Source organism: Pseudomonas sp. D3 (genome assembly GCF_029320995.1).
GTDB classification, from domain to species: domain Bacteria; phylum Pseudomonadota; class Gammaproteobacteria; order Pseudomonadales; family Pseudomonadaceae; genus Aquipseudomonas; species Aquipseudomonas paraveronii.
Genome location: NZ_CP119772.1, coordinates 4,916,252 through 4,973,783, shown reverse-complemented (window position 1 = coordinate 4,973,783; position 57,532 = coordinate 4,916,252). Strand labels below are relative to the sequence as shown.

The following is a 57,532-nucleotide window of genomic DNA, read 5'->3' as shown; positions in this document are numbered from 1 at the left end:
GGGTCAATGTGGGCGCCTGCACCCGCATCGACCCTGTTCCGCTGGACATTCATTCAAAGCGCAAAATAACCCGACGGTTATGCTTGCTCTTCTTCTCGATCTTCTCGCAAAACACCCGACCGATTTCTTCAGTGTTGATCACATGGGTGCCGCCGCAAGGCTGGATATCGACCCCGGCAATTTCAATCACTCGCACTGAGCTTTGGATCACTGGCGGAGCCACCGCCTGGGTGCGGGTGATCTGCAGTAGGGTTGCGTACTCTGACGCGGGCATCGCCAGGGTTTGCACCTGATGGGCCTGTTCGATCAGCGCGTTGAGGTCGCGGGTGATGCTGTCCTTGTCCAGGGTCATTTCCGGCAGATCGAAATCCAGTCGTCCCTTGTCGGCGCTGATACTGCAGCCGGTGACCGGGGCGTCGATGATCGAGCACAGCAAGTGCAGGCAAGTGTGCATTTTCATGTGCTGGTAACGCCGGTCCCAATCGAGGCTGGCGTCCACTTGCACCCCAGCGCTCAACTGCTCGGGACAGTGTTCCACCTGGTGCCATATGATCGAGCGCTGCACCGGGTCGCGCACCGTGCCGACGATGTCGACGCGCGTGCCGTCGGCCAGGGTGAAGTGGCCGGTGTCACCGGGTTGCCCGCCGCCGGTGGGGTAGAACAGCGTGTGCTCCAGGGCGATGCCGTATTCGCTGACGGCAATCACCCGGGCGCTGAAGGCATTCTGGTAGGGCGCGCTGTCAAACAGCGCCAGGGTTTCCATGGTGTGCACAGACATGTTCAACCTCCGACAATCAATGGGCTGGCTTGCAGCAGGTGACGCACCATTGCGCTCAAGCCAGGGGGGGAAAGCAGGGTGATTTCAAATTCCGGCCCGCAGACTTTCAGGTTCAGCGGCAGGCGTGGCAGGCGGTCGGCCATTTCGATGCGGCGCAGGCGAAATTGCAGGTGATGGCGTTCTTTCACCGTGGGTTCCAGCATCAGCCCCTGCAACGGGTGAAAGTCCGCGTCCAGCACCGTGACCTTGTGGCTGGTGCTGATCTCGCCGACCACGTGCAGGCGCTCATCAAGGGCGAAGGCGCCGAGGTAGCTGCTGTGCTCCGATTCGTCGTTCTTTTGCAATTGGATCTGGTTGACCACCTTGACCTTGGTTCCCGCTGGCACGTCCTGGGTGATCACGCACGCTGGGCTGATAAACACGTTGTCGCCGATCTGCACGTAGCCCAACACGCGGGCGCCGGAGCCGATTTCGACGTTGTTGCCCAGGCGCGGGTGGCGCTTGCCGTCGGGGTTGTTGGCGATGCCACGGGCACCGAGGGTTACGCCGCAGAGGATGTAGCAGTCGTTGCCGATCTCGCAGGTTTCGCCGATCACTGTGCCGTAGCCGTGGTCGAGCACAAAGCGTCGACCGATGCGCGCTGCCGGGTGAATTTCGGCGCCGGAGAGGATCTTGCCCTGGTTGCTGAGCTTGAGGGCGATGCGCGAAAACATCCCGTTGGTCTGGTCGGGGAAATGCCACACCTGGTGCGCGATGCGATAGAACAGCACCGCCTTGAACGAGGCATAGGACTCCAGGATCAACTCGCCACGCCCGCGCGACGCCGGGTCGCGGTAGGCGTAGGCAATCAGGTCCTCGGCTACTGCCTGGGCGGCGTTCTGGACCAGCGGCGCCAAGTGCGGCTCCAGTTGCTTCATTTGCGTGGGCGTGAGGGTTTTGATGAGGTGGGTAAGCAATTCATCGTGCAGATGTTGCATGTCGATAAAGCCGCCCATGGAGGCACCCCCGCATTCTGGATGGTTGGATAACCGGTTATTCGAAACTGGGCAGGTAGCTGTCGGCATTGTCGTAGACCATGGTCAACACCACCGTTTCGGGCGGTAACTCGGGGGCGAGCTTGGCGATGGCCACCATATTGGCGGCCGAGGACAGGCCCAGGCTGATGGCGTCGGTGCGCATGATCCGTTTCATCATGTCGAGGCATTCCTCACGCGACACCTTGAGCATGCCGTCCAGCACGTCCAGGTTGAGGATGCTCGGGATCAAGCCGATCGACAGGCCCTGGATATGGTGCGGTGCGTGCTGGTTTTTCAGCAGGTCGCATTCCTCCGGCTCCACACCCATCACGCGCAGGGTCGGCCAGGCGGCTTTGAGGGTCTCGCCGATGCCGGTGATATGGCCGCCGGTGCCGATGCCGCTGACGAAGTAATCCACACGCTGCTCACCGAAGGCGCGCAGGATTTCCGGCGCGGTGGTGTCGCGGTGGGTCTGTGGGTTGGCACCGTTGCGTTGCTGGTTGAGCATCACGTAGCTAGGGTTTTCTAGCTGCAACTCCATGCACTTTTCGCCATGGGAATTGTTGCCGAGGCGGCTGTCCGACAGCACCACCTTGGCGCCGTACAGGCGCAGCAGTTTCTGCTTTTCGGGGCTGTAGTTATCGGGGATCACCAGCACCACTTTGTAGCCGAGCACGTTGCCGGCCATCACCAGGCCAATGCCGGTGTTGCCGCCGCTGGGTTCGATAATGGTTTGCCCGGCGTCGCGCATCAGCACGCCGCGGCGCTCGGCGTCGAGGATCATGCCCAAGGCGATGCGTGCCTTATGGCTGCCACCGGGGTTGAGGGATTCCAGTTTGGCGTAGACCTCGATGCCAAGGTCTTCGGAAAACTGCGCCAGGCGCACGATCGGTGTGTGACCGATGGCGTCGAGAATTGAGTTATGCAACATCAGGTCGTTACCCAGGGCCGTGATCAGTACAAAGGCATGTCGGGTTCGACGTCGCGAACCCAGTGTTTCATGCCGCCTTGCAGAACTTTGGTGTTGGCGAAGCCGGCTGCCAGCAGGGTGCTGGCCGCTTGCTCGGCGCGGGTTCCGGCGTAACAGATCAGGTAGTGGGTGTTGTCTCGACTGAGGTTGTCGAGCTGGCCGTCCAGTTCGGCGAGGGGGATATGCACCACGCCCGGCAATTTGCAGACCTCCAGCTCGCTCGCGTCGCGCACATCCAGCAGCACGTCGGCGCTGCTGTGGCGTTCGAGCAGTTGCTTGAGTACCTGAGGCTTGATGTAGCGCTCTTCGGCCAGGCTGGGTTTGCTCGGTATGGCGTCGGCGCAGACTGCGGGCGCCAGGGTTTCGCTATGGCGCAGTTCCGAGCAGCAAGGGCAGTCGGCGCGTCGCTTGAAACGGATCTCGCTGAATTTCATCGCCAGCGCATCGAAGCGCATCAGGCGACCGGACAAGGGTTCGCCGATGCCGATCAGCAATTTGATCGCCTCGGTGGCCTGGATCATCCCGACCACCCCCGGCAGCACGCCGATCACCCCGCCCGCGCTGCAATTAGGCGCCAGCTCCGCTGGGGGCGCCTGGGGAAACAGGCAGCGGTAGCAAGGCCCGCCCTTGTAGTTGAGCACGCTGATCTGTCCGTCGAAACGGTAGATGGCGCCATACACCAGGGGTTTACCCAACTGCACGCAGGCGTCGTTGACCAAGTAGCGCGTATCGAAATTATCGGTGCCGTCGATTATCAGGTCGTAGGCGCCGACCAGTTCCAGAGCGTTGTCGGCGGTCAGCGCGGTGTCGTGGGCGTTGATCTGGATGTGGCTGTTGAGGTCTTCCAAGCGTTGCTTGGCGGACGCGACCTTGGACATGCCCAAGGTGCTGTTGCCGTGGACGATCTGGCGTTGCAGGTTGCTGCTCTCGACTACATCGAAATCCACCAGCCCCAGGGTGCCGATGCCGGCCGCCGCCAGGTACAGGCTGATGGGCGAGCCCAGGCCACCGGTGCCGATGATCAGCACCTTGGCTTTTTTCAGCTTCAACTGACCTTCGCGACCGACGCCGGGCAGGGTGATATGGCGCACGTAACGCTGGACTTCTTCATTGCTCAGGCTGTCGACGTCGATGCCGCCGGAGGTGGCGAGCAGCACTTCGATCCTGGCCTTTTCCGGTAGCTGGTCGTCTGCGTTGATCAACGCTTCTTCGGCGGTAAACAGGAAGTGTTCCTTGAGCTGGTTGTTCTTTTCGTGAAACAGGTGCGCACGCAATTGCGGGTGGCTACTGCAGAGGTTTTCAATGACTTCGCGCAATGTCGATCCGGTGCCCTCAAGGGTCGATTCCGGCAGCTTGGCCACGCGAACCAGAATGTCGGGGAAAGAGACAGCGTTCATGGACAACTCCGTGTGCAGGTCGTTGAGCGGTTGAAGGGCGAAATGCTTGCTATCCCAGGCAAACAGCTTTGAGCCCAGGGCCCGGCCCTGGCGAACGTCCACCACCAGGTAGCTGACGGGGTAGATCGGCTCGCCCATGAACAGCGCCTTGTCCTGGTCTTCGTCGCTGAAATAGGCGCCGACGTCGGGGTGGGAGTGGTAGATCACCACCACCGGGTTGTCGCTGCGAAATGCTTTGTTCAGCAGCAGCGTGTCGGCCACTGAAAAGGTGTAGCCGTTGGCCGCGCTGCGCGGGTACATCTCGGGGTTCTTGCGGTGCAGCTCGTTCTGGATATTGCTGCCCAGGTACACGCTGCCGTCGGCGAAGACGAAGCCACAGCATTCTTCGGGGTAGCTGCGGCTGGCGTGGGCGTAGATCTGTTCCAGGGCTTCTGGGCGGAGGACGTCCATGTTTCTCTCGCGTTGCTGTGTGAGGGCCGGGAGGGTCAATTTTTCTTGGCCATGAGTTTTTCGATGGGCAACTTGGTGATCGCAAAACCGGCCAGCAGGATGGCCGAGTACAGCATGAGGTCGCGGGAAATCGCCACGCCTTCATACCAGGCGCCGATGATCACGGCGAACACCGGAAAGATGATGAACACGAACGAGAGGATGATCGGGCTGAGGCGCTTAAGCAGCATGAAATACACGATGAAACCACCCACCGACGCCACCAGGCCCAGGTAGAACAAGGCGCCCCACGAGCGCAGGGTGATGGCTTCGAAGGTCGGCGTTTCAAACCACAGGCCGGCGACGAACAGCATCAGCCCGGCGATTCCGATGGGCAGTGTGTTGTAAGTGATCACGCTGATGGCGCTGCCTTTTTGCTTGGTAATGACGTAGCACAAGGCATGCATGATTGCAGCGCTCAGAATCGCCAGTACCCCGAAGAACTCGGCGTGGTCCAGGTGCAGGCCCTGGCTCTTGATGATCATGTAAAGGCTGCCGAAGCCGATACCGATGCCGACCACCTGGGAAAAGTAGATGCGCTCGCGCAGGAACAGCGCTGAGAAAATCAGGATGAACACCGGCATGCAACTGAACAGCAGGGCAGTGAGGCCGGACGAGACATGCATCTCGCCGTAGTTGAGCAGGTAATAGGGCACGCTGAAGTAGGACAGGGTTACGAACACGAAGAACCAACGGCTTTCCCGGGGGAACAGGATCGGCTCGCGGCGCACCATGGCGAAACACAGGAACAGCGGGAACGCGATCAGAAAGCGCAGGCCGGCGGAGGTCAGCGGTGGCACGCTCTCCACGGCAATTTTGATACCCAGCCAGGTGGTGCCCCAACTCAGGCACACGATGAGAAACATCACGCTGGTCACCAGGCCGGCCAACCACTGTTTTTGAGTTTTTGTTTTTGCGGCGTTTTCGAGAACGGCGGACATTGGCATCGTTTATTACTTCCCTGAGCCGGAATTGAACTCTATATTGAACTTGTAATAAGTTATTTTTTTCGGCGATTGAACCCGTAAAAGCACACTATTAGGGCGAAAGATGGCTGTCAAAACAAATATTGACATGGTGTCAATTATGCGTGAGGGGTTGTCCAACGGGCAGGGCGTTAAGTACAAGCGCCTATCCGATGTTATGGAGCGGGGCATCCTCGAAGGCTTGATTGAACCGGGACGAAAACTACCGCCCCATAGGGTGCTTTCCGACAATTTGGGGGTGACCATCGGCACCATCAGCCGGGCCTACGGCGAGCTGGAACGTCTGGGGTTGGTGGTGGCGCGGGTCGGTGACGGCACGTTCGTGCGCAAGCGTGGGATGGAGCGTCAACGGGATGAAGGTTTTCGCAACTTCAGCGAGGAGCCGCGCCAGTACTTCGACATGAGCCGCAACATGCATATTCCGGGGCAGGAGACGGTGTTCCTGGCGCAGAGCTTCCAAACCCTGTCGACCAACGCCAAGTTTCTCCAGGACATCAGTGCCTACACGCCGGACGCTGGCCTGCCGCGTTACCGCGAAGCGGGCGCGCAGTGGCTGGTGCAGCGCGATTTTCATCCCATCCCAGAGCAGGTCATTTGCGTCAACGGCGGCCAGCATGGGTTGCTCTGCGCGATGATGGCGCTGCTGCGCGCAGGCGATACGGTGGTCACCGAGCAACTGACTTATCCCGGGCTGATCACTGCCGCGCGCATGCTCGGTGTGCGGCTGATCGGCCTGGAAATGGATGAAGAGGGTGTGTTGCCCGGGGCTCTGGATGAAGTCTGTCGCAATCACCGGGTTTCGGCCTTGTACTGCACGCCCACTATCCAGAACCCGACCACAGCGGTGTTATCGGTCGCACGCCGCGAGGCGCTGGTCAAAGTGTGTCGCGAACACAACCTGCTGATTCTTGAAGATGAAGCCCACGGTGTGCTGGTGGAAGACCGACCGCCGCCCCTCAGCTATTTCGCGCCCGAGCGTACGATTTTGATCAGCAGCTTGAGCAAAGCCGTGTCGGCGGGGTTGCGTGTTGGCTATGTGCATGCGCCGCCGGCATTGGTCAGTCGTATTTCGGCGGCGCTACGTTCGACCTGTTGGATGGCCACGCCGGTGACTCTGGAACTCGCCACCCAGTGGATCGAGAACGGCACGGCGGAATACCTGCTGCGCCAGCAAATCAACGAGATCAGTCGGCGCAAAGCCTTGGTGCAGGGCCTGTTGGTCGGCCTGGAATACCGCACGCACCTCAATAGCCCGCACTTCTGGATTGAAGTCCCGGAGCCTTGGCGTGCGTCGGAAATCGAGGCGGAACTCAAGCAGAATAATTACCTGATCGCCACCGCCGAGGCCTTTGCCGTGGGGCAGACAGCGGTGCCGCAGTTTATTCGGGCGAGTATTTGCAATACGTCGGGCGATGATCAGTTGTTGCGGGCGGGCTTTGATGCGCTGGCCACTGCACTGGGGCAGGGTGGCGGGCGGTTTCAGCTTTGAGCCACATGTCACAAGCCACAAGCAAAGAGCTGACGGGCTTTTACTTGCAGCTTGTGGCTGTTTTTACTTGAATCTGCGTTCTACGCCCTTTTCCACCAGAATTTTCGCCGAGATCTCTTCCACTGAGAAATGCGTGGAATTGATGTGCGCAATGTTCTCGCGACGGAACAGATTTTCCACTTCGCGCACTTCGAATTCGCACTGGGCATAGCTGGAGTAGCGGCTATTGGGTTTGCGCTCGTTGCGGATGGCTGTCAGGCGATCCGGGTCGATGGTCAGGCCGAACAGCTTATGTGCATGCGCGCGCAGGGCCGTCGGCAGTGTCAGGTGCTCCATGTCGTCTTCGGTCAGCGGATAGTTGGCCGCGCGGATGCCGAATTGCATAGCCATGTATAGACAGGTAGGGGTCTTGCCGCAGCGCGACACGCCGACCAGGATTATGTCGGCTTTGTCGTAGTAGTGGGTGCGGGCCCCATCATCGTTGTCGAGGGCGAAGTTCACCGCCTCGATACGTTCCATATAGTTGGAGTTATGCCCAATGGAATGGGACTTTCCGACGGAATAGGAGGAGTGCTCACTCAACTCTTGTTCCAGCGGCGCCAGGAAGCTCGAGAAAATGTCGATCATGAAACCATTGGAGGTTGCGAGGATCTCACGAATGTCTTGATTGACGATGGTGTCGAAAATGATCGGACGAAAGCCGTCTTTTTCTGCTGCCAGATTGATTTGTTGTACCATAGCCCGCGCTTTATCCGCGTTGTCGATATAAGGCCGCGTGAATTTGGCGAAGGTAACGTTTTCAAACTGCGCGAGCAGGCTTTGACCCAGAGTTTCGGCTGTGATGCCGGTGCCGTCGGAAATAAAGAAAGCAGATCGTTTCATTTGAGCCCTGGGCCTTAAGCTGATGGCGAATCTTGGATATGATAGGCGCGACTTTGCCGTCCCACATTGGGCCGCATTCTCACTTATTTTCCAGGTCCAGGCCACAAGCGCTGGCGAATGCTCCTACTGAGCCGCCGGCGTCCTGAGCTTTTCCAATACAGAAAGTGGAGAGATCACCTTGGTAGAGTACGTAGTTTCCCTCGATAAGCTCGGCGTCCATGATGTGGAGCACGTAGGGGGCAAGAACGCATCCCTCGGCGAGATGATCAGTAATCTTGCAGGCGCTGGTGTCTCGGTGCCAGGTGGTTTTGCCACCACTGCCCAGGCTTACCGTGATTTTCTCGAACAGAGCGGCCTCAACGCTCAGATCCACGCCGCGCTGGACGCTCTGGACGTCGATGACGTCAACGCCCTGGCCAAGACCGGCGCCCAGATCCGTGAGTGGATCATGGACGCCGAGTTTCCCGAGAAACTCAACGAAGAAATCCGTACCGCATTTGCCACGCTGTCGGCCGGCAATCCGGACATGGCAGTCGCTGTGCGCTCCTCGGCTACCGCCGAAGACTTGCCCGACGCCTCCTTTGCAGGCCAGCAGGAGACCTTCCTCAACATCCGCGGCGTGGAAAACGTGATCCGCGCAGCCAAGGAAGTGTTCGCTTCTCTGTTCAACGACCGCGCGATTTCCTACCGCGTACACCAAGGGTTCGACCACAAGCTGGTGGCCCTGTCTGCTGGCGTGCAGCGCATGGTGCGTTCGGAAACCGGCACCGCCGGTGTGATGTTCACCCTGGATACCGAATCGGGCTTTCGTGACGTCGTGTTCATCACTGGCGCCTACGGCCTGGGTGAAACCGTCGTACAAGGTGCGGTGAACCCGGACGAATTCTACGTGCATAAGCACACCCTTGAGGCTGGCCGTCCGGCCATCCTGCGCCGTAACCTGGGTAGCAAGGCCATCAAGATGATCTACGGCGACGAGGCCAAGGCCGGTCGCTCGGTGAAAACCGTTGATGTGGACAAGGCCGAACGCGCGCGTTTCTGCCTGAGCGACGCCGAAGTCAGCGAGTTGGCCAAGCAAGCGATGATCATCGAGAAGCACTACAAGTGCCCGATGGACATCGAGTGGGCCAAGGACGGTGACGACGGCAAGCTGTACATCGTGCAGGCCCGCCCGGAAACCGTGAAGAGCCGCACTTCGGCCAACGTCATGGAACGCTACCTGCTCAAGGAAACCGGCACTGTGCTGGTGGAAGGCCGCGCCATCGGTCAGCGCATCGGCGCCGGCAAGGTGCGGATCATCAAGGACGTGTCCGAGATGGATAAGGTGCAGCCAGGGGACGTACTGGTCTCCGACATGACCGACCCGGACTGGGAACCCGTGATGAAGCGCGCCAGCGCCATCGTCACCAACCGTGGCGGGCGTACCTGCCACGCGGCGATCATTGCCCGTGAACTGGGGATTCCTGCGGTAGTCGGTTGTGGCAATGCCACCCAACTGCTCAAGGATGGCCAGGGCGTGACCGTATCCTGCGCCGAAGGCGACACCGGCTTCATCTTCGAAGGCGAGCTGGGCTTCGACATCAAGCAAAACTCCATCGATGCGATGCCTGACCTGCCGTTCAAGATCATGATGAACGTCGGCAACCCGGACCGTGCCTTCGACTTCGCGCAATTGCCGAATGCCGGTGTGGGTCTGGCTCGCCTGGAATTCATCATCAACCGCATGATCGGCGTCCACCCCAAGGCCCTGTTGAACTACGACGGCCTGCCGCCGGAAATCAAGGACAGCGTCGACAAGCGCATCGCCGGCTACAACGACCCGGTGGGCTTCTATGTCGAGAAGCTGGTGGAAGGCATCAGCACCCTGGCTGCAGCGTTCTACCCGAAAAAGGTCATCGTGCGGCTGTCGGACTTCAAGTCCAACGAATACGCCAACCTGATCGGCGGCAAGCTCTACGAGCCGGAAGAAGAAAACCCGATGCTGGGCTTCCGTGGCGCCTCGCGTTACATCAGCGAAGCGTTCCGTGACTGCTTCGAACTCGAGTGCCGCGCCCTCAAGCGCGTGCGCAACGAGATGGGCCTGACCAACGTCGAGATCATGGTGCCGTTCGTGCGTACCCTGGGCGAAGCGAGCCAAGTGGTGGACCTGCTGGCCGAAAACGGCTTGTCCCGTGGTGAAAACGGCCTGCGCGTGATCATGATGTGCGAGCTGCCATCCAACGCCATTCTGGCCGAAGAGTTCCTGGAGTTCTTCGACGGTTTCTCCATCGGCTCCAACGACCTGACCCAGCTGACCCTGGGCCTGGACCGCGACTCGGGGATCATCGCGCACTTGTTCGACGAGCGTAACCCGGCGGTTAAGAAGCTGCTGGCCAACGCCATCCAGGCCTGTAACAAGGCTGGGAAGTACATCGGCATTTGCGGCCAAGGCCCTTCCGATCACCCTGACCTAGCCAAATGGCTGATGGAGCAGGGCATCGAAAGCGTCTCGCTGAACCCCGATTCGGTGCTGGAAACCTGGTTCTTCCTGGCGGAAGGCCAAGCGTCCGCCTAAGGTCGACGCGTCAAAAGTGCCGGTCAATCGTCAGGTTGGCCGGCATTTCTTATCTGTACAGGGCGGAACTCCTTCCGGACGCCGCCCTTTTTTGTGCAAGAGCATTATGCAAAGCAGCAGCAACCTGTTTCCCGTCGCCCTGATCAGCGCTGAACGTCGTGGCGACCTGAGTGAAGATGTATACCGGCTCAAACCCGGCAACAGTCCCGACGGCACCGTCGAGCTGGCCGTGACGCGTTTGGGCCTGGCCGATGCCCCGGAAAGCCGGGGCATCCCCGTGATTTTATTACATGGCAGCTTTTCCAATCGGCGCTTCTGGTACTCACCCAAGGGTATCGGCCTGGGCGCCTACCTGGCACGCCAGGGGTTTGATGTGTGGGTACCGGAAATGCGCGGCCATGGCCTGTCCAAGCGCAACCAGGACTACGCCCGGAATCGGGTCGTCGACTACGCGCGCTACGATTTGCCGGCTATCGGCGCGTTTGTGCGCGAGCAAAGCGCGCAGATTCCCCACTGGATCGGGCACTCCCTGGGCGGCACCACCCTGGCTGCTGCCTTGGGTGGCCAGTACCTTGGTGCGCCGGCAGTGGCTTCAGTGGCGCTGTTCGGCAGCCAGGTCAGTCGCTCCTTCTGGCCGTTGAAAATTCCACCGGTGGAGTGGGGCGCTCGCTTGCTCCTGAAGCGGTTTGGCCAGTTGTCCGGCCCGCGGCTCAAGCGGGGCCCCGAGGACGAGCCGGTGGGCGTGATGATCGAGACCATGCGCTGGCACGGCCTGTTCGGACGGTTTGGCGAGGCTGGCCGTGATTGGTGGAAAGGCCTCGCGGAAGTCAACGTGCCGCTGCTGGCCGTCAGTGCCGCCGGCGACCAGCAGGACCCGGACTGGGCTTGCCGCAAGCTGTTCGAACAAGTCGGCTCAGAGCATCGCCAATACCTGTGCCTGGGACGCCAACAAGGTTTTACTGGGGATTTTGGGCACGTGGAGATGTTGGTCAGCAAAGCGGCCCAGGCCGAAGTCTGGCCGCTGGTGGAGCAATGGCTGAATGATCCGCTCACACCGTTGTTTGGTGCTCCGGCTGAGGCATTGGTCGTAGTTTGACGCAGCGCTCTGCCAAGGGCGTTTCGCTCGTCTGTGGTTGCGGCTAAGATATGACGCGTTAAACGCTTCTGGTCATATTCAGTCGCGCAGTGGCTATTGCGTAGCGGCGAAACGGATGGGATGTTTTGCCGCTGCCTCGGCTGGCGCCTCTTTCGAAAGACACGTCTTTGACAGAAAGGAAATTTTTCAATGAACCACTACGTCACTCCCGATCTTTGCGACGCCTACCCGGAACTGGTTCAGGTGGCCGAGCCGATGTTCAGCAACTTCGGCGGCCGCGATTCCTTTGGTGGCGAGATCGTCACCATCAAATGTTTCGAGGATAACTCCCTGGTCAAGGAGCAGGCCGACCAGCCGGGCGCCGGCAAGGTGCTGGTGGTCGACGGTGGTGGCTCCCTGCGTCGTGCGCTGCTGGGCGACATGATCGCCGAGAAAGCCGCGAAAAACGGTTGGGAAGGGCTGGTGATCTACGGTTGCATCCGGGATGTCGACGTCGTCGCCCAGACCGATCTCGGCGTGCAGGCCTTGGCCAGCCACCCGATGAAGACCGACAAGCGCGGCATTGGCGACTTGAACGTGGCAGTGACCTTTGCCGGCGTGACATTCCGCCCGGGCGAATATATCTACGCCGACAATAATGGCGTGATCGTGTCGCCCAGCCCGCTGAAAATGCCTGAATAAACCGCAATAACCGACAGGGGTGAGGATGTTCGAGGAAGACAACGCGCAGTGGGGCCTGGTGCATGCCCTGGTGCTGGATGGTAAAGGCGGTGCGCGTTCGATTGCCCGGACTGAGCTTGACCAATTGCAACTGCAGCCCCAGGAAAGCCTGTGGCTGCATTGGGATCGCAGCCACCCGCAAACCCAGACCTGGCTGCGCAAGGCCAGCGGCTTGAGTGAATTCGCCTGTGACCTGCTGCTGGAGGAGAACACCCGCCCGCGCCTGTTGCCGTTACCGGACGCTGAACTCCTGCTGTTCCTGCGCGGGGTCAACCTCAATCCGGGCGCAGAGCCGGAAGACATGGTTTCGGTGCGTATCTTCGCCGCGGCCAGCCGGGTGATTTCCCTGCGCTTGCGCCCGCTGCGCGCCACCGATGAACTGCTGGTGCAGTTGGCGGATGGCAAGGGGCCAAAAACTGCGTCTGAACTCATCCTTTATATGGCGCAGTACCTGACTCACAAAGTCCAGGATCTGGTGTCCGACCTGTCTGAAATCGTCGACGTAGAGGAAGAAAAACTCGATACCGACGAACGGTATACCCCGGAGCATGGCAGCATTTTGCAGATCCGTCGGCGAGCAGCCGGACTCAAGCGATTCCTGTCGCCGCAGCGGGATATTTTTGCCCAACTGACGCGGATCAAATTGCCGTGGTTCTGTGATGACGATGCTGACTATTGGAACGAATTGAACAACAGCCTGACCCGCTACCTGGAAGAACTCGAATTGACCCGGGAGCGCGTGGGGCTTGTGCTGGAGGCCGAAGATCGGCGCTTGAGCGTGCGCATGAACCGTACAATGTACCGCTTTGGGATCATCACCGGGATCTTCCTGCCGATGAGTTTTTTGACCGGCTTGCTGGGCATCAATGTGGGGGGCATACCGTTCTCTGGCAACCCTTACGGATTTGTGATTGCCTGCTTGCTGATGATCTCGGTGGCGCTCGGACAATGGTGGCTATTTCGACGATTGCGCTGGGTTTGAGCTGAATATGACCTGAACGTAGGAAGGGTCCGATGTGACCTCGGGAATTTAACCCTCGTCTTTTAAATCACTTGCGAGAGGTCTTTATGCACGATCCGTTCGAACAGTCTTTGCGTGACATGCTCAATGCGTCGCCATCCAACCGTGATGACGATGCCTGCCTGGGCCGCGTGTTGAAAACCGCCAACCGTCAGGTTGGGGCGGGGGATCTGTTCGGTCTGCTCGGTCGTTGGTTGCCAGCATTGATGATGGCGCTGAACAATGGTTCGGCCCACGTCTCGCCGGTTTCCCGTCGTAAACCTCTTGCTCGCACTGCTGATAAGGCTGATTGAATATGGAACTTGATCTCTGGACCCAGAGCCTGGTCACCGCGATGACCGCATTATGGACCAAGGTGGCGAATTTCATTCCCAACCTGTTTGGGGCGCTGGTCCTGGTATTGCTGGGTTTTGTCGTGGCCAAGCTGCTCGACACCCTGCTGTCCAAGCTGCTCGCCAAACTCGGCCTGGACCGTTTGATGGCAGGCACCGGCCTGACCAAGCTGCTGGGCCGTGCAGGGCTGCAAGTGCCGATCTCGACCCTGATCGGCAAGATCGTTTATTGGTTCGTTTTGCTGATTTTTCTGGTTTCTGCGGCTCAATCCCTTGGCCTTGAGCGAGTTTCAGCTACGCTCGACATGCTGGCACTGTATTTGCCGAAGGTATTCGGCGGCGCGCTGGTACTTCTCGTCGGCGTTTTACTCGCACAACTGGCCAACGGGCTGGTACGCGGGGCTGCTGAAGGCGTCGGGCTGGACTACGCGGCAGGCCTGGGGCGAATTGCCCAGGGGCTGGTGATCATCATTAGCATTTCCGTCGCGATCAGCCAGTTGGAGGTCAAGACTGACCTGCTCAACCATGTGATTGTGATTGTTTTGATTACCGTTGGTCTGGCAGTTGCGCTGGCCATGGGCCTGGGAAGTCGTGAAATTGCCGGTCAGATTCTTGCGGGAATCTATGTGCGTGAGTTGTATCAGGTAGGGCAGCACGTGCGTGTGGGCGAGGTCGAAGGGCAAATCGAGGAGATCGGTACGGTCAAGACAACCGTGCTGACCGATGACGGCGACCTGGTGTCGCTGTCCAATCGGATTCTCCTGGAGCAGCAGGTCAGTAGCCGCTAACCCGGTAAACCCTGCTAATGTACGCCGCCGCGAACCTGGGTGACCGGGCTGTGGCGGACATTGACCTGACTGTCGGCACGACTTGTTTTGAATAAAGCCCAAACGCTGTCCACGCGCTATGACCCCCGTGAGCTCTCTGATGAGGAGTTGGTCGCGCGCTCGCACACGGAGCTGTTTCACGTGACACGCGCGTATGAAGAGTTAATGCGCAGGTATCAACGCACTCTGTTCAACGTTTGTTCAAGGTATTTAGGGAACGATAGAGATGCGGATGATGTCTGTCAGGAAGTGATGCTCAAGGTGTTGTATGGCCTGAAGAACTTCGAGGGCAAATCGAAGTTCAAGACCTGGCTGTACAGCATCACGTACAACGAGTGCATCACGCAGTATCGGAAGGAACGGCGAAAGCGTCGCTTGATGGATGCTTTGAGTCTGGACCCCCTTGAGGAGGCGTCTGAAGAAAAGGCGCCGGCACCCGAGGATAAGGGCGGGCTTGATCGCTGGTTGGTGCATGTGAATCCGATTGACCGAGAAATTCTGGTGCTACGTTTTGTCGCAGAGCTGGAATTTCAGGAAATTGCTGACATCATGCATATGGGTTTGAGTGCTACAAAAATGCGTTACAAACGTGCTCTTGATAAATTACGTGAGAAATTTGCGGGCGAGACTGAAACTTAGTGCGTGGCAAATATCTCTTACGTGTAGGCAAGTTCTGTTAGACTTGTCGCCGAGTTGTCCCCCGGTTTGAGGGACTGCTTTACAATCACCAGATGGGGATTTAACGGATGAAACTGAAAAACACCTTGGGCTTGGCCATTGGTTCTCTTATTGCCGCTACTTCTTTCGGCGCACTGGCACAAGGCCAAGGCGCAGTTGAAGGCGAGCTGTTCTATGCGAAGAAGTTCAACGACAGTGTTGATCACGTCGAAGACGGTCGCACTCCAGGCGCTTCGATCGGTTACTTCCTGACCGACGACGTTTCGGTGAACCTTACCTACGGCAAGCTGGATTACACCCGCTCGAACGACGGTACTGGCAATCAGAAGATCCGTGGCGATCAGTTCGGTCTGAAGAGCCAATACCACTTCGGTACCGTTGGCGACGCGATCCGTCCATACGTTGAAGGCGGCGTTGCTCACGGCAGCCAGACCAACGTAGCTGCTGACGGCCATACCGGTCGTGACCAGTCGACTTTCCTGACTACTGGTGCAGGCGTTAAGTGGTACATCACTGACAACCTGTACGCTCGTGGCGGCGTTGAAGCTGACTACAAGCTGGACAACGGTAAGTGGGACTACCAGGCCCTGGTTGGTCTGGGTGTGAACTTCGGCGGTAGCGGCGGCAAGGCTGCTCCAGCTCCTGCTCCAGCACCAGCTCCAGAGCCAGTTGCAGCAGAGCCAGAAGCTCCAGTTGCTAGCGTTGTTCGTGTTGAGCTGGACGTTAAGTTCGACTTCGACAAGGCCGTTGTTAAGCCTAACAGCTACGGCGACGTGAAAAACCTGGCCGACTTCATGAAGCAGTACCCAGCTACCCACGTAGAAGTGGCTGGTCACACTGACTCCGTAGGTCCAGACGCTTACAACCAGAAGCTGTCCCAGCGTCGTGCTGACGCTGTTAAGCAAGTCCTGGTTAAAGACGGCGTAGCAGCCAACCGCGTTACTTCGGTAGGTTACGGCGAATCCCGCCCAGTTGCTGACAACGCAACTGAAGCTGGTCGTGCTGTTAACCGTCGCGTAGAAGCTGCGGTTGAAGCTCAAGCTGCTCAGTAATTACTGAGTAGTAGAAAAAAACCCGGCTCCGGCCGGGTTTTTTTTCGCCCTGGATTTGCCTCAGGCACTGGCTGCCACTGCGACGTGGGTGGCCTGCGAGATGGCGGCGACGCTGCCGATCACTAGGATCGCCGGGCTCTTCAAGGCGAACGCCAGTGCATCGTCCTGCATCCGCGACAAATTGCTACGGCACTCCCGCTGCTGCGGCAACGAGGCATTTTCGATCATTGCCACCGGCATATCTGCGGCCATCCCGCCTTCCAGTAATTGCTGTCGAAGTTCTTCGAGCTTCGCTACGCCCATATAGATCACCAGCGTCGTCCCGCCTTCCGCCAGCGCGCGCCAATTGAGGCTGCTGTCGTCCTGGGTGTGGGCTGTGACGAGGGTCACGCCGCGACTGACACCGCGCAAGGTCAGCGGAATTGCGCAGTTCGTCGCGCCCGCCAGCCCGGCTGTAATCCCGTTGACCAACTCGACTTCGACGCCGCGTTCGCGCAGCCACGCAGCCTCTTCGCCACCACGCCCGAAAATGCATGGGTCACCGCCCTTGAGCCTTACCACGCACTTTCCCTGGCGGGCATAACGCAGCATCAGGCGGTGGATAAAGTCTTGCGGGGTAGAGCGGCAGCCCCCGCGTTTACCGACTGTGATCACCCGCGCTGCGGCGCAATGTTCCAGGACTGCCGGGTTGACCAGGTCATCGATCAGCACCACATCGGCGGTGTTCATTGCCCGTACAGCCTTGAGGGTCAGCAGCTCCGGGTCGCCGGGGCCCGCGCCTACCAGCCAGACTTTTGCGTTCATGTGGTTTCCCTCGTCTAGAGATGACGTCAGCGGTGAAAGAGTAAATAGAGGAGCGCCAGATTGATCAGCATCGAGAGCAACCCCAAGGTGCGCCAGACCTTCAAGGGTTCCCGCTCCAGCAAAGGACGAGGGCGGACACTCAGTTCGCGTCGGTCTGCCTGCTCGAGGACCAGCAGCCATTCTTCGGCGGTTTCATAGCGTTGTGACGGTTGAGCAGCCACCGCACGGTCGAGGCTGAGCGGTAGCCAGTCCGGCAGGTCGGGACGGTAGCGGCTGGCGCTGACCGGCTGGGTGAACCTGGGCCGTTGGAAAGCTTCAATTTCACCGTAGGGGTAATGCCCGGTCAGCAGGTAATACAGGCAGACGCCTACGCTGTATAAATCTTGTTGGGCCGTAGGACGCTCACCATGGAACGCCTCGGGCGCGATAAAGCTCGGCGTGCCGGGCAGCACATGAGCCCGGTCCTCCGAGAGACCCGTGCAGTAGGCCAGGCCGAAATCCAGCACGCGTAATTCACCATCCTCACCCAGCAGCAGGTTCTCCGGTTTGATGTCACGGTGCAGTATTTGCCGGCGATGCAACAGGCCCACCGCCCGCAGCAAGCGTTCGGCCACGGATTGCCATTGCGCCAGGGGTAATGGGCCTTGTTGCTCGAACAGTTGCGCCAGGGTTTGCCCCGGATATTCACGCATCACGTAGTACAAATGCTGACGCGCGCTGGCCGCGTGGACTTCAGGAAACGCGCGCCCGGCCACCCGCCGCAGAAACCATTCCTCCGACAGCAAGGCCTGACCGGCGTCGTTGTCATCGTCACGGCTGAGGGGCAGGGTTTTCAGCAGCCAGGGTTGCTGTTGGGCATCGCGTACCCGATACAGCAATGACTGTCGGCTCTGCGCCAGTACGCTTTCCACCTGCCAGCCTTCGAACTGTTGCCCGGCTTTCAGCGCTGGGGGCAGCGGCCATTGCTGCAACTGCACCAGTGCGTCGCCCAGGGTCGCGGCGCCGAGTTTATCGATGCGTACAAGCAGGGCGCTGGCGTTGTCCTGGCTACCGGCCAGGTGTGCGGCTGTGATCAGCGTGTGTACCGCCAGATCGAGGTCGGTCTGCTCGCGCAGGATCGCACTGATGCTGTGATCACCCAAGGTTGCCCACACACCATCGCTGAGCAGCAGGAAGCATTCGCCCTCGCGCAATTGGCCGTCGAGAAAATCCAGCACCAGGTGTTGATCCAGGCCGAGGGCGCGCTTGAGCACATGCTGCATGCCCGGCTGTTCCCACACATGATCTTCGCTGATGCGCTGTAACTCGCCGTCCAGCCAGCGATACGCCCGGCAATCGCCGACGTGGGCCAGGGTGAAACGTTGCCCGCGAAACACCAGTGCACTGAGGGTGGTCAGCAACGGCTGGCCGCCGCCATTGGCCTGCAGCCAGCGATTCTGCGCCAGCAATAGGCGTTCGAGCGCTTGGGCCACGCTCCAGGTTTGCGGCGTGGCGTAATAGTCCAGGGCCAGCGCCTGCAAGGTCGAGCGTGCGGCCAGGCCACCGTCGGCGCATTGGCTGACACCATCGGCGATGGCACACAGGTAACCCTTGCTCGCGGCCAGTTCCGCCAGGGGCGTGACCACGCGCAGGGCGTCCTGGTTCTCGGCGCGCGGGCCGATGGCGCTGGCCTGGGCGACGCTCAGTTGCAGGCTCATCAGACGCGCGCGGCGGTCACGGCGGCCGAACCCCAGGTGGTTCTCCAGCGGCGCTTGACGCCGTGCAGGCCGAACCAGGCCAGTACGCCGAGGCTGGCGAACAACCACAGGGCCAACTGATAGCTGCCGGTGCTTTGTTTGATCGCGCCCATGCCCGCCGCCAGGGCGAAGCCACCGATACCGCCGGCCATGCCGATCAGCCCGGTCATTACGCCGATCTCACGGCGGAAGCGCTGGGGCACTAACTGGAACACTGCGCCATTACCGGCGCCGAGACCGAGCATGGTGCAGACGAACAGGGCCAGGGCCGCGTAGGAACTGGGCAGGTTGAAACCCACCGCTGCGATGCAAATCGCCGCCACGCTGTACATGCCCAGCAACGTGCGAATCCCGCCGAAGCGATCAGCCAGGGCGCCGCCGAGTGGACGCATCAGGCTACCGCCGAACACACAGGCGGCGGTGTAGTAGCCGGCGGTCACGGGGCTCAGGCCGTATTGGTCGTTGAAGTAGCCGGGCAGGGCGCTGGCCAGGCCGATAAAACCACCAAAGGTCACGCTATAGAAAAACATGAACCACCAGCTGTCGCGATCGCCCAGGGCCTTGAAGTAGTCGGCCATGGATTTGGCCTTCGGGCGCTCGGGGGCATTGCGCGCGAGCCAGGCGAAGACGATCAGCGTCAGGATCAACGGAATCAGGGCGAAACCGAACACGTTGCTCCAGCCGAACGCCGCCGCGAGTACCGGTGCCAGCAGGGCGGCGAACACCGTGCCGGAGTTGCCGGCGCCGGCGATGCCCATGGCTTTGCCCTGGTGCTCAGCGGGATACCACTGGGACGCCAATGGCAGGGCGACTGCGAAGGAGGCACCGGCCATCCCCAGGAACAGCCCCAGCAGCAGTGCTTGCTCGTAGCTGTGGATTCCGAGTTTCCAGGCGCCGAAGAGTGCGGCGATCACAATCACCTGGCCAATCAGCCCGGCGGTTTTGGGTGAGAGTTTGTCTGCCAGCATGCCCATCAGAAAGCGCAGCACCGCGCCTGCCAGGATGGGTGTCGCCACCACCAGGCCGCGTTGTTGCGTGGTCAGGTGCAGGTCGGCGGCAATTTGCACCGCGAGCGGGCCCAGCAGGTACCAGACCATGAAACTCAGGTCAAAATACAGGAACGCGGCAAACAGGGTCGGGGTGTGCCCGGATTTCCAGAAGCTTGATTTCATCACGCACCTCAACGGTTGGGAGTCTTGTAAGAAGGCCTGGTGATGGAACAGCCCGCTAAGGCCGCCCCACCGGCCCCGTGTTACGGGGGCCAAAACGAAAAAACGCCGCCACCGGGTTCGCGAGGGCAAACCGGGTGTGCGACGTCTTTGTCGTGGAGGGGCAACCGCCGTTGGTTACCTGTGTTGAATACTTAGCAAGTCCTGGGCCAACCGGCCACGATGGTTTTTTAGCCAAGCAACTCGCTCATGGCGATGATCTGCTCCGCCACCTGGATCAGTTTCTGCTGGCGGCTCATGGCCTGGCGGCGCATCAAGGTGTAGGCCTCTTCCTCGTTGCAGTTCTTCATTTTCATTAGCATGCCTTTGGCCAGTTCGATGCGCTTGCGCTCGGCCAGTTGTTGGTCGCGGGCGTGCAACTGGGCGCGCAGGGCCTGGTCGCTTTCGAAACGGGCCATGGCCACGTCGAGGATCGGCTGCAGACGTTGGGCCTGGATGCCTTCGACAATGTAGGCGCTGACGCCGGATTTGATGGCTTGGCGCATGACGTCCGGGTCGTGCTCGTCGGTGAACATCACGATTGGATGCGGTTGGTCGCGGCTGACCAGCACCACTTGCTCCATCACATCGCGGCCGGGTGACTCGGTATCGATCAGGATCACGTCCGGCCGCACCGTTTCGACGCGCGCAGGCAAATCGATGGTCAGGCCCGACTCATCGATCACCTCAAACCCGGCCTCGGTCAGTGCTGCCTTGAGGCGCCCGACCTTGCGCGGTGTGTCGTTGATCAACAGGATTCGCAACATATCGGTCCTCCTGTCAGCGCAGGGCGTGGCGGCTGGCGTGGTCGGCCAGGGCATGCAGGCGGAAGCTGCGGGCGTAGGTGGCAGGGTCGGAGCCATCCCAGATCTTGCCGTCGATCAACTGGCTGCTGCGCATGTCCTGGGCGTTTGTGGGGACGCCGACGGCATCGGCCGCCTGGCGATACAGATCCAGTTGCTGCACTTTACGGGCAATGCCCAGGTAGTCCGGGTCTTCGCGCAACAGGCCCCAGCGGCGAAACTGGGTCATGAACCACATGCCGTCGGAGAGGTAGGGCAGGTTCACCTCGCCATCGGCGAAAAAGCGCAGCGCATGGGGATCTTGCCACTGGTTGCCGAGGCCATCGTCGTAGGCCCCGAGCAGACGCGGTTCGATGCAGTCGAGCGGTGCGTCGAGGTACTCGCGGGCGCTGAGCAACTGCGCGGTGGAACGGCGGTTTTCGTGGCTCGCCTCGATAAAGCGGCTGGCCTCCAGGATCGCCATCACCAGCACGCGGGCGGTGTTGGGGTATTGGTCGACGAACGCCTGGGTGCAGCCGAGCACTTTTTCCGGATGATCCGGCCAGATCGCCTGGGTGGTCGCGAGGGTGAAACCCTGGTTCTGCTTCACCGCGCTGGCGCTCCAGGGTTCGCCGACACAAAAACCGTCAATGCGCCCGGCTAATAGATGCGCCACCATTTGTGGCGGAGGGACCACCACACTGTTCACGTCCTGCAATGGATGAATGCCTTGGCTTGCCAGCCAGTAATACAGCCACATGGCGTGGGTGCCTGTGGGAAACGTCTGAGCGAAGGTCAGTTTTGTTCGGCTTTGGTGCACATGGCGATCCAGCGCCTCAGGAGTGACCACCCCTTGCTGTTGCAGATCGTGGGACAGGTTGATGCTCTGCCCGTTCTGGTTCAGCCCCATCAGCACTGCCATGTCGGTGGCGGCCACGCCGCCGATGCCCAGGTGTACGGCGTAGATCAGCCCATACAGGCTGTGGGCGGCATCCAGTTCACCGCTGACCAGTTTGTCGCGCAGGTTGGCCCACGACGACTGGCGCTTGAGGTTCAGCGTCAAGCCGTAGGGTTGCGCGAAGCCCTGGGTGGCCGCGACCACCAGCGAGGCGCAATCGCTCAAGGCCATGAAGCCCAGGTCGAGGCTGCTCTTTTCCGGGGCGTCACTGCCGTTGACCCAGGCCAGCGGGTCGTTTATCGGGCTGTTGCCGTCCGAATCGTTCATCAACACCTACCTTTTCGTTCAAAAAAAAGCGTCGTTCCCTCAGATGGCAGTGCGGGCCATTGCGGGTAACGACGCCTTTGTCCGTAAGCCCGCTCCGACGTTGGCGCGCGCTCTGATGCAGAGTGCGTAGCAAGGCACATGCCACGGGCAGAACGGCGGGGTACGCCGTCAACTTTCCATCAAGATTGAAACGCCGCAGGCTTTCAGTATGGCCGCTTCCCTATGCCAGACTGCCCAGGAAACCCCACGGTGTACGACTCTCCCACAACGATGGCCGCCCACCGGCTCCGCCGCTGGCTGTTTTGCGCGGTGTTGATGCTGGGCTGCGCGTCTGCCTGGGGCGAGACCTACCAGGCGCGGGACGAAAGCCTGCATACGTTTTTTAGCGCGTTGTCGCTGCCTCTTGGCCTGCCGGTCGTTGTCAGCCGGGCGGCGGCCCGCCAACGCGTTTCCGGAACCTACGATTTCAGCCGGGCACAGCAGGTGCTGGAGGCGGTGGCCGAGCTGCATCACCTGATCTGGTACAGCGACGGGCAGGTGCTTTACCTCTACGCCGCAGATGAAGCGAAGAGCTCGGCTGTGACGTTGCGGCATATCTGCGTCTCAAGGCTGCGTGAGCTCATGCGTCGCTCGGGGCTCGATGAGTCCCGCTACCCCCTGCGGGAGAGCGGGGGGCGGATGTTCTATGTGTCCGGGCCGGCGAACTATGTCGACCAGGTGCTGCACCTTGCCCAATTGATGGACCGCCAGCGGGCCGGGCTCCGTGTGGGCAAGCAGGGGTTTGGCGTGGTGCAGGTGCTCAATACCCATGTGGCGGACCGTGAGTACGTCATGGGCGATGAAAAGGTCAATGTGCCGGGCATGGCGTCGCTGATCGAGACCGTGATTTCCCGCGAACAACAGGCCCCTGCGCAACGGCCGCCCGGTTTGCTGGCCGACAAGAGCCTGGCAGTGATCCCCTACCCGGATACCAACAGCCTGCTCATCAAGGGCAAGCCTGCCCAGGTGAGTTTTATCGAGCAACTGGTGGCGGAGCTGGATGTGCCCAAGCGCCCGATCGAGGTTTCGCTGTGGCTGGTGGATGTGGACCGTGACGAACTCAAGAAAATCGACCAGGCCTGGGCCGAGGAAACCCACACATCAGTCTCGGCGACCCGGGTGCTGGAGCCGTTGGAGGACAATCGCTTGATGGCGCAAATCGCCGTGCTGGAGCGGCGGCGGCGGGCGCGGGTGGTGACACTGCCCGTGATTCTCACCCAGGAGAACGTTCCTGCGGTCTTCCAGGATAACCACACACTCTACTTGCCGGGGCCCCCCGGCGGGAGCACCGCCTGGAAGCCCGTGCGCTATGGCACCCAGGTCAGCGTGTTGCCGCGGTTTGCCGAGGCGAACGAGATCGAGATGCTGTTGAGCCTTGAGGATGATCGCCAGATGGGCGAGGCGCGGCAGCGTCAGAAAATGACCGCAGTCGGGCGGGTGAGCGTTAGCAGCGTCGTTCGGATGCCTCAGGGTAAACGTCTGTGGTTAGGCGGTTTTCGTCGGGATGTTGATGCCGAAGGGCGTGCCACTGCGCCAGGCCAGCGTGCCGAGGTACGGCTGTTTGTGATTCAGGCCCGGGCCTTGGGCAACGAGCTCAAGACTTTGGGTGGCGCTGTCGGGCCTCCGCCGCTGACTCAGCCGCAATACGAACGGGTGCAACGTGCGTTTGTGCGGTCGATTCGCGATGTCGATCAATGAGGTAGGCGTTCGCCATGCATCTGGAAATTCTTTTGCAGGAACAACTGATCACGCGCAAGCGGCTGGCGCTGTTTGCACCGGGGAAAGTGCTGCCTTTGGCGCCGGAAGTCATCCATTGCGTGGAAGTGCGGGTCAATGGCCAATTGTTGGCTCTGGGCGAGCTGGTTCAGTTGGAAGACCGCCTGGGGGTTGAGCTGCTTGAGGTTTACCAGGAGTGGGTATCGCCTTAGTTGTTAGCTCCAGTGAGATTTCTTACAAGGCTATTCCTGAAAGCCTTGCTGATATGGGTTTTTTCCTAGGGTGGGTAGGGGGCGCCTTTTTTATAGTCGTGCCGTCGGCGTATGAGCCGGTTCTGGAAATTAGGATTTTAATGTCAGTGGTTGGATGCAGAGGTGTGTATGGCCGTCGTGAATGATGGAGGGATGACGACTTCCCTGGTCTTTGGCCACTGGACCCTGCATGGCGATGGACGTTTGACCGGTGAGGGCGCGGATATCCAGTTGCCGCCCAAGGAGTGGCAGGTGCTGCGCTTGCTGTTGGTGTCTGGTGGTGCGCTGATGACCAAAGACTGTTTGCTTGAAATGGCTTGGCGCCAGGGGGAGGTGTCGGAGGAGTCGCTGACTCGCTGCATTTATTCATTGCGTAAGCATTTGCGTGCCGACAAAGGGTTTATCAAGACGGTCTATGGCAGAGGCTATCGCTTTACGTGCCCGGTGCGACCTGCTGAGCGCACCCCGTCGCAGCCCATCCATGTTTGCTCGGCCTGTGGCAGGTAAAGCGCAACGTGTGGCGCAGGGGCCTGTTGCTGGTGGTGCTGATGGGAAGCAATCAGGCACTGGCGTATTGCTGGGACGAGGTGGCCAGTCGTTACGATCTTGAACCGGAGTTGCTGCAGGCCATTGCCGCCGTAGAGTCGGGGTATCGTGCGGGCGCGATGAATTACAACAATCGCAATGGCACCCGCGATATCGGTCTGATGCAGATCAACAGCATCCATTTGCCCCGCCTGCTCAAACAGGGCATCACCGAAGAACGGCTGTTGAGTGAGCCCTGCCTGTCGGTAGAGGTCGGGGCGTCGATTCTTGCCGAGTTCATTCAGCGTTTCGGCTATAACTGGACGGCCATAGGCGCCTACAACGCAGGCCCGGGCCCCGGTCCGCAGCGTGAAGCGTTACGCCTGCAGTACGCACAGAAGATCTGGGCCCGCTACGAAGCGTTGGTCGCGCATCGCTACTGACGATTGGGCGGCACGCCTCGCACGCAGCCAGCCAGCCCGGCTATAATCGCCGCCACTTATCGCCGCCATCCGAGTCTAGCCCGCCCATGTATACCCTGGCCCGCCAGTTGTTGTTCAAACTCTCCCCGGAGACCTCCCATGATCTGTCCCTGGACCTGATCGGTGCCGGTGGCCGCCTGGGGCTAAATGGCCTGGTATGCAAGGCACCGGCGAAAATGCCGGTGTCGGTGATGGGGCTCGACTTCCCCAACCCGGTCGGGCTGGCTGCCGGCCTGGACAAGAACGGTACGGCCATCGACGGCTTTGCGCAGTTGGGTTTCGGTTTCGTCGAAATCGGCACCGTGACCCCGCGTCCTCAGCCGGGCAACCCCAAGCCGCGCATTTTTCGCCTGCCGGAAGCCGAGGCGATCATCAACCGCATGGGCTTCAACAACCTCGGTGTCGATCACCTGCTGTCGCGGGTTCAAGCGGCGAAGTACAAGGGCATTCTCGGGATCAATATCGGCAAGAATTTCGACACGCCGGTGGAGCGCGCGGTGGATGACTACCTGATCTGCCTGGACAAGGTCTACGCCCACGCCAGCTACGTCACGGTGAACGTCAGCTCGCCCAACACCCCTGGCCTGCGTAGCCTGCAGTTTGGTGATTCCCTCAAGCAATTGCTCGAAGCCTTGCGCCAGCGCCAGGAAGACCTCGCCGTGCGCCATGGCAAGCGCGTGCCGTTGGCGATCAAGATCGCCCCGGACATGAGTGATGAAGAAACCGTACTGGTCGCCCAGGCCCTGGTGGATTCAGGGATGGATGCGGTGATTGCCACCAACACCACCCTCAGCCGTGTCGGTGTTGAAGGCCTGGCCCATGGCGACGAAGCGGGCGGCTTGTCGGGCGCCCCGGTGCGTGACAAGAGCACGCATATCGTCAAGGTGCTGGCTACCGAGTTGGCAGGGCGTTTGCCGATCATCGCGGTTGGCGGTATCACCGAAGGCAAACATGCGGCCGAGAAAATCGCCGCCGGTGCTAGCCTGGTGCAGCTGTATTCCGGTTTTATCTACAAGGGCCCGGCGCTGATTCGCGAGGCGGTGGACGCGATTGCGGCGTTGCCAAAAAAAGCCTGACACACGCCCAATAAAAAGGGCTCCTCAAGAGGAGCCCCTGGGCCGAAGCCCGCCGCCTGGATAGGGCGTGCGTGGTTAAGTTGTTACCTGTATTCGTGCTGGTGTCGGAATTAAATGCCCTTGATTAGCCGACCGCGTGAAGTTCGTTGAGTCTGTGGATGCCCGCAGTGCCTGTCATACCGTCCCAGTTGTCGCCGCGTCCTTCTCGCCAGCCGTTGATCCAGGCTTGGCGTACCGACGGTAGAGTAAATGGGCAAAGCTCACGGGATTTGCCATGAACGCCATATTGATATCCGCGTAAAAATGCTCTTTCCAACGGATCACGCTTAAGTCTTCTCATAGGGTGTTTCCCTCACTTGTTGACTGTCTTGATATCCTTCGGCCTCGTCTGGGGCCGGGCAGAGTTTTTCTGCCGTTGGTGCGGCTCGCTGCCGGCGTGGCGAGCCAATGTGTCAACGTCGTTGTGGCGCTGACCTGTGTTGAGTTCTAACCAATAGGTCACATGGATTCAATGATCGTTTTGTCATAAGCACGTCACAATAGTGATGCTATAGCCATAAGCTGGGATGGCTTTTCGCCCCTTTTATTGGGCAAAGCCAGCTATGATGTGCCTTACGAAGAGAATGGGCTTTTTCCTGCGGTGAGAAAGCCCGCCCGTCACGGTCGGTCACTATTCGACGAAGGGTCTGAATATTTCTTTTTGTTGCAAAAATTATCTCTCTGCCCCGTCAATCAAGGCCCAAAGGCCCGGCAGACGGGGTGGGACGGCACATTCGTGCCACGCGAGCACTCTTCAAGAAAAGTGCTTGATTGAAAACCGAGCCGGCGATGCGTCGCCCGTTCATTTATTGCTGAAAAGCCTGGATTACCCATGTCGGACCGTTTTGAACTCTTCCTCACCTGCCCCAAGGGCCTCGAAGGCCTGCTGATCGAGGAAGCCGTCGGGCTTGGCCTTGAGGAAGCCCGCGAGCACACCTCGGCCGTGCGCGGCATGGCCGACATGGAAACCGCCTACCGCCTGTGCCTCTGGTCGCGCCTGGCCAACCGCGTATTGCTGGTACTCAAGCGCTTCCCGATGAAGGACGCCGAAGACCTCTACCACGGCGTGCTGGATATCGAGTGGGCTGAGCACATGGTCCCGGACGGCAGTCTGGCGGTGGAATTCAGCGGTCACGGCTCGGGCATCGACAACACCCACTTCGGCGCGCTGAAGGTCAAGGATGCAATCGTCGATAAGCTGCGCACGCCAACCGGCGAGCGTCCGTCCATCGACAAGATCAATCCGGACCTGCGCATCCACCTGCGCCTGGACCGTGGCGAAGCGATCCTGTCCCTCGACCTGTCCGGCCACAGCCTGCACCAGCGCGGTTACCGCCTGCAGCAGGGTGCCGCACCGTTGAAGGAAAACCTCGCGGCAGCGATCCTGATTCGTGCCGGCTGGCCGCGCATCGCTGCTGAAGGCGGCGCGCTGACCGACCCGATGTGTGGCGTGGGCACCTTCTTGGTGGAAGGCGCGATGATCGCCGCCGATATGGCGCCCAACCTCAATCGCGAACTGTGGGGTTTCACCACCTGGCTCGGTCACGTCCCGGCGCTGTGGAAGAAACTTCACACCGAGGCCAGCGAGCGTGCCGCCATCGGCATGAACAAGCCGCCGTTGTGGATTCGTGGCTACGAAGCCGATCCGCGCTTGATCCAGCCTGCTCGCAACAACATCGAGCGTGCCGGCCTCAGCCATTGGATCAAGGTGTACCAGGGCGAAGTCGCTACGTTCGAGCCGCGTCCGGACCAGAACCAGAAAGGCCTGGTGATCTGCAACCCGCCCTACGGCGAGCGCCTGGGTGACGAAGCGAGCTTGTTGTACCTTTACCAGAACCTCGGCGAGCGTCTGCGCCAAGCGTGCATGGGCTGGGAAGCGGCGGTATTCACCGGCGCGCCGGACCTGGGCAAGCGCATGGGCATCCGCAGCCACAAGCAGTATGCGTTCTGGAACGGCGCCTTGCCGTGCAAATTGCTGCTGATCAAGGTCAACCCGGACCAGTTCGTCACCGGCGAGCGCCGCACTCCGGAGCAGCGCCAGGCCGAACGCGAACAAGCCGCCTACGACCAGGCCCCGACCGAGCCGCAAGAGCGCCAGTACAATAAGAACGGCAACCCGATCAAACCAGCAGCGGCGCCAGCCCCCGTGGTCGAACAGGCGCGCCTGAGCGAAGGCGGGCAGATGTTCGCCAACCGCCTGCAAAAGAACCTCAAGCAACTGGGCAAGTGGGCCAAGCGTGAAGGTGTGGATTGCTACCGCGTCTACGATGCCGACATGCCGGAATATTCCATGGCCATCGACCTGTATCACGATTGGGTCCACGTGCAGGAATACGCCGCGCCGAAATCCATCGACCCGGAAAAAGCCTCCGCACGCATGTTCGATGCCCTGGCGGCCATTCCCCAGGCGCTGAACATCGACAAGAACCGCGTGGTGGTCAAGCGCCGCGAGCGTCAAAGCGGCACCAAGCAGTACGAGCGCCAGAGCGCCCAGGGCAAGTTCACCGAGGTCAGCGAAGGCGGCGTGAAGCTGCTGGTCAACCTCACCGACTACCTCGACACCGGCCTGTTCCTCGACCACCGTCCGATGCGCATGCGCATCCAGAAAGAGGCGGCCGGCAAGCGTTTCCTCAACCTGTATTGCTACACCGCCACCGCCAGCGTGCACGCAGCCAAGGGTGGCGCGCGCAGCACCACCAGCGTCGACCTGTCCAAGACCTACCTGGACTGGGCACGTCGTAACTTCTCCCTCAACGGTTTCTCCGACAAGAACCGCCTGGAGCAGGGTGATGTGATGGCGTGGCTGGAAGCCAGTCGCGATGAGTTCGACCTGATCTTCATCGACCCGCCGACCTTCTCCAACTCCAAGCGCATGGAAGGTATCTTCGACGTGCAGCGCGACCACGTGCAGTTGCTCGATCTCGCCATGGCGCGCCTGGCACCGGGTGGCGTGCTGTACTTCTCGAACAACTTCCGCAAGTTTGTGCTTGAGGACAACCTCAGCGAACGCTACGCGGTCGAGGAAATCAGCGACAAGACCCTCGACCCGGATTTTGCGCGCAATGCGAAGATCCATCGGGCCTGGAAAATCACCGCTCGCTGATTGCTCCCCCCCATAAGCCGCAAGCCTCGAATAATCGGGTCTTGCGGCTTTTTACGCTGGTCAAATACAGGGCCGCTAGCTATAACTAAACGTCCAGCCAAAGTGACACCCCAGCACGCTGGCGTTGTGAGTGTTGCCTATGCCGTTGCAAGCCGTTCGCCCGAAGATCCTAGGTTTTATCAGTGAGCAGGTATCGGCTTGGCTGATGGCATTGGTGGTGTTTTTGGCAGGCAGCACCTTGACGATCATCATTGCCTGGGCGACATCCGACCTCTATCAACAGCAGGAGCGCCAGCGTTTCCAACTGTTGGTCAATGAGCGATTCACCCGTCTGCAGGAGCGTTTCGAGGACCAGGAGCAACGTCTGGCCAGCCTGCAACGCTTTTTCGTCAATTCCAGTGACGTGTCCCGAGACGAGTTCGATGGTTTCGCCCAGCCCTTGCTGCTGCGTTCCCGTGCGTATGTCTGGGCGCCGCGGGTGCTGCGTGATCAGCGCGTTCAGTTTGAGCAGGAAGTATCGCGCCAGCGCGCTCTGCCCTTCAGGATACGTGAACTGAATTCACTCGGTGAGTTGGCCCCGGCGGTGGAGCGCGATGAATACGTGCCGATCCTGTACAGCCAGACCCACAGCCTGCTCGGTTCGCCCCTGGGCTTTGACCTGCTGGCCCAACCTCTGCGGCGCTCGACCCTTCAGCGCGCACAAGCGAGCGGTAAGCTGGCAGTGTCCCAGCCCATGCAGTTGGTGGGTGCGGAGCCGGCCTACGCCACCGGCGTGTTATTGGTCGCACCAGTCGTCTCCCTAGGCGGGACAGAACCCTACGGCTTTGTGATGGCCGTGATCAGCATGCGCCAGTTGATGGCCGACGGCTTGCCCAAGCCGGATCGCGATAATCTGGTGACGCAGATCGTCGACACTTCTGACCAGCAAAAGCGCCTGCTGTACGAGTCCAGCAATGCTTTGGCCAACAGCGATCTGGTGGCCACGCGCCGCCTGACCCTCGGCGATCATGTCTACGCCCTAACGCTGCGCCCCAGCCTGGTGTTCGAAAAGGGCAGCGGTTTCTCCCTGGTCTCGATCCTGGCCATGGGCGGGCTCTTCAGCCTGTTGCTTAGCGTCTTGCTCTATATGTTGGTCAGCCAGCGTCAGCGCGCCTTGAAACTGGTGGAGCAGCGTACCGCGCAGTTGCGCCTGCGCGAGCAGGAACTGCGCGGCGCCCACGGCCAGTTGCGTAGCGTGCTGAACGCCGCGACGCAGGTTGCAATCATTGCCACCGACTTGCACGGCGTGATCAACACCTTCAACGCCGGTGCCGAGCAGATGCTGGGGTTCAAGGCCGAGCACGTAATCGGCCGCTTGACCCTGGAAAGCCTGCATGTCGCGGCGGAGCTGGACGCGCGCGCGACGAGTTTGAGCGTGGCGTTGGGCCGGCGAATCCCGCCGAGCCAGGCGATGCTGGTGGAAAGCCCGGACAACCCGCAGGAGGCCCGCGAGTGGACCCTGGTGCGCGAGGACGGCAGCCAGTTGACGGTGAATATGCTCGGCACCGTGTTGCTGGATGAGCATGGCTTATGGGTCGGGCACCTGGCGATTTACCTGGATGTCACCGAGCAAAAACGCGCCTATGAGGCCCTGGCCGTGCGGGACCGCTTGCTGAAAAAACTCAGCGCCCATGTGCCTGGCGGGATCTTCCAGTTCACCGTGGAGCCCCAGGACAACTGGCGGTTTATCTACGCCAGCGATGGCATGCGCGATATCTACGAGATCGACACCGGGGTGCTGCAACGGGATGCGAAGCAGGTCTTGGAGCGCATCCACCCCCTGGACGTCGAGCGGGTGCGTGCGTCGATCCGCTTATCCGCGCTGCAATTGAGCCACTGGCGCGAAGAGTACCGCGTGCAGTTGCCGCAACGGGGCCTGCGCTGGATTCGCGGTGAGGCCACGCCGGAGGAACTGCCGGGCGGCGGTACGCTGTGGCATGGTTATGTGTCTGATATTTCCGATCTCAAGCGCGTGGAAGAAGAACTGCGCGCGCTGTCCATCACCGATGCCCTCACCGGGATTCACAACCGCCGGTATTTCCAGGATCGTCTCAAGGCCGAGATGGTCCGCCTGAATCGCACGTCGGGGGCGTTGTCAGTGATCATGCTGGATATCGATCACTTCAAGCGTATCAACGACCAATATGGCCATGCGGTCGGCGACGGGGTCTTGCAGGAACTGTGCAAGCGCATCAGCCAACGTCTGCGCCGCAGCGATGTGTTCTGTCGCCTGGGCGGCGAGGAGTTCATGGTGTTGTGCCCCAATACCGATAGCACCCAGGCCTACAGTTTGGCGATGGCGTTATGGCAGTCGCTGCGCAGCGCGCCGATGGAGTCGGTGGGGACCGTCACAGCCAGCTTCGGGGTGGCCAGTTGGCGGATCGACGAAGGGGTCGACGGGTTGCTGCTGCGCGCGGATTCGGCGGTGTACGTGGCCAAGCAGGCGGGCAGGGATCGGGTCGAAACTGTGGCGAAGGAGCTTGCTCCCGCTGGACCGCGAAGCGGTCCCGATTAACACCCCGCATGCTTGCAGATAACATTCGGGGCCGGGCTTGAGGGCTGCGTCGCAGCCCAGCGGGAGCAAGCCCCCTCGCCACAAACGCTAGAGGACTGGCGCCGCCGCCGCCAGCTTCGGCTGGCGATACAGGTCCAGCAGCACCTGGTCGAGCACCGACGACGCACCCCACGGTTTCGGATCGTTGAGAATCGCCACCACTACCCAGGTATTGCCGTTGTTATCGCGGCTGAACCCGGCGATGGCACGCACGGTGTTCAAGGTGCCGGTCTTGACGTGGGCTTCGCCGCGCATGGCAGTGGTCTTCAGGCGTTTGCGCATGGTGCCGTCGGTGCCGGCAATCGGCATCGAGCTGATGTACTCAGCCGCGTAGGGGCTTTTCCACGCGGCTTGCAGCATGGCCGCCATTTCACGGGCACTGACGCGTTCGGCACGTGACAGGCCGGAACCGTTCTCCATCACCAGATGCGGTGCAGTGATGCCTTTCTTCGCCAGCCACTGGCGCACCACACGTTGGGCGGCCTTGGCATCGTCGCCGTCGGCATCGTTGCGAAACTGCGCGCCCAGGCTCAGGAACAATTGCTGGGCCATGGTGTTGTTACTGTATTTGTTGATGTCGCGGATGATTTCCGCCAGGTCCGGCGAGAAGGCCCGTGCCAGTACCTTGGCGTCCTTGGGCACCGGAGCTTGGATGTCGCGGCCCTGGATGGTGCCGCCCAATTCCTGCCAGATCGCCCGCACGGCGCCGGCGGTATACGTGGCGTGGTCGAGCAGCGACAAGTAGGTCTGCGAACTGCAGCCTTCGCCCAACTGGCCGCTGACGGTTACTGTGATGCTGCCATCGGCCGCCGTCACCGGGTTGTAGCGCACGTCACCGGTACACTGCTTGGCGTTGGATACCTTGACCTGATTGTCGATGCGAATGCTGGCAATCGGCGGCTCGACCGACACGATCACGCGTCCCGAATCGTTGCGCGTCACGAAGCGCAAGGCCTTGAGGTTGACCAGCAGGGCATCGGGCTTGACCAGGAACGGTTTGTTCTCGTCATTGCCGTCGTCATTGAATTCCGGCAGTTGTGGCTGGATAAAGAAGCTACGGTCCAGTACCAGGTCGCCAGTGACTTGCTGCACGCCATTGGCTCGCAGGTCACGCATCAGCAGCCAGAGTTTTTCCATGTTCAGCTTGGGGTCGCCGCCACCCTTGAGGTACAGGTTGCCGCGCAACACGCCACCGCTGAGGGTGCCGTCGGTGTAGAACTCGGTCTTCCACTGGTGGTTGGGGCCGAGCATTTCCAGGGCCGCGTAGGTGGTGACCAGCTTCATGGTAGAGGCCGGGTTCACCGAGACGTCGGCGTTGAATACGGTGGGTGTGCCGGGACCGTTCAGCGGGAGCATCACCAGGGACAGTGCGGTGTTTTGCAGTTTGGCCTTCTGCAGGGCCTGTGCAACATTGGGCGGCAGGGTGTTGTTGATCGGGGCGGCGGTGGCGGAAAAGGCCAGCGGCAGGAGAAAGCCGGCAAGGAGCAATGGACGCAAAGATTTGATCATAAGAAATAAGACCCTACTGCTGAGGAGGGTGAAAAAAGGCGAGGGTTATGTAAGAAAATCCCCCAGTGGTCATGAAAGTGTCGGCATTATGCCCCAAGCTGGAGCCACTTGTAGCTGAACGATAGCTGCTAATCGGCGTTTTTTTTCCGAGCATTTCGCCGCCTGTCCTAGAGAATCGGGCAATCGCTTCCTTAAACTGCTAAAGTGCCGCCCGTTATTACTTATGAGGATTGTTCCAATGGCGACTAACCGTTCCCGGCGTCTGCGCAAAAAACTGTGCGTTGATGAATTTCAAGAGCTGGGTTTCGAACTGAACCTGGATTTCAAAGAAGGTTTGGACGATGCAGCGGTTGACGCGTTCCTCGAAGCGTTCCTGACCGAAGCGATGGACGGCAATGGCCTCGACTACGTCGGCGGCGATGACTTCGGTCTGGTGTGCAAAGCCACTCGTGGTTCGGTCACCGAAGAGCAACGTGCAACCGTTGAAGCGTGGCTCAAGGCCCGCGCAGAGCTGACTCGCGTTGAAGTAAGCGCGCTGTTGGACGCTTGGCATCCAGAGACGTCGATCAACTCGGCCGTCTGATGTCATGAAACAGCGACCCGCCCGGGTCGCTGTTTCGTTATGGGGCCTTAAACACTCAGGCCTTGCGCCAGTTCAGAATCAGCAGCGTCAACACCCCCGCCACAATTCCCCAGAACGCCGACCCGATGGAAAACAACGTCAAGCCTGACGCGGTGACCATAAAGGTGATCAGCGCCGCTTCCCGTTCCTTCGGCTGATTCATGGCAATGCTCAAGCCATTGATGATCGAGCCAAACAAGGCCAACGCCGCAATCGACAGCACCAGCTCTTTGGGCAGCGCTGCGAACAAGGCCGCCAATGTGGCGCCGAACACCCCGGCAATGCCGTAGAACACCCCACACCAGACAGCCGCCGTGTAGCGCTTGTTACGGTCTTCATGAGCGTGGGGCCCGGTGCAGATCGCCGCACTGATCGCCGCCAGGTTGATGCCGTGGGAGCCGAACGGCGCCAGCACCAGCGAGGCCAGGCCGGTGACGGTGATCAGCGGCGACGCAGGCACGTTGTAGCCGTCGGCGCGCAACACGGCCACGCCCGGCATGTTCTGCGAGGTCATCGCCACCACGAACAGCGGGATGCCGATGCTGATGGTCGCCGCCAGCGAGAAGTGCGGCGTGGTCCAGACCGGCGTTGCCACTTCCAGGTGAAAGCCGCTGAAATCCAGGAGCCCCATCAGCCCGGACAGCACGCTGCCGATCACCAGCGCGGCGAGCACCGCATACCGCGGCGACAGGCGTTTGATGATCAGGTAGGTGAAAAACATCCCCAGTACCAGGCCGGTGCGATGTTGCGCGGCGACGAAAATCTCGCTGCCGATCTTGAACAGAATCCCCGCCAGCAAGGCCGCCGCCAGAGACGCCGGGATGCGTTTGACCAGCTTTTCGAAGCTGCCGGTCAGCCCGCAGAGCGTCACCAGCACCGCGCAGGTGATGTAGGCGCCAATGGCTTCGCCGTAACTGACGCCGCCGAGGCTGGTGATTAACAGCGCCGCGCCGGGCGTCGACCAGGCAATGGTGATCGGCGTGCGGTAGCGCAGGGACAGGCCGATGCTGCACACCGCCATGCCGATGGAAATCGCCCAGATCCACGAGGAAATCTGCGCGGTGGTCAAACCGGCGGCTTGGCCAGCCTGGAACATCAGCACCAGGGAGCTGGTGTAGCCGGTCATCATGGCGATGAAACCGGCGACGATGGCCGAGGGAGAAGTATCGGCCAGCGGGCGCAAGGGCGCTTGGGTGGCGTCGGTCATGGCGAGGTGTTTCCTTTTACCTGGGAGTTTGCCAGTGAAGGCGCAGATTCAAGCCTAAACTCAAACGTAACGATTCATTGCAATACAGCCGGGGCCGCAAACAGCCGTACAGTGTGTTGGCACATGGGGTTGTGTACAATGTGCGCTGATTTTAGGCGATACTTGCCAGCGCATCTTTGTTGCCGTATTACCGTTAATTCGCCGCCGTTCTCCCGACCCGAGTGCCCATGAACGAACAGTTGCAACCTCTCAAGAAACAACCGCGAGCCGGCAAGACCGGTCGCAGTGGAACCCAGGACGATATCGTCTACGCGCATATCTTCGAGGCGATCCTCGAACAACGCCTGGCTCCCGGTACCAAGTTGAGCGAAGAGGCACTGGGCGAAATCTTCGGCGTCAGCCGCACCATCATTCGCCGCGCGCTGTCGCGTTTGGCCCATGAAGGCGTGGTGCTACTGCGGCCAAATCGTGGCGCCGTGGTGGCCAGCCCCAGTGTCGAAGAAGCGCGCCAGGTGTTCCTGGCCCGACGTCTGGTCGAGCGGGCGATCACGGAACTGGCGGTGCAGCACGCCACGGCTGAGCAGTTGGCCGAGTTGCGACAGATGGTCAACGACGAACGCGACAGCTTCTCCCGCGGCGATCGCGGTGCCGGTATCCGCCTTTCCGGAGAGTTCCATCTGAAGCTGGCCGAAGCGGCGAAGAACGCGCCGCTGATCAGCTTCCAGCGCAGCCTGGTGTCCCAGACCTCGTTGATCATCGCCCAGTACGAAAGCGGTAACCGCTCGCACTGTTCCTACGATGAACACACCCAGTTGATCGATGCGATCGAAGCCCGGGACGCGGCGCTGGCGGTGAGTTTGATGATGCATCACATGGATCACATCGACAGCAAGCTCAACCTCGATGAGGAAAGCGCGTCGGATGACCTGCACGCGGTGTTCTCGCATTTGTTGCTGAGCAAGAAGCCTGGGCGCTCTTCGGTCAAACTGTAAACCCTCCCACATTTGGGTTTGTGGCGTATTTGAAATTAGCGTTGGTGGACTAGACTGCCGGCCGCGTAGGTCTGCAACACCGCCCGATCATCCCCCAGCGTCATCAGTACAAACAACCTCTCGGCAATGTCCTTCGCCTGCTTCATGCGGTAGCTGAGCAACGGCGTGGCGTTGTAGTCCAGCACCAGGAAGTCCGCATCGGTGCCCGGCTGCAACGTGCCGATCTTGTCTTCCAGTCGCAGCGCCCGCGCACCGCCCAGTGTGGCCAGGTACAGCGACTTGAACGGGCTCAATCGTGCGCCCTGCAGTTGCATGACCTTGTAGGCTTCGTTCAGCGTCTGCAGCAACGAGAAACTGGTGCCACCGCCCACGTCAGTGCCCAGGCCCACGTTGAGTTTGTGCTTTTCGGCCATTGGCAGGTTGAACAGCCCGCTGCCGAGGAACAGGTTCGAGGTCGGGCAGAATGCGACTGCCGAGCCGGTTTGCGCCAACCGCGCGCATTCGTCATCGCACAGGTGCACGCCGTGGGCAAACACCGAGCGTTCGCCCAGTAGCTTGTAGTGGTCGTACACATCCAGGTAGCCGCTGCGCTCAGGAAACAGTTCGTTGACCCACTCGACTTCCTGCTTGTTCTCACTGATGTGCGTCTGCATGTACAGGTCCGGGTATTCGCCCAGCAGTTGCCCGGCCAGCGCCAATTGCTGCGGCGTGCTGGTGGGGGCGAAGCGTGGCGTCACCGCATAGTGCAGGCGGCCCTTGCCGTGCCAGCGTTCGATCAGCGCCTTGCTCTCCTGGTAGCCGGATTCGGCGGTGTCGGTGAGGTAGTCTGGAGCGTTGCGGTCCATCATCACCTTGCCGGCGATCATGCGCAGGTCGAGTTTTTCGGCGGCTTCGAAGAACGCATTCACCGATTGCGGATGCACGCTGCCGAACACCAGCGCGGTGGTGGTGCCGTTGCGCAGCAACTCCTTGATGAAGATATCCGCGACTTCCTCGGCGTGGGCCTTGTCGGCGAACTGGCGTTCGCAGGGGAAGGTGTAGGTGTTGAGCCAATCCAGCAGCTGTTCGCCATAGGCGCCGACCATGCCGGTTTGCGGCAGGTGGATATGCGTGTCGATCAGGCCGGGGGTGATCAGCGCGTCCTGGTAATGGGTGATTTCGACCTCGGCGGGCAGGCTCGGCAGCAGGTCACGGGCGTGCCCCAAGGCACTGATCCGACCGTTGTCGATGACCAGCAGGCCGTCTTCGAAATACTCGTAGGACGCCTCGATCCCCACTTCAGCGGGGTCGGCGAGGCTGTGCAGGATGGCGGCACGGTAGGCTTTGCGCGTCAAAGGCATGGTGATCTCAATTTTTGGCAAAAGTGGCAGCTTGACTGCGGCGCGAGGCCGGCAGCAGTTGGGCAATCGGTTCGGCGCTCGCGGTGTGCTGGCCGAAATGGGCGTTGTAGGTGGCGATGATTTCCCCGGCGATGGAGATGGCGATTTCCACCGGCAATTTGCCCTTCACCTCGCTAAGGCCCATGGGGCAGCGCATGCGTTGCAGCTGTGCGGTGTCGACGCCGCGATCACGCAGGCGGTGTTCGAACTTGACGCGCTTGGTCTTCGAACCGATCAGGCCGAAGTAGGCAAAGTCATTGCGCTTGAGCAGGGCGGCGCTGAGCTCCAGGTCCAGCGCGTGATTGTGGGTCATCACGATGCAGTAACTGCCCACGGGCAGGTCGGCAATTTCGTCGACCGGTTCTTCGCTGACGATTTTACGCACGCCCTGTGGGATGTGTTCCGGGAACTCTTGCTCGCGCGAATCGATCCAGCGCACCCGACACGGCAGGCTCGCCAGCAACGGCACCAGTGCGCGGCCGACGTGGCCGGCGCCAAATACGGCGATCTGTGCCTGCACTTGGCCCATCGGTTCGAACAGCAGTACGGTCGCGCCGCCACAGCACTGGCCCAGGCTCGCGCCGAGGCTGAAGCGCTCCAGATGGGTGTGTTGCTGGCCGCGGGCGAGCATGTCGCGGGCGAGCTGCATCGCCTTGTATTCCAGGTGCCCGCCGCCGATGGTGTCGAACGTCTGCGCGGCGCTGATCACCATCTTCGAACCGGCATTGCGCGGCGTGGAGCCGAGCTCTTCGATGATGGTCACCAGTACGCAGGGTTCGCCCTGGTTTTGCAGGTTGGCGAGGGCGCTGATCCAGTTGTTCATGTCTACCTCAACATTTCTGTTGTCAGTTCTACCGTCATCGGGGGCAAGCCCCCTCCCACACTTGAATGTATTCACAGGTCAAAAATGTGGGAGGGGCGGTGCGACGATTCGACTTGCCCCCGATGGCAGCGCCTCGATTCAAAGCGAAGCCATCTCGGTTTCAGCCTCAACCGCCTTCGCAGCAGCCAACTTCCGCATCTGTTCACACCCCCACAACACCCGCTCAGGCGTCGCCGGCGCATCGATGTTCGGCTGGTGGCGATAGTCGCCCAGGCTCGCCACCGCATCCTTGATCGCGCACCACGAAGCAATCCCGAGCATGAACGGCGGTTCGCCCACGGCCTTGGAATGGAACACCGTGTCTTCCGGGTTCTTGCGGTTTTCCACCAGCTTCACGCGCAAATCCAGGGGCATGTCGGCAACGGCCGGGATCTTGTAGCTGGCCGGGCCGTTCGTCATCAGCTTGCCCTTGTCGTTCCATACCAGCTCTTCCATGGTCAGCCAGCCCATGCCCTGGATAAAGCCGCCTTCCACCTGCCCGATGTCGATGGCCGGGTTCAGCGAGGCGCCCACATCGTGGAGGATATCGGTGCGCAGCATCTTGTATTCGCCGGTCAGGGTATCGACGATCACTTCGCAGCAGGCCGCGCCGAACGCGAAGTAGTAGAACGGCCGACCGCGCGCCTGGCTGCGGTCGTAGAAGATTTTCGGGGTCTTGTAGAAGCCGGTGCTCGACAACGACACCTGGGCGAAATACGCCTGCTGGATCAGGCTTTCAAAGCTCAGGATCTGCTCGCGCACGCGCACATGGCCGTTGTGGAATGCCACGTCCGCTTCGCTCACCTCGAATTTGCGTGCGGCAAATTCAACCAGGCGTTGCTTGATGATTTCGGCGGCGTTCTGCGCGGCCTTGCCGTTCAGGTCGGCACCGCTGGAGGCTGCGGTCGGCGAGGTGTTGGGCACCTTGTCGGTGTTGGTGGCGGTGATCTGCACACGGTCGATGTTCACCTGGAACACCTCGGCCACCACTTGCGCAACCTTGGTGTTCAAGCCCTGGCCCATCTCGGTGCCGCCGTGGTTCAGGTGGATGCTGCCATCGGTGTAGATATGGATCAGCGCCCCGGCCTGGTTGAGGAAGCTGGCGGTGAAGGAGATGCCGAATTTCACTGGGGTCAGCGCCAGGCCTTTTTTCAGGATCGGGCTGTGGGCGTTGTAGCGGCGGATCGCTTCGCGGCGCTCGGCGTATTGGCTGCTGGCCTCAAGCTCGGCGGTCATCTCTTCGAGCAGGTTGTGCTCGACGGTTTGGTAGTAGTGCGTGACGTTGCGCTCGGTCTTGCCGTAATAGTTGGCTTTGCGCACGGCCAGCGGGTCGAGGGCCAGATGGCGGGCGATGGCGTCCATCACTTCTTCGATGGCGACCATGCCTTGCGGGCCACCGAAGCCGCGATAGGCGGTGTTGGACGCGGTGTTGGTCTTGCAGCGATGGCCGTTGACCGTGGCATCGCCCAGGTAATACGCGTTGTCGGCGTGGAACATGGCGCGGTCGACAATCGAGTTCGACAGGTCCGGCGAGCAGCCGCAGTTACCTGCCAGCTCCAGCTGGATGCCGTGCAGTCGACCGCTGTCGTCGAAGCCCACGTCGTATTCGATATAGAAGGGGTGGCGCTTGCCGGTCATCAGCATGTCTTCGACGCGCGGCAGGCGCATCTTGGTCGGCTGCCCGGTAAGGTGCGCGACCACCGCACACAGGCACGCCGGGCTGGCGGCCTGGGTTTCCTTGCCGCCGAAGCCGCCACCCATGCGGCGCATGTCGACGACGATGTTGTTCATCGACACGTCCAGCACTTCGGCCACCAGCTTCTGCACCTCGGTGGGGTTTTGCGTGGAGCAGTAGACGATCATGCCGCCGTCTTCGGTCGGCATGACCGAGGAAATCTGGGTTTCCAGGTAGAAGTGTTCCTGGCCACCGATATGCAGCGTGCCCTGGATGCGGTGCTTCGCGGCCACCAGCGCCGCCGCCGAATCACCGCGTTGATGGGTGTGGCTGTCCAGCACGAAGTGCTGGTTGCGATAGGCTTCGACCACGTCCAGCACCGGCTCCAGGTCTTCGTATTCGATCACCGCGGCCAGCGCCGCTTTACGCGCGGTTTCCAGGTCGCGGGCGGCCACGGCGAGCACCACCTGGCCGACGAACTGCACGGTGTCGATGGCCAGCAACGGATCACCCGGCAGCAGCGGGCCGATGTCTTTGAGCCCTGGCACGTCTTCGTGGGTGATGACGATGCGCACACCGTCGAAGGCGTAGCAGGGCGCGGTATCGATGCGCAGGATCTTCGCGTGGGCGCGGTCGGACAGGCGCGCATACAGGTGCAACTGGTTGGGGAATTCCAGGCGGTCATCGATGTACTGCGCTTCGCCGCAGACGTGCTTGGCGGCGCTGTCATGCTTGACGCTGCGCCCGACCCCACAGGTCAGGTCCTGGGCAAACAGTTCGGCCAGTTCGGCCTGGGTTTTTGCCACGGCGTGGTGGTTAGACATAAGCGGTCACCCGAGTCTCGATGTGCGGCGTTTGCAGTTCGATGAAGTATTTGCGCAGCAGGTTTTGTGCGCTGAACAGGCGGTATTCCTTACTGGCGCGGAAGTCCGACAGCGGAGTGAAATCCTCGGCCAGGGCGGCGCAGGCTTGCTCCACGGTGGCGGCATTCCAGGGGGCGCCGATCAGCACGGTCTCGCAGTGTTTGGCGCGTTTTGGCGTGGCGGCCATGCCCCCGAAGGCAACGCGGGCGTCGCTGATCACAGCGTTATCGATCTTCAGGTTGAACGCCGCGCACACTGCGGAAATGTCATCGTCCAGGCGCTTGGATACCTTGTACGCACGGAACCGCGCGTGGCCCTTGGGCACGATGATCTTCTCGATGAACTCGCTGTCCTGGCGCGCGGTGACGCGGTAGTCGATGAAGTAATCTTCCAGCGCCAGGGTGCGCCGGACGTTGCCCTTGCACAGCACGATCTGCGCGCCGAGGGCGATCAGCAGCGGCGGCGAATCACCGATCGGCGAGGCATTGCCGATGTTGCCGCCCAAGGTGCCCTGGTTGCGGATTTGCAGGGAGGCGAAGCGCTGCAGCAGTTCGCCGAAGTCCGGGTATTCGTGGTGCAGCGCGGTATAGCAATCGGAGAGGGCGGCGGCGGCGCCGATTTCCAGGCGATCGTCGAACGTCTCGATGCGCTTCATCTCGTCGATATTGCCGACGTAGATCATCACCGGCAGCGTGCGGTGGAACTGCGTGACTTCCAGCGCCAGGTCGGTGCCGCCGGCCAGCAGGCGGGCCTGGGGGTAGGCGTCGTAGAGGTCGGCCAGGTCGGCGACGGTCAGTGGCACCAGGCAGCGTTTGTCGCCGCTGTTGAGTTCAGCGGTTTGCGTCGGCGCGATGGCCTTGAGACGGGCGATGGTCTGGGCCTCACGGCTGTCGAACTGATCCTGGGGTTTGTTGCCGCAGGCCTGTTCAGCGGCGGCGAGGATCGGGCGATAACCGGTGCAGCGGCAGAGGTTACCGGCCAGGGCTTCATGGGCTTTCTCGCGGTCGGGGGCGTCGCTGTTCTTTTGCAGGGCGAACAACGACATCACAAAACCGGGGGTGCAAAAGCCGCATTGCGAGCCGTGGCACTCCACCATGGCCTGTTGCACGCTGTGCAGTTGGCCCTGATGCTTGAGGTCTTCGACGCTGATCAGTTGTTTGCCATGCAACGACGCCACAAACGTCAGGCAGGCATTGAGGCTGCGATAGCGAATGCGCTCGGCGCCTTGCTCATCGCTGTGCAGTTCACCGACCACCACGGTGCAGGCGCCGCAATCGCCGCTGGCGCAGCCTTCCTTGGTGCCGGGTTTGCCCACATGCTCGCGCAGGTAGTTGAGCACGGTCAGGTTGGGGTCCAGGGCGTGCTCGCTACGGAGTTCCTGGTTAAGTAAAAACTGGATCACGGAAGGCCTCGCAGACTCATTATTGTTGTTAACCGCTTTGCGCCGAATCTAGTCATGTCTGACTTTTCGGTCAACGAGTTTCTGACCTTTGGGTCAAGAAAATGCGGCCGCAACACGTTCAATTATGGTCCAGTCTTCTGGAACCGGCGTTTTTGGGGACTTCTGGCTGTTCACTGCTGCTTATTTCATGCCAAATTGTTGAACGTGGGCCGAGCGCCATCAGCGGGCATTTGCGCTACACTGCCGCGCTTGTACCGATAGAAGATTTTGAAGGAAAAACATGACGTTCAAGGCGCCGGACAGTCTCGCCGAGCAAATCGCTCACCACCTCGCCGAACGTATCATTCGCGGCGATCTCAAGCCTGGGGAGCGGATACAGGAACAGAAGGTCACGCTGGCGCTCAACGTCAGTCGTGGTTCCGTGCGTGAAGCCTTGCTGATCCTTGAACGTCGCCACCTGATCGCGATCTTGCCGCGCCGTGGCGCCCACGTCACCGAACTCACGGCGCACAAGGTGCAGAGCCTGTGTACGCTGATGGCCGAGCTGTACATCCTGCTCGGCAATGCGGTGGCGCAGGGCTGGCGGACCCAGGCCGACATGGCGCCGTTCGTGCAGATCCAGCAGCGCCTGGTGAGCAATTTCGAACGCCAGGACATCCGCTCGTTTGTCGAAGAATGCTTCAACGTGATGCGTGCTGCGTACCCCTTCGCCAACAACCCGTACTTGCAGGAAACCGTCGAGAACCTGCAGCCGGCAATGAACCGCGCCTACTACCTGGCCCTGGATCAACGCAAGGCCTCCATGAGCGAATACCTCGCGCTGTTCGCGCAACTGCTCGCCGCCGTGCTCGCCCGTGACTTGCCGCAGATTCGCCAGGTGCTGTCGGCCTACGGCCAGCGCAGTTGCTCGCTGGTGATCGCTGCGTTGGCGGACGTCTAAGCGTGCGGCTCAAGTGCATCAAACTGGCGGGGTTCAAATCCTTCGTCGACCCGACCACGGTGAACTTCCCCAGTAACATGGCGGCGGTGGTCGGGCCCAATGGCTGCGGCAAGTCGAACATCATCGACGCCGTGCGCTGGGTGATGGGCGAGAGCTCAGCGAAAAACCTGCGTGGCGAGTCGATGACCGACGTCATCTTCAACGGCTCCACCAGCCGCAAGCCGGTGAGCCAGGCCAGCATCGAACTGGTGTTCGACAACTCCGACGGCACCCTGGTCGGCGAATACGCGGCCTACGCGGAAATCTCCATCCGCCGCAAAGTGACGCGCGACAGCCAGAACAGTTACTTCCTCAACGGCACCAAGTGTCGCCGTCGGGACATCACCGATATCTTCCTCGGCACCGGCCTCGGCCCGCGCAGCTACTCGATCATCGAGCAGGGCATGATCTCCAAGCTGATCGAAGCCAAGCCCGAAGACCTGCGTAACTTTATCGAAGAAGCCGCCGGCATCTCCAAGTACAAGGAGCGCCGCCGCGAGACTGAAAACCGCATCCGTCGCACCCATGAAAACCTCGCCCGCCTGACCGACCTGCGCGACGAGCTGGAGCGCCAGTTGGAGCGCCTGCACCGCCAGGCCCAGGCCGCCGAGAAGTATCAGGAATACAAGGGCGAAGAACGCCAGCTCAAGGCGCAACTGTCGGCCCTGCGCTGGCAGGCGCTGAACGATCAGGTCGGCCAGCGCGAAGCGATTATCGGCACCCAGGAAATCAGCTTCGAAGCCCTGGTGGCCGAACAACGCAACGCCGACGCCAGCATCGAACGCCTGCGCGACGGTCATCATGACCTGTCCGAGCGCTTCAATCTGGTGCAGGGCCGCTTCTATTCGGTGGGCGGCGACATCGCCCGGGTCGAGCAGAGCATCCAGCACGGCCAGCAGCGTCTGCGCCAGTTGCAGGATGATCTGAAGGAAGCCGAGCGTGCGCGCCTGGAGACCGAGTCCCACCTCGGTCACGACCGCACCTTGCTGCTGACCCTCGGCGAAGAGCTGGACATGCTCACCCCCGAACAGGAAATCACCAGCGCCGCCGCCGAAGAAGCCGCCGCCACCCTGGAAGAATCCGAGACCACCATGCACGGTTGGCAGGAGCAGTGGGACACCTTCAACCTGCGCTCCGCCGAGCCGCGCCGCCAGGCCGAGGTGCAGCAGTCGCGCATCCAGCAACTGGAAACCAGCATGGAGCGCCTGGCCGAGCGCCAGCGTCGTCTGCAGGAAGAGCGCGTGTTGCTCGCCGCCGACCCGGAAGACGCGGCGATCATGACGCTGAGCGAGCAACTCGCCGAAAGCGAAATGACTCTCGAAGAGCTGGAAGCCAGTGAAGAACAGCAAGTGGAACGCCTGGAGCAATTGCGTCAGCAACTGCAACAGGCGACCCAGGCCCAGCAACAGGCCCAGGGCGATTTGCAGCGCCTCAACGGGCGCCTGGCGTCCCTCGAAGCCTTGCAGCAAGCCGCGCTGGACCCCGGCACCGGCACCGCCGAATGGCTGCGCGACCAGCACTTGGCCGAGCGCCCGCGCCTGGCGGAGGGCTTGAAGGTCGAGGCGGGTTGGGAGTTGGCGGTGGAAACCGTGCTCGGCGCCGACCTGCAAGCGGTGCTGGTGGATGATTTTGCCGGTTTCGACCTGGCCGGCTTTGCCCAGGGCGATCTGCGCTTGCTCAGTCCTGCCGCCGATGGCACCCGTGTGCCGGGCAGTTTGCTGGATAAAGTCGAGGCCGCGATTGACCTGTCGCCGTGGCTGGGCCAGATCAAACCGGTGGAGTCCCTGGAGCAGGCCCTGGCCCAACGCGGTCAGTTGGGCACCGGCGAAAGCCTGATCAGCCGCGACGGCTATTGGGTTGGCCGCCACTTCCTGCGGGTGTGCCGCGCCAGTGAAGCGCAGAGCGGCGTATTGGCCCGTGGCCAGGAAATCGTCAAGCTGATCGCCGAGCGTGAAGAACGTGAAGCCACCCTGGAAAGCCTGGAAACCGAACTGCAAACCCTGCGCGCCACCCAGCGTCAGCAAGAGACCGGCCGCGAACACCTGCGCCGCCTGTTGCAGGACGAAGCGCGCCAGCAGGGCGAATTGAAAGCCCAGCTCTCGGCGAGCAAGGCCAAGGCCGAGCAACTGACCCTGCGCCGCACTCGCCTCGACGAAGAAGTGGCCGAGATGGGCGAGCAGCGCGCTCTCGAACACGAACAGATCGGCGAAGCGCGCCTGCAATTGCAGGAAGCCCTCGACAGCATGGCCCTCGACACCGAACAGCGCGAACTGCTGCTGGCCCAGCGCGACAGCCTGCGCGAACGCCTCGATCGGGTCCGCCAGGAAGCGCGCCAGCACAAGGACCATGCCCATCAGTTGGCGGTGCGCCTTGGCTCCCTGCGCGCCCAGCACGACTCCACGCGCCAGGCCCTGGAGCGCCTGGAGATGCAGTCCGAGCGCCTGACCGAAAAGCGCGAGCAACTGAGCCTCAACCTGGAGGAGGGCGAAGCGCCCCTGGAAGAGTTGCGGCTCAAGCTCGAAGAATTGCTCGACAAGCGCATGACCGTCGACGAAGAGCTCAAGACCGCGCAAATCGCCCTGGAAGATGCCGACCGCGAACTGCGCGAAGCGGAAAAACGCCGGACCCAGGCCGAGCAGCAATCCCAGCTGATTCGCGGCCAGCTCGAACAACAGCGCATGGAATGGCAAGCCCTGACCGTGCGCCGCAAAACCCTGCAGGACCAACTGCTCGAAGACGGCTACGACCTGCATGGCGTACTCAACACCCTGACCGCCCAGGCCAACGAGAAAGACGCCGAAGAAGAACTTGAGCGGATTGCCGCGCGTATTCAGCGACTCGGCGCGATCAACCTCGCCGCCATCGACGAATATCAGCAACAGTCCGAGCGTAAACGTTATCTGGATGCCCAGAACGCCGATCTGGTGGAAGCCCTGGACACCCTGGAAAACGTGATCCGCAAGATCGACAAAGAAACCCGCAACCGCTTCAAAGATACCTTTGATCAGATTAACGGCGGTTTACAGGCGTTATTCCCAAAAGTTTTCGGTGGTGGCAGCGCTTACTTGGAACTGACGGGCGAAGATCTACTCGATACAGGGGTAACGATCATGGCGCGGCCTCCGGGCAAGAAGAACAGCACCATCCATTTGTTGTCCGGTGGCGAAAAAGCCCTGACTGCTTTGGCCCTGGTGTTTGCCATCTTCAAGTTGAACCCGGCGCCGTTCTGCATGCTCGACGAAGTTGACGCGCCACTGGATGACGCTAACGTAGGACGTTACGCACGCCTGGTTAAAGAGATGTCCCAGACCGTGCAGTTCATCTATATCACCCACAATAAGATCGCCATGGAAATGGCGGATCAGTTGATGGGGGTGACGATGCACGAGCCGGGTTGTTCGCGATTGGTGGCGGTGGATGTCGAAGAAGCGATGGCGATGGTGGAATCCTGATCCGCGCCTGCAGCGAAGATTTTCAGCTCGATGTAGGGCGGTTTACCGGTCTGACGAAAGTGGCAAATGGACATATTTGTTCAAGGCATTTTGACAGACGGTGTAAAGTTATCTTTGGTCGTGCTAGTTTAATGTCAATTTTTCGTATGCGTGGGCAAAACGTCAGTCAGAACATAGAGTTGGCGCCACGTTTTAAAGCGGTTTGCACGGTGCTAAACCCCTTATTTTTCAGCATTTTTTATTAGAGGCACGGGATTACATGGAAATCGGTCTGCGCGAGTGGCTGATCGTCATCGGCATTATTGTCATTGCCGGTATTCTTTTTGATGGCTGGCGCCGCATGCGCGGTGGCAAGGGTAAGCTCAAGTTCCGTCTGGACCGCAACCTGTCCAACTTGCCCGACGACGACGCCGGTGCGGAACTGCTGGGGCCGCCCCGTGTGCTGGATACCCATAAGGAACCGCAGTTGGACGAGCACGACTTGCCGTCCATGAGCGCACCTTTGCGCGAAGCCCGCGAACCGTCCTCCAAGCGTGGCAAGCGCGGCAGTGCCGCCGCCGAGCCGCATCAGGGCGACCTGAACCTGGGCGTGGATGACGGCCCGAGCTTCAGCAGCCGCGATGACGACTTCCCTGACGAGAGCCCGACCAAAAGCGCGCCGCGTCAATCGGTAAACGATCAGCCGGCCGCCGAAGAAGTCCTGGTGATCAGCGTGATCTGCCGCGACGCCGCCGGCTTCAAGGGCCCGGCACTGTTGCAGAACATCCTGGAAAGCGGCCTGCGTTTTGGCGAGATGGATATCTTCCACCGCCACGAAAGCATGGCCGGTAATGGCGAAGTGCTGTTCTCCATGGCCAACGCGGTCAAGCCAGGCACCTTCGACCTGGACGATATCGACCTGTTCAGCACGCCGGCGGTGAGCTTCTTCCTCGGCCTGCCAGGTCCGCGTCATCCGAAACAAGCGTTCGACGTGATGGTCGCTGCAGCGCGCAAGCTGTCCCAGGAGCTCAACGGCGAACTGAAGGACGACCAGCGCAGCGTCCTGACCGCCCAGACCATCGAACACTACCGTCAGCGCATCGTCGAGTTCGAGCGTCGCGCCCTGACACAGAAACGCTGAGGCCTGGTCTCAAGCGTTGTCGATAGAATCAAGCGCACCAACATTTGAGCAGCTTCGGCTGCTCTTTTGCTTTATGAGAGAACACCCATGACCGCCGCCCACACCCGCATCCTCGAACTGCGCGCTGAACTGGATCAGCACAACTACCGTTATCACGTCCTCGACGAACCGAGCATTCCGGACGCCGAGTACGACCGCTTGTTCCAAGCGCTCAAGGCCCTGGAGGCCGAGCATCCGGAGCTGGTCACGCGTGATTCACCGACGCAGCGGGTCGGCAGTGCGGCGTTGTCGGCGTTCACCCAGGTCAAGCATGAGATTCCAATGCTGAGCCTGGGCAACGCCTTCGATGAAACCACCATGCTCGAGTTCGATCGCCGGGTTACCGAAGGTCTCGACCTGCCGGTGGGCGATCTGTTTGGCGGCGGCGCCGCCGTGGAATACAGCTGCGAGCCAAAGTTGGACGGCCTGGCGGTCAGCCTGCTGTACCAAGACGGCGAACTGGTGCGCGGCGCTACGCGGGGCGATGGCACCACCGGCGAAGATATCAGCGTGAATGTGCGCACTGTGCGCAATATCCCGTTGAAACTGCACGGCAGCGGCTGGCCGGCGACCCTGGAAGTGCGCGGCGAAGTGTTTATGTCCAAGGCCGGTTTCGAGCGCCTGAACGCCTCGCAACTGGAAGTCGGCGGCAAGACCTTCGCCAACCCGCGCAACGCCGCCGCCGGCAGCCTGCGCCAGTTGGATTCGAAAATCACCGCCAGTCGCCCGCTGGAATTCTGCTGCTACGGCATTGGCCAGGTGACGGCGGACATCAGCGACACCCACATCGGCAATCTGCAGCAGTTGCAGAAATGGGGCATGCCGATCAGTCATGAGCTGAAGTTGGCCAAGGGCATCCAGGAATGCCTGGACTACTACCGCGATATCGGCGAGCGGCGTAACAGCCTGCCCTATGAAATCGACGGCGTGGTGTTCAAGGTCAACAGCATTGCGTCCCAGCGCGAGCTGGGTTTTCGCGCCCGTGAACCGCGTTGGGCGATCGCGCACAAATTTCCGGCCATGGAAGAGCTGACCGAGCTGCTCGACGTGGAGTTCCAGGTCGGCCGTACCGGCGCCGTCACCCCGGTGGCGCGCCTCAAGCCGGTCAAGGTCGCGGGTGTAACCGTGTCCAATGCCACCCTGCACAACATGGATGAAGTGGCGCGCCTGGGCCTGATGATCGGCGACACCGTGATCATCCGCCGCGCCGGGGACGTGATCCCGCAGGTCGTATCGGTCGTCACCGAGCGCCGCCCGGAACACGCTCGCGCGGTCCATATCCCGGAAAACTGCCCGGTGTGCGGCTCCCATGTCGAGCGCACCCAACTGGTCAAACGCAGCAAGGGCAAGGAAACCGTCAGCGAAGGCGCGGTGTACCGCTGCGTCGGCCGTCTGGCCTGCGGCGCGCAGCTCAAGCAGGCGATCATCCATTTCGTCTCGCGCCGGGCGATGGATATCGACGGCCTGGGCGACAAAACCATCGAGCAATTGGTGGATGAAAAGCTCATCGCCTCGCCGGCCGACCTCTACACGCTCAAGTACGAACAGATCATCGACCTGGAAGGCTTCGCCGATGTCTCCAGCAAGAAGCTGATCAGCGCTATCGAACACAGCAAGACGCCGACCCTGGCGCGCTTCATCTACGCCCTGGGCATTCCCGACGTGGGCGAGGAGACCGCCAAGGTGTTGGCGCGCTCCCTGGCGTCCCTGGAGCGCGTGCAGCGCGCGTTGCCGCAAGTGCTGACGTACTTGCCGGACGTGGGCCTGGAAGTGGCGCACGAGATCCACAGCTTCTTTGAAGACCGCCACAACCAGGACGTGATCGGCGCGCTGCTGGCGCCGGACAAATGCGGCCTGCAACTGCAGGAACAAGGCGACCTGAGCGCCGAGTTCGCCGCCAGCACCACCCTCGGCGGTTTGCTCGACAAGCTCAACGTGCCCAGCGTTGGCCCTGGCGCCGCGCAGAAACTGGCGGACAAGTTCGGCTCCCTCGACGGCGTGATCAAGGCCGACTGGCTCGATATGCGCCAGGCACTGCCCGAGAAGCAGGCCAAGGCCGTGCGCGAGTTCTTCGATAACCCCGACCACGCCAACCTTGCCCTGGCCATCGAGCAGCAGCTCAAGGACTTCGGCATGCACTGGCAGAGCGAGAAGAAAGTGATCGAAGGCTTGCCGGAAGCGGGGCACACCTGGGTGCTGACCGGCTCCCTGGAACTGATGAGCCGTGACGTGGCCAAGGACAAGCTCGAAAGCCTCGGCGCCAAGGTGGCCGGTTCGGTGTCGGCGAAGACGTATTGTGTAGTGGCCGGGCCGGGTGCCGGTTCAAAACTGGCCAAGGCGAGTGAGTTGGGCCTGAAGGTATTGGACGAAGCCGCTTTCGTGGACTTTCTAGCCCGGCACAACATCACTGTCTGACGATTTCTTGTTCCCGTTGGGCTGCGAAGCAGCCCTTCGAAGAAAGTGGAACGATCCCGAGCGCGAAATGATCTAGTCTTGGTCGCCCCGGGAGAGATCGCTATGTACCGCTTCTTCGAACAACTCAGTTCGCGCATCGCCGCACCGTTCATGGTCGAATCCTCGCGCAACAGCAAGGTCTGGCAGTGTCGGTGTGGCCAGTCGTTGTTCTTTCGCAACAGCCAGTGCCTGGCCTGCGCGGCGCTGCTGGGTTACCACCCGCAACAAAGCCGTCTGTCCTCGCTGCAACCGGGTCCGGTCGCCGACACCTGGCTGCTGGATGACAACCTCGATGCCGGCGCTTTCCGCCGCTGCGCCAACCTCGACAGCCCGGCCGCCTGCAACTGGCTGATTCGCGCCCACAGCACCCGCTCGCTGTGCGTGGCGTGCAGCCTGAACCGCACCATTCCCGACCTGTCGATCCCCGAAAACCCCGAGCGCTGGTGCAAAGTCGAAACCGCCAAGCGCCGGCTGGTGGCGCAACTGATCAGCCTGGGCCTGCACGTCGTGCCCAAAAGCGTCGACGAAGACAACGGCCTGGCCTTCGACTTCGTCGGCATCGACCTGGAAGGCAACGCGCCGACCACCGGCCATGCCAACGGCCTGATCACCCTCGACATCAAGGAAGCCGACGACGCCCACCGCGAAAAAATCCGCGTGCAGATGCGTGAACCGTACCGCACCTTACTTGGCCACTTTCGCCATGAAGTCGGCCACTACTATTGGGATCGGCTGATCGCCAACAGCCACTGGCTTCAACCGTTTCGCAACCTGTTCGGCGACGAACGCGCCAGTTACGCCGACGCTCTCGACCAACACTACCAGAACGGCCCGCGCCCGGACTGGCAACACACCTGCGTCAGCGCCTACGCCACCATGCACCCCTGGGAAGACTGGGCCGAAACCTGGGCGCATTACCTGCACATGATGGACGCCGTCGACACCGCCCTGGGCTTCGGCATGAGCGCCCGCGAGATGGACCTGGATTACCAGCCGTTCCCCCTCGCCAGCCTCTATGACCCCGAACACCCCGGCGGCGCGGCGTTCCTGTCGTTCGTCAACGCCTGGATCGAACTCGCCGGCATGCTCAACGAACTGTCCCGCGCCATGGGCCAGCCGGATTTCTACCCCTTCGTACTGCCACCGGCAGTGATAGCCAAGCTGCACTTCATTCACCTGGTGATCCAGGAAGAGGGCGGCAGGGCGGATGAGGTCCTACAGGCACAGTCATGAACCCGTGTGGCAGGGGGAATGCTGACGGCTATGGCAAGTGCTTGAACCTCTTGATTTTTTAATCCCGCACCAATGGTTGTAACTTCCGATGAGATGGGTACAATGGCGCGGCTTGCCGAGAGGCGAGCGTCGTTATGGTGACCCCATCGGTCCCCCCGCAACGATTACCCGTGAACCTGGTCAGAGCCGGAAGGCAGCAGCCACAGCGGGAACATTGTGTGCCGGGGTGTGGCTGGTGGGGTTGCCTCCATAACGCTCCTCCTTGTAGTACCCCTTCTGTTTCAACCCCCTTTGTCTTCCTTTCAGCCGTCTGCCGGTATTTTATTGCGCAGCCTGATGTGGTCGCGTGCTGGCCTTCAAGGATGGCTGGGCCCAGGTCGAGTTCGTCAATGCTCAGGATCGGTCGTTCACCGGCTGGATCAGCCCGGATCAGTACGCGCGATTGGCCGCCCCGAAAAACTGATGTTTGATCAGTGTTGGCCGAAGGTTTCGCGCAGCAGCCCCGCGAACGCATCCCTGGCCAGATGCCGCTGCGTGTCCTTGTGCCAGAACAGCAGGTTATCCACGGCCGCCAGTTCTTCGAATCGGTACGAGGCCAACTGACTGGTCTGCTCATAGCGCGCCAGAATGCCCTCCGGCGCCAATGCCACGCCAATCCCCGCGCTGACGCAGCCGATGATCGTGCCCCAACTGGCGTAGCTGGCGATGGCCGGCTTGAGGTCGTGGGGTTTGACCCAGTTTTCCAGGGCTGCGCGATAAGGGCAGCCGGGCGGCCAGACCAGTAGGGTGCGTCCTGCCAGTCCTCGGCGCCGTTGATCGGCGCGCTGGAGGGGCTGGCGATCAGCACCAGGCGTTCGCTGTAGACCACGCTGTGTTCGAGCTTGGCGCGTGTGTTGCCGGCGGCTACCAGCGCCACGTCCAGGCGGTGGTGTTGCAGGTCGTCGAGCAGTTGGCTCCAGGCACCCGTCACCAGTTCCAGGCTGACGTCGGGATAGCGTCGATGGTATTCCGCCAGCAGCGGTGGCAGCCGGCCGCTGGCACTGGACTCCACCGCGCCGATACGCAAGGTGCCTCGCGGGATCGCATTGGCGCCCACCGCTCGTTTGGATTCGTCCACCAGTGCTAGGATGCGCTCGCAGTAATCGAGGAAGATTTCACCGGCGGCACTGATCGCCAGCCCGCGTCCGGCACGGATGAACAACGGCGTGCCCAATTCGCTTTCCAGCTGTTTGATGCGCGTGGTGATGTTCGACGGCACGCAATGCAATTGCAGCGCGGCCTGGGCCACGCTGCCGGTTTGCGCCACGGCTCGCACCATCTTCAGTTGGGCCATTTCCATCGCTCAGTTCCACTGATTTCAGAAGTCAGAAACGCTTAATTGTCCTGCCGCATGACCCGGCCAAGACTGGCGGCACTCCTTTTCTGTTTCTGGATGCCATCGATGAATGCCCCGTCACCCGCAAAGCTTACGCTAGTCATCGCCAGCGTGATCCTCTGTTGGGCCTATTCGCCGATTGGCGTACACATGGGGCTGCACAGTTATAACCCCGGCCAGTTGGCGTTGGTGCGGTTTCTGGTCGCATCGGTGTTCATGGGCGGCGTGGCGCTGGTGCAGGGCATCAGCCAGCCGCGCCTGCGGGATGTGCCATGGTTGCTGGTGCTGGGATTTTTCGGGGTGTTCCTGCATCACACCTGCCTCAACTACGGGCAGCAATGGGTGACAGCGGCGGCATCCAGTGTATTGGCGCAGTCGGCGCCACTGTTCAGTGTACTGATTGCGTTTTTTGGCTTGAAGGAGCGGATCAGCGCCTGGCGCTGGAGCTGCGTAGTGCTGGGGTTGCTCGGCGTGCTGGTGGTGATCTGGGGTGAGCAGGGTGTGGGTGACATCGATCCACGTGGTCTGTTGATCCTGTTGGCGGCGGTGTCGTGGAGCGTGTATTTCGCCATCCAGAAGCACTATGCCCACCGCTACAGCCCGTTGACCCTGGCGTGCTACATGGTGTGGTCGGGCACCCTGATGCTCTGCGTGAACCTGCCCGGCCTGCCCGCCGCCGTGGCGCAGGCGCCCTGGCCGGAAAACCTGGCGGTGCTGGTCCTGGGCATTTTCCCCAGCGCCCTGGCGTACCTTGCCTGGGCCTACGTGTTGAAGCATGTCGAGGTCAGCCGTGCATCGGTGGCGATGTACTTGGTTCCCCCGGTGGCCATGGCGATGGCGGCGACACTGCTGGGCGAGCACCTTGCCGGGCAGGTGATGCTCGGCGCGGTGATCGTGCTCGCCAGCGTGGCGGCCATCAGCCTGGAAGGACGCTGGCGGCGCTGCTCAGTCGCTCATGCAGAACGCCCGCAACCGATGGCCGTCGAGATCCTGGGCGACAAAGGTGTAGCCAAAGTCCACGACGGTCGGTGACTGAATGATCGTGGCGCCACGTTCCAGCCATTGGTCGTGCAGGGTATCCACGGCCGCCTGGTCGGGCAGGGCGAAACCCACTTCGCCGCCGCCGCCCGTGGCTTGGGCCGCCGGTTGCACGGTGTGGCGCGACCACAGGCCCAGCTTTACACCATTATTGAGAATGAACAGGGCAAAGGTAGGGTTCAACTCAACCGGTGCTTTGTCCAGCAGGCGGCTGTAGAAGTTGGCGCTGGTGGCGGGGCTGTCGACATACAGCAGGAAGTAATGGGCAACGGTGTTCATTGGGGCTCCTTGAGAACGGGGGTGGTTGAGCCCAGTCTATAAGGTGGCCCTGTCAGTTCTTGTCAGGAGCGTGCAAGGGCACTGCGTTTTCGCCGGTGTACAGCTTGATGATGTCGTCGATTTCGCCTGACATTTTCATCTGCAGCAGGGTGCGCAGGATTTGTTGCACCGGCAGGTCCGGGTCGTTGCGCACAACGCAGCCCAGGCTTTGCTCCTCGAGCATGGCAACTTTGTGCAGTCGCTGATCCATCGGCAGGTTCTGGTTGAAGCGGTCGACGATCCATTCATTGGCCACCGCATACTTGAAGCGCCCGGCCACCAGTTTGTGCAGCACCTGCTCTTCGCTGCGGGCGTCGTCGCGCCTCAATTGGCCGTTGGCGAACAGCGGGTCGAGTGTGGAGTAGCGGTAATTGAGCACTGTTCCGATCGACTGCGGCGCCAGCTGGGTCACTTGCACCGGATGGCTGTGAGCGCTGACCAATACGTTGCGCTGGACCAGCAGCGGGAGGCTCCAGATGTAGTCGTCAGACAAATTGTTGAGCCAGGCCTGGGCGACATAACAGCGCACATCGATGTCGCCATGGGCCATCGCGCTGGCAATGCGTGCCCTGGACAGTACGTGGAACTCGACCGGGCGGCCGACCTGGGTGGCCAGGCTCAACATCAGGTCATACAAAATGCCCTGGGTGGGTCGGCCGTCCTCCACTTGCACCATGGGCATCGCCCAACTGTCGGAAACAGAGAAACGCAACGGTGCGGGCGCCGCCAGGCTGGCCGTGGTGATCATCCATAAAGCGCCCAGGACTACGCGCATACACTCTCCGGGTTCAGGCCTTTTCATGGCCAATCTGGCAATCTTAGTCAGATTAGGCAAGCGTGCCGGATGCAATTTCCCCCTTGCTCCGCTAGCATTACCGGCTCCGCTTCTCAGTTGCGACGGTTTTCGATGAGTTATCAGGTTCTTGCACGTAAATGGCGCCCGCGCTCGTTCCGCGAAATGGTCGGCCAGACCCATGTGCTCAAGGCTCTGATCAATGCCTTGGACAGCCAACGGCTACACCACGCCTACCTGTTTACCGGTACTCGCGGTGTCGGCAAGACAACCATTGCCCGAATCATTGCCAAATGCCTGAACTGCGAAACGGGTATCACCTCGACGCCCTGCGGTACCTGCTCGGTGTGCCGCGAGATCGACGAAGGGCGTTTCGTCGACCTGATCGAGATCGACGCCGCGAGCCGCACCAAGGTCGAAGACACTCGCGAGCTGCTCGATAACGTGCAGTACGCGCCGAGCCGCGGCCGCTTCAAGGTCTACCTGATCGACGAAGTCCACATGCTCTCCAGCCACTCGTTCAACGCCTTGTTGAAAACTCTGGAAGAGCCGCCGCCCTACGTCAAATTCATCCTGGCCACCACCGATCCGCAGAAACTCCCTGCAACGATTTTGTCGCGGTGCCTGCAGTTCTCCCTTAAAAACATGACCCCGGAGCGCGTGGTCGAGCACTTGACCCACGTGCTGGGTGTCGAGAACGTGCCGTTTGAAGACGACGCACTGTGGCTGCTCGGCCGCGCTGCCGATGGTTCGATGCGTGATGCCATGAGCCTCACCGACCAGGCTATCGCCTTTGGTGAAGGCAAGGTCATGGCCGCCGATGTGCGAGCGATGCTTGGCACTCTCGACCACGGTCAGGTGTTCGACGTGTTGCACGCGTTGATCGAAGGCGACGCCAAGGCGTTGCTCGAAGCTGTGCGCCACTTGTCGGAGCAAGGTCCGGACTGGAACGGCGTGCTCTCGGAAATCCTCAACGTGCTGCACCGCGTCGCCATCGCCCAGGCCCTGCCGGAGGGTGTCGACAACGGCCACGGCGACCGCGACCGCGTGTTGGCGCTGGCCCAGGCGTTGCCGGCCGAAGACGTGCAGTTCTACTACCAGATGGGTCTGATCGGTCGCAGGGATTTGCCCCTGGCGCCGGACCCACGCGGCGGCTTCGAAATGGTCCTGCTGCGCATGCTGGCCTTCCGGCCCGCCGACTCGACAGACGCGCCGAGACAGCCGCTAAAGCCAGTGGGGATCAGCCAGGCCACAGTTGATTCCGCCAAACCCGTGGCTGGCGCGGCGGTGGTCGCGCCAGTGGTTGCTGCACCTGCACCTGCGCCGGTTGCGCCGGTGCCTGAGCCTGAGCCTGTGGTTGTCGCGCCTGTGGTCGCGCCTGAACCGGTGGTCGAGCCAGCCCCGGCCCCGGTGGTCGACTTGCCCTGGAATGCCCCGGTGGAGGCTGAGCCCGCCGTGGAACCCATGCTGGAAACCGCCGGCGAGCAGCCCGAGCTAACGCCGATGCCCACACCGACCCCGGACAGCGTGGTGCCGGACGCGCCGGAGTGGGTCAGCGCGCCCGCCCCCGAGCCGACTGTCGCCCAGGTGGACGCCGCAACGCACGGCATCGACCTCGACGACGAACCGCCGCTGGACGAAGACTACATCGAGCCGGACATCGATTCGGCCTACAGCTACCTGGACGAACTGGCCAGTGAGCACGCTGCCGAGCCTGCCCCCGAACCCGAAGCGGAACCCGCTGCGGCGCCAGCCACCGGCCTGGCCCTGCAATGGCTGGAGTTGTTCCCGAAACTGCCGATTTCCGGCATGACCGGTAGCATCGCAGCCAACTGCACCCTGATCGCCATCGAGGGCGACCACTGGGTGCTGCACCTGGACCCGGCCCACAGCGCCCTGTTCAATACGACCCAGCAGCGCCGGCTCAATGATGCCCTCAACCAGTACCACGAGCGCACGCTGACCATCGCCATCGAGTTGATCAAGCCCGAGCAGGAAACCCCAGCCCAGGCCGCGACCCGCCGGCGCCTCAATCGCCAGCGCGAGGCCGAGGAGTCGATCCACGGTGACCCGCTCATCCAGCAATTGATGCAACAGTTCGGTGCGGTCGTCCGTCACGATACTATTGAACCTGTCGAAGCCCCGGTGCCCCAGGCGTCATAACCCGGGCTACTTATTGATCCACGTACTTTTGAGGTGATTCCCATGATGAAAGGTGGCATGGCCGGCCTGATGAAGCAGGCGCAGCAGATGCAGGAAAAAATGGCCAAGATGCAGGAAGAGCTGGCCAACGCCGAAGTCACCGGTAAAGCCGGTGGCGATATGGTCAGCGTGGTGATGACCGGTCGTCACGA

Annotated in this window: 47 protein-coding genes, 1 other RNA gene and 1 pseudogene (1 of these 49 only partly in view); 28 read left to right on the top strand and 21 right to left on the bottom strand. The window is 61.2% G+C overall.

The genetic code is table 11. The annotated features are described in order from the left end of the window. Nucleotides 1-49: 49 nt before the first annotated feature. From P3S72_RS22875 to P3S72_RS22855, 5 genes are read right to left on the bottom strand one after another with little or no spacing between them, the layout of a single operon-like run. On the bottom strand, nt 50-778 hold the full coding sequence (locus tag P3S72_RS22875; protein ID WP_276194344.1) for an alanyl-tRNA editing protein: 729 nt from the start codon (nt 776-778) through the stop codon (nt 50-52). Between the two features lie 2 nt (nt 779-780). After that, nucleotides 781-1,773 carry a serine O-acetyltransferase gene (locus P3S72_RS22870; RefSeq protein WP_276194343.1) on the bottom strand — a complete coding sequence of 331 codons (993 nt, stop codon included), beginning with the start codon at nt 1,771-1,773 and terminating at the stop codon, nt 781-783. Between the two features lie 37 nt (nt 1,774-1,810). Further along, entirely contained in the window at nt 1,811-2,725 is a 915-nt protein-coding gene (locus tag P3S72_RS22865; RefSeq protein ID WP_276194342.1) for a PLP-dependent cysteine synthase family protein, read from the bottom strand. A gap of 23 nt (nt 2,726-2,748) precedes the next feature. Then, complete coding sequence (gene moeB, locus P3S72_RS22860; protein WP_276194341.1) at nt 2,749-4,611, bottom strand: molybdopterin-synthase adenylyltransferase MoeB; 1,863 nt, start codon at nt 4,609-4,611, stop codon at nt 2,749-2,751. Between the two features lie 35 nt (nt 4,612-4,646). Then, nucleotides 4,647-5,540 carry an EamA family transporter gene (locus P3S72_RS22855; protein ID WP_276197980.1) on the bottom strand — a complete coding sequence of 298 codons (894 nt, stop codon included), beginning with the start codon at nt 5,538-5,540 and terminating at the stop codon, nt 4,647-4,649. Nucleotides 5,541-5,700: 160 nt separating this feature from the next. On the opposite strand from P3S72_RS22855, the gene P3S72_RS22850 reads away from it, so the two are divergent. Then, the gene (locus P3S72_RS22850) at nt 5,701-7,125 is read left to right on the top strand and encodes a PLP-dependent aminotransferase family protein (protein WP_276194340.1); all 1,425 of its coding nucleotides are present in this window, start codon (nt 5,701-5,703) and stop codon (nt 7,123-7,125) included. Nucleotides 7,126-7,188: 63 nt separating this feature from the next. On the opposite strand, the gene P3S72_RS22845 is transcribed toward P3S72_RS22850, so the two are convergent. Then, complete coding sequence (locus tag P3S72_RS22845; RefSeq protein WP_276194339.1) at nt 7,189-8,007, bottom strand: pyruvate, water dikinase regulatory protein; 819 nt, start codon at nt 8,005-8,007, stop codon at nt 7,189-7,191. 178 nt (nt 8,008-8,185) lie between these two features. Between P3S72_RS22845 and ppsA the strand changes: the two genes are divergently transcribed. From ppsA to P3S72_RS22805, 8 genes are all read left to right on the top strand, one after another. Continuing rightward, on the top strand, nt 8,186-10,561 hold the full coding sequence (ppsA, locus tag P3S72_RS22840; protein ID WP_276194338.1) for a phosphoenolpyruvate synthase: 2,376 nt from the start codon (nt 8,186-8,188) through the stop codon (nt 10,559-10,561). A 106-nt stretch (nt 10,562-10,667) separates the two neighbouring features. After that, complete coding sequence (locus tag P3S72_RS22835; RefSeq protein ID WP_276194336.1) at nt 10,668-11,657, top strand: alpha/beta fold hydrolase; 990 nt, start codon at nt 10,668-10,670, stop codon at nt 11,655-11,657. Between the two features lie 189 nt (nt 11,658-11,846). Next, the gene (gene rraA / locus P3S72_RS22830) at nt 11,847-12,338 is read left to right on the top strand and encodes a ribonuclease E activity regulator RraA (RefSeq protein WP_017845207.1); all 492 of its coding nucleotides are present in this window, start codon (nt 11,847-11,849) and stop codon (nt 12,336-12,338) included. A 25-nt stretch (nt 12,339-12,363) separates the two neighbouring features. Then, the gene (locus P3S72_RS22825) at nt 12,364-13,359 is read left to right on the top strand and encodes a zinc transporter ZntB (protein WP_276194335.1); all 996 of its coding nucleotides are present in this window, start codon (nt 12,364-12,366) and stop codon (nt 13,357-13,359) included. A gap of 86 nt (nt 13,360-13,445) precedes the next feature. Then, nucleotides 13,446-13,691 carry a hypothetical protein gene (locus tag P3S72_RS22820; RefSeq protein WP_005790375.1) on the top strand — a complete coding sequence of 82 codons (246 nt, stop codon included), beginning with the start codon at nt 13,446-13,448 and terminating at the stop codon, nt 13,689-13,691. 2 nt (nt 13,692-13,693) lie between these two features. Further along, nucleotides 13,694-14,518: a mechanosensitive ion channel domain-containing protein gene (locus P3S72_RS22815; RefSeq protein WP_017845209.1), complete on the top strand. Its 825-nt coding sequence runs from the start codon at nt 13,694-13,696 to the stop codon at nt 14,516-14,518. 87 nt (nt 14,519-14,605) lie between these two features. Beyond that, nucleotides 14,606-15,196 (top strand): RNA polymerase sigma factor SigX, encoded by a 591-nt coding sequence (sigX, locus tag P3S72_RS22810; protein WP_276194334.1) that lies wholly within the window; start codon nt 14,606-14,608, stop codon nt 15,194-15,196. Between the two features lie 107 nt (nt 15,197-15,303). After that, nucleotides 15,304-16,287, top strand: a complete 984-nt coding sequence (locus tag P3S72_RS22805) for an OmpA family protein (protein ID WP_276194333.1) — start codon at nt 15,304-15,306, stop codon at nt 16,285-16,287. Between the two features lie 60 nt (nt 16,288-16,347). On the opposite strand, the gene cobA is transcribed toward P3S72_RS22805, so the two are convergent. The 5 genes from cobA to P3S72_RS22780 all read right to left on the bottom strand — a co-directional run bounded on the left by cobA (nt 16,348) and on the right by P3S72_RS22780 (nt 22,042). Continuing rightward, the gene (cobA, locus tag P3S72_RS22800) at nt 16,348-17,091 is read right to left on the bottom strand and encodes a uroporphyrinogen-III C-methyltransferase (protein ID WP_276194332.1); all 744 of its coding nucleotides are present in this window, start codon (nt 17,089-17,091) and stop codon (nt 16,348-16,350) included. A gap of 26 nt (nt 17,092-17,117) precedes the next feature. Then, complete coding sequence (locus P3S72_RS22795) at nt 17,118-18,788, bottom strand: bifunctional protein-serine/threonine kinase/phosphatase (protein ID WP_276194331.1); 1,671 nt, start codon at nt 18,786-18,788, stop codon at nt 17,118-17,120. Next, complete coding sequence (locus P3S72_RS22790; protein WP_276194330.1) at nt 18,788-19,999, bottom strand: nitrate/nitrite transporter; 1,212 nt, start codon at nt 19,997-19,999, stop codon at nt 18,788-18,790. The genes P3S72_RS22795 and P3S72_RS22790 overlap by 1 nt, the downstream gene beginning before the upstream one ends. A gap of 227 nt (nt 20,000-20,226) precedes the next feature. Then, nucleotides 20,227-20,802: an ANTAR domain-containing response regulator gene (locus tag P3S72_RS22785; protein WP_276194329.1), complete on the bottom strand. Its 576-nt coding sequence runs from the start codon at nt 20,800-20,802 to the stop codon at nt 20,227-20,229. Between the two features lie 13 nt (nt 20,803-20,815). Next, nucleotides 20,816-22,042, bottom strand: a complete 1,227-nt coding sequence (locus tag P3S72_RS22780; protein ID WP_276194328.1) for a CmpA/NrtA family ABC transporter substrate-binding protein — start codon at nt 22,040-22,042, stop codon at nt 20,816-20,818. Between the two features lie 270 nt (nt 22,043-22,312). Between P3S72_RS22780 and sctC the strand changes: the two genes are divergently transcribed. The 5 genes from sctC to P3S72_RS22755 all read left to right on the top strand — a co-directional run bounded on the left by sctC (nt 22,313) and on the right by P3S72_RS22755 (nt 26,131). Next, nucleotides 22,313-23,779: a type III secretion system outer membrane ring subunit SctC gene (sctC, locus tag P3S72_RS22775; RefSeq protein ID WP_276197979.1), complete on the top strand. Its 1,467-nt coding sequence runs from the start codon at nt 22,313-22,315 to the stop codon at nt 23,777-23,779. A gap of 14 nt (nt 23,780-23,793) precedes the next feature. Then, on the top strand, nt 23,794-24,009 hold the full coding sequence (locus tag P3S72_RS22770) for a FliM/FliN family flagellar motor switch protein (RefSeq protein ID WP_017845218.1): 216 nt from the start codon (nt 23,794-23,796) through the stop codon (nt 24,007-24,009). A 168-nt stretch (nt 24,010-24,177) separates the two neighbouring features. Further along, nucleotides 24,178-24,555 (top strand): winged helix-turn-helix domain-containing protein, encoded by a 378-nt coding sequence (locus P3S72_RS22765; protein ID WP_276194327.1) that lies wholly within the window; start codon nt 24,178-24,180, stop codon nt 24,553-24,555. A gap of 41 nt (nt 24,556-24,596) precedes the next feature. Continuing rightward, complete coding sequence (locus P3S72_RS22760) at nt 24,597-25,016, top strand: transglycosylase SLT domain-containing protein (protein ID WP_247400075.1); 420 nt, start codon at nt 24,597-24,599, stop codon at nt 25,014-25,016. 86 nt (nt 25,017-25,102) lie between these two features. Continuing rightward, nucleotides 25,103-26,131: a quinone-dependent dihydroorotate dehydrogenase gene (locus P3S72_RS22755; RefSeq protein WP_276194326.1), complete on the top strand. Its 1,029-nt coding sequence runs from the start codon at nt 25,103-25,105 to the stop codon at nt 26,129-26,131. Between the two features lie 124 nt (nt 26,132-26,255). On the opposite strand, the gene P3S72_RS22750 is transcribed toward P3S72_RS22755, so the two are convergent. Then, complete coding sequence (locus P3S72_RS22750; protein ID WP_002553055.1) at nt 26,256-26,471, bottom strand: ribosome modulation factor; 216 nt, start codon at nt 26,469-26,471, stop codon at nt 26,256-26,258. A 531-nt stretch (nt 26,472-27,002) separates the two neighbouring features. On the opposite strand from P3S72_RS22750, the gene rlmKL reads away from it, so the two are divergent. Beyond that, the gene (rlmKL, locus tag P3S72_RS22745) at nt 27,003-29,273 is read left to right on the top strand and encodes a bifunctional 23S rRNA (guanine(2069)-N(7))-methyltransferase RlmK/23S rRNA (guanine(2445)-N(2))-methyltransferase RlmL (RefSeq protein ID WP_276194323.1); all 2,271 of its coding nucleotides are present in this window, start codon (nt 27,003-27,005) and stop codon (nt 29,271-29,273) included. Nucleotides 29,274-29,412: 139 nt separating this feature from the next. After that, a complete protein-coding gene (locus P3S72_RS22740; protein WP_276194322.1) occupies nt 29,413-31,827 on the top strand; it encodes a GGDEF domain-containing protein in 2,415 nt (804 codons plus the stop codon). A gap of 87 nt (nt 31,828-31,914) precedes the next feature. On the opposite strand, the gene dacB is transcribed toward P3S72_RS22740, so the two are convergent. After that, nucleotides 31,915-33,375, bottom strand: a complete 1,461-nt coding sequence (gene dacB, locus P3S72_RS22735; RefSeq protein WP_276194321.1) for a D-alanyl-D-alanine carboxypeptidase/D-alanyl-D-alanine-endopeptidase — start codon at nt 33,373-33,375, stop codon at nt 31,915-31,917. Nucleotides 33,376-33,613: 238 nt separating this feature from the next. On the opposite strand from dacB, the gene P3S72_RS22730 reads away from it, so the two are divergent. Next, nucleotides 33,614-33,958, top strand: coding sequence for a YggL family protein (locus tag P3S72_RS22730; protein WP_247400046.1), 345 nt, complete (start codon nt 33,614-33,616; stop codon nt 33,956-33,958). A gap of 55 nt (nt 33,959-34,013) precedes the next feature. Here P3S72_RS22730 and P3S72_RS22725 read toward each other — a convergent pair whose 3' ends face one another. Beyond that, nucleotides 34,014-35,204, bottom strand: coding sequence for a benzoate/H(+) symporter BenE family transporter (locus P3S72_RS22725; protein WP_276194320.1), 1,191 nt, complete (start codon nt 35,202-35,204; stop codon nt 34,014-34,016). Nucleotides 35,205-35,431: 227 nt separating this feature from the next. Here P3S72_RS22725 and P3S72_RS22720 point away from each other — a divergent pair, with 227 nt between their 5' ends. After that, nucleotides 35,432-36,196: a GntR family transcriptional regulator gene (locus P3S72_RS22720; protein ID WP_276194319.1), complete on the top strand. Its 765-nt coding sequence runs from the start codon at nt 35,432-35,434 to the stop codon at nt 36,194-36,196. Nucleotides 36,197-36,231: 35 nt separating this feature from the next. Here P3S72_RS22720 and guaD read toward each other — a convergent pair whose 3' ends face one another. The 4 genes from guaD to xdhA form a co-directional block, all read right to left on the bottom strand. Beyond that, nucleotides 36,232-37,536 (bottom strand): guanine deaminase, encoded by a 1,305-nt coding sequence (gene guaD, locus P3S72_RS22715; protein ID WP_276194318.1) that lies wholly within the window; start codon nt 37,534-37,536, stop codon nt 36,232-36,234. 7 nt (nt 37,537-37,543) lie between these two features. Then, nucleotides 37,544-38,398, bottom strand: a complete 855-nt coding sequence (xdhC, locus tag P3S72_RS22710; protein WP_276194317.1) for a xanthine dehydrogenase accessory protein XdhC — start codon at nt 38,396-38,398, stop codon at nt 37,544-37,546. Nucleotides 38,399-38,536: 138 nt separating this feature from the next. Beyond that, nucleotides 38,537-40,936 carry a xanthine dehydrogenase molybdopterin binding subunit gene (xdhB, locus tag P3S72_RS22705; RefSeq protein ID WP_276194316.1) on the bottom strand — a complete coding sequence of 800 codons (2,400 nt, stop codon included), beginning with the start codon at nt 40,934-40,936 and terminating at the stop codon, nt 38,537-38,539. Further along, nucleotides 40,929-42,377 (bottom strand): xanthine dehydrogenase small subunit, encoded by a 1,449-nt coding sequence (gene xdhA, locus P3S72_RS22700; protein WP_276194315.1) that lies wholly within the window; start codon nt 42,375-42,377, stop codon nt 40,929-40,931. Before xdhA ends, xdhB begins: the two co-directional genes overlap by 8 nt. Before the next feature lie 280 nt (nt 42,378-42,657). Between xdhA and P3S72_RS22695 the strand changes: the two genes are divergently transcribed. From P3S72_RS22695 to ffs, 6 genes are all read left to right on the top strand, one after another. Further along, nucleotides 42,658-43,317 carry a GntR family transcriptional regulator gene (locus tag P3S72_RS22695; RefSeq protein ID WP_247405719.1) on the top strand — a complete coding sequence of 220 codons (660 nt, stop codon included), beginning with the start codon at nt 42,658-42,660 and terminating at the stop codon, nt 43,315-43,317. Between the two features lie 2 nt (nt 43,318-43,319). Next, nucleotides 43,320-46,808 (top strand): chromosome segregation protein SMC, encoded by a 3,489-nt coding sequence (gene smc, locus P3S72_RS22690; RefSeq protein ID WP_276194314.1) that lies wholly within the window; start codon nt 43,320-43,322, stop codon nt 46,806-46,808. 259 nt (nt 46,809-47,067) lie between these two features. Further along, nucleotides 47,068-47,928 (top strand): cell division protein ZipA, encoded by an 861-nt coding sequence (gene zipA / locus P3S72_RS22685; RefSeq protein WP_276194313.1) that lies wholly within the window; start codon nt 47,068-47,070, stop codon nt 47,926-47,928. A gap of 87 nt (nt 47,929-48,015) precedes the next feature. Then, nucleotides 48,016-50,382, top strand: a complete 2,367-nt coding sequence (gene ligA / locus P3S72_RS22680) for an NAD-dependent DNA ligase LigA (protein WP_276194312.1) — start codon at nt 48,016-48,018, stop codon at nt 50,380-50,382. Nucleotides 50,383-50,484: 102 nt separating this feature from the next. Beyond that, a complete protein-coding gene (locus P3S72_RS22675) occupies nt 50,485-51,654 on the top strand; it encodes a putative zinc-binding metallopeptidase (protein WP_276194311.1) in 1,170 nt (389 codons plus the stop codon). Nucleotides 51,655-51,798: 144 nt separating this feature from the next. Beyond that, an RNA gene (gene ffs, locus P3S72_RS22670) (signal recognition particle sRNA small type) lies at nt 51,799-51,895 on the top strand. 229 nt (nt 51,896-52,124) lie between these two features. Here ffs and P3S72_RS22665 read toward each other — a convergent pair. Beyond that, nucleotides 52,125-52,927, bottom strand: a pseudogene (locus tag P3S72_RS22665) (LysR substrate-binding domain-containing protein). Between P3S72_RS22665 and P3S72_RS22660 the strand changes: the two are divergent. Together P3S72_RS22660 and P3S72_RS22655 are read left to right on the top strand one after the other, a co-directional pair. Beyond that, a complete protein-coding gene (locus P3S72_RS22660; protein WP_276198018.1) occupies nt 52,860-53,009 on the top strand; it encodes a hypothetical protein in 150 nt (49 codons plus the stop codon). The pseudogene P3S72_RS22665 and the gene P3S72_RS22660 overlap by 68 nt on opposite strands. Before the next feature lie 86 nt (nt 53,010-53,095). Further along, nucleotides 53,096-54,061, top strand: coding sequence for a DMT family transporter (locus P3S72_RS22655; RefSeq protein ID WP_276194310.1), 966 nt, complete (start codon nt 53,096-53,098; stop codon nt 54,059-54,061). Here P3S72_RS22655 and P3S72_RS22650 read toward each other — a convergent pair. Both P3S72_RS22650 and P3S72_RS22645 read right to left on the bottom strand, forming a co-directional pair. Continuing rightward, the gene (locus tag P3S72_RS22650) at nt 53,975-54,346 is read right to left on the bottom strand and encodes a VOC family protein (RefSeq protein ID WP_276194309.1); all 372 of its coding nucleotides are present in this window, start codon (nt 54,344-54,346) and stop codon (nt 53,975-53,977) included. The two genes, P3S72_RS22655 and P3S72_RS22650, sit on opposite strands and share 87 nt — an antisense overlap. A gap of 52 nt (nt 54,347-54,398) precedes the next feature. Next, entirely contained in the window at nt 54,399-55,160 is a 762-nt protein-coding gene (locus tag P3S72_RS22645) for a transporter substrate-binding domain-containing protein (protein ID WP_276194308.1), read from the bottom strand. A gap of 132 nt (nt 55,161-55,292) precedes the next feature. Here P3S72_RS22645 and dnaX point away from each other — a divergent pair, with 132 nt between their 5' ends. Both dnaX and P3S72_RS22635 read left to right on the top strand, forming a co-directional pair. Then, nucleotides 55,293-57,341: a DNA polymerase III subunit gamma/tau gene (gene dnaX, locus P3S72_RS22640; RefSeq protein ID WP_276194306.1), complete on the top strand. Its 2,049-nt coding sequence runs from the start codon at nt 55,293-55,295 to the stop codon at nt 57,339-57,341. Nucleotides 57,342-57,383: 42 nt separating this feature from the next. Continuing rightward, nucleotides 57,384-57,532 carry the 5' end (the start) of a YbaB/EbfC family nucleoid-associated protein gene (locus tag P3S72_RS22635; RefSeq protein WP_017527493.1) on the top strand. The gene runs 190 nt beyond the window's last position, so only the first 149 of its 339 coding nucleotides appear in the window; it begins with the start codon at nt 57,384-57,386; its stop codon lies off the right edge, out of view.

What these genes read in the sequence shown, in the direction of transcription:
- zipA (WP_276194313.1), top strand. Translation starts at nt 47,068, where the DNA reads ATGGAAATCGGTCTGCGCGAGTGGCTGATCGTCATCGGCATTATTGTC.
- P3S72_RS22850 (WP_276194340.1), top strand. Translation starts at nt 5,701, where the DNA reads ATGGCTGTCAAAACAAATATTGACATGGTGTCAATTATGCGTGAGGGG.
- P3S72_RS22820 (WP_005790375.1), top strand. Translation starts at nt 13,446, where the DNA reads ATGCACGATCCGTTCGAACAGTCTTTGCGTGACATGCTCAATGCGTCG.
- P3S72_RS22805 (WP_276194333.1), top strand. Translation starts at nt 15,304, where the DNA reads ATGAAACTGAAAAACACCTTGGGCTTGGCCATTGGTTCTCTTATTGCC.
- P3S72_RS22785 (WP_276194329.1), bottom strand. Translation starts at nt 20,802, where the DNA reads ATGTTGCGAATCCTGTTGATCAACGACACACCGCGCAAGGTCGGGCGC.
- P3S72_RS22845 (WP_276194339.1), bottom strand. Translation starts at nt 8,007, where the DNA reads ATGAAACGATCTGCTTTCTTTATTTCCGACGGCACCGGCATCACAGCC.
- P3S72_RS22725 (WP_276194320.1), bottom strand. Translation starts at nt 35,204, where the DNA reads ATGACCGACGCCACCCAAGCGCCCTTGCGCCCGCTGGCCGATACTTCT.
- P3S72_RS22770 (WP_017845218.1), top strand. Translation starts at nt 23,794, where the DNA reads ATGCATCTGGAAATTCTTTTGCAGGAACAACTGATCACGCGCAAGCGG.
- P3S72_RS22730 (WP_247400046.1), top strand. Translation starts at nt 33,614, where the DNA reads ATGGCGACTAACCGTTCCCGGCGTCTGCGCAAAAAACTGTGCGTTGAT.
- P3S72_RS22760 (WP_247400075.1), top strand. Translation starts at nt 24,597, where the DNA reads ATGGGAAGCAATCAGGCACTGGCGTATTGCTGGGACGAGGTGGCCAGT.
- P3S72_RS22865 (WP_276194342.1), bottom strand. Translation starts at nt 2,725, where the DNA reads ATGTTGCATAACTCAATTCTCGACGCCATCGGTCACACACCGATCGTG.
- rlmKL (WP_276194323.1), top strand. Translation starts at nt 27,003, where the DNA reads ATGTCGGACCGTTTTGAACTCTTCCTCACCTGCCCCAAGGGCCTCGAA.
- rraA (WP_017845207.1), top strand. Translation starts at nt 11,847, where the DNA reads ATGAACCACTACGTCACTCCCGATCTTTGCGACGCCTACCCGGAACTG.
- P3S72_RS22720 (WP_276194319.1), top strand. Translation starts at nt 35,432, where the DNA reads ATGAACGAACAGTTGCAACCTCTCAAGAAACAACCGCGAGCCGGCAAG.
- P3S72_RS22750 (WP_002553055.1), bottom strand. Translation starts at nt 26,471, where the DNA reads ATGAGAAGACTTAAGCGTGATCCGTTGGAAAGAGCATTTTTACGCGGA.
- P3S72_RS22740 (WP_276194322.1), top strand. Translation starts at nt 29,413, where the DNA reads ATGCCGTTGCAAGCCGTTCGCCCGAAGATCCTAGGTTTTATCAGTGAG.
- dacB (WP_276194321.1), bottom strand. Translation starts at nt 33,375, where the DNA reads ATGATCAAATCTTTGCGTCCATTGCTCCTTGCCGGCTTTCTCCTGCCG.
- P3S72_RS22755 (WP_276194326.1), top strand. Translation starts at nt 25,103, where the DNA reads ATGTATACCCTGGCCCGCCAGTTGTTGTTCAAACTCTCCCCGGAGACC.
- dnaX (WP_276194306.1), top strand. Translation starts at nt 55,293, where the DNA reads ATGAGTTATCAGGTTCTTGCACGTAAATGGCGCCCGCGCTCGTTCCGC.
- moeB (WP_276194341.1), bottom strand. Translation starts at nt 4,611, where the DNA reads ATGGACGTCCTCCGCCCAGAAGCCCTGGAACAGATCTACGCCCACGCC.
- xdhB (WP_276194316.1), bottom strand. Translation starts at nt 40,936, where the DNA reads ATGTCTAACCACCACGCCGTGGCAAAAACCCAGGCCGAACTGGCCGAA.
- sctC (WP_276197979.1), top strand. Translation starts at nt 22,313, where the DNA reads ATGGCCGCCCACCGGCTCCGCCGCTGGCTGTTTTGCGCGGTGTTGATG.
- guaD (WP_276194318.1), bottom strand. Translation starts at nt 37,536, where the DNA reads ATGCCTTTGACGCGCAAAGCCTACCGTGCCGCCATCCTGCACAGCCTC.
- xdhC (WP_276194317.1), bottom strand. Translation starts at nt 38,398, where the DNA reads ATGAACAACTGGATCAGCGCCCTCGCCAACCTGCAAAACCAGGGCGAA.
- P3S72_RS22655 (WP_276194310.1), top strand. Translation starts at nt 53,096, where the DNA reads ATGAATGCCCCGTCACCCGCAAAGCTTACGCTAGTCATCGCCAGCGTG.
- P3S72_RS22765 (WP_276194327.1), top strand. Translation starts at nt 24,178, where the DNA reads ATGGCCGTCGTGAATGATGGAGGGATGACGACTTCCCTGGTCTTTGGC.
- P3S72_RS22870 (WP_276194343.1), bottom strand. Translation starts at nt 1,773, where the DNA reads ATGGGCGGCTTTATCGACATGCAACATCTGCACGATGAATTGCTTACC.
- cobA (WP_276194332.1), bottom strand. Translation starts at nt 17,091, where the DNA reads ATGAACGCAAAAGTCTGGCTGGTAGGCGCGGGCCCCGGCGACCCGGAG.
- ligA (WP_276194312.1), top strand. Translation starts at nt 48,016, where the DNA reads ATGACCGCCGCCCACACCCGCATCCTCGAACTGCGCGCTGAACTGGAT.
- P3S72_RS22650 (WP_276194309.1), bottom strand. Translation starts at nt 54,346, where the DNA reads ATGAACACCGTTGCCCATTACTTCCTGCTGTATGTCGACAGCCCCGCC.
- P3S72_RS22835 (WP_276194336.1), top strand. Translation starts at nt 10,668, where the DNA reads ATGCAAAGCAGCAGCAACCTGTTTCCCGTCGCCCTGATCAGCGCTGAA.
- P3S72_RS22795 (WP_276194331.1), bottom strand. Translation starts at nt 18,788, where the DNA reads ATGAGCCTGCAACTGAGCGTCGCCCAGGCCAGCGCCATCGGCCCGCGC.
- P3S72_RS22875 (WP_276194344.1), bottom strand. Translation starts at nt 778, where the DNA reads ATGTCTGTGCACACCATGGAAACCCTGGCGCTGTTTGACAGCGCGCCC.
- P3S72_RS22825 (WP_276194335.1), top strand. Translation starts at nt 12,364, where the DNA reads ATGTTCGAGGAAGACAACGCGCAGTGGGGCCTGGTGCATGCCCTGGTG.
- P3S72_RS22695 (WP_247405719.1), top strand. Translation starts at nt 42,658, where the DNA reads ATGACGTTCAAGGCGCCGGACAGTCTCGCCGAGCAAATCGCTCACCAC.
- P3S72_RS22790 (WP_276194330.1), bottom strand. Translation starts at nt 19,999, where the DNA reads ATGAAATCAAGCTTCTGGAAATCCGGGCACACCCCGACCCTGTTTGCC.
- P3S72_RS22675 (WP_276194311.1), top strand. Translation starts at nt 50,485, where the DNA reads ATGTACCGCTTCTTCGAACAACTCAGTTCGCGCATCGCCGCACCGTTC.
- P3S72_RS22780 (WP_276194328.1), bottom strand. Translation starts at nt 22,042, where the DNA reads ATGAACGATTCGGACGGCAACAGCCCGATAAACGACCCGCTGGCCTGG.
- P3S72_RS22815 (WP_017845209.1), top strand. Translation starts at nt 13,694, where the DNA reads ATGGAACTTGATCTCTGGACCCAGAGCCTGGTCACCGCGATGACCGCA.
- P3S72_RS22645 (WP_276194308.1), bottom strand. Translation starts at nt 55,160, where the DNA reads ATGCGCGTAGTCCTGGGCGCTTTATGGATGATCACCACGGCCAGCCTG.